The sequence below is a fragment of the Actinokineospora sp. NBRC 105648 genome (assembly GCF_030269645.1).
Classification (GTDB): Bacteria; Actinomycetota; Actinomycetes; order Mycobacteriales; family Pseudonocardiaceae; genus Actinokineospora.
Genome location: NZ_BSTR01000059.1, coordinates 1 through 49,293 on the forward strand (window position 1 = coordinate 1; position 49,293 = coordinate 49,293).

Annotated in this window: 48 protein-coding genes and 1 rRNA gene; 29 read left to right on the forward strand and 20 right to left on the reverse strand. The window is 72.5% G+C overall.

Annotated elements, in window-relative coordinates; genetic code table 11:
• Positions 1–8 precede the first annotated feature (8 nt).
• Positions 9–125: ribosomal RNA gene (gene rrf, locus QSK30_RS32205) — 5S ribosomal RNA — on the forward strand.
• A 2,135-nt stretch (positions 126–2,260) separates the two neighbouring features.
• Here rrf and QSK30_RS32210 read toward each other — a convergent pair.
• The gene (locus QSK30_RS32210; protein WP_285508734.1) at positions 2,261–2,638 is read right to left on the reverse strand and encodes a hypothetical protein; all 378 of its coding nucleotides are present in this window, start codon (positions 2,636–2,638) and stop codon (positions 2,261–2,263) included.
• 159 nt (positions 2,639–2,797) lie between these two features.
• On the opposite strand from QSK30_RS32210, the gene QSK30_RS32215 reads away from it, so the two are divergent.
• The 20 genes from QSK30_RS32215 to QSK30_RS32310 all read left to right on the forward strand — a co-directional run bounded on the left by QSK30_RS32215 (position 2,798) and on the right by QSK30_RS32310 (position 21,881).
• Positions 2,798–3,946 carry a tetratricopeptide repeat protein gene (locus QSK30_RS32215; protein WP_285508735.1) on the forward strand — a complete coding sequence of 383 codons (1,149 nt, stop codon included), beginning with the start codon at positions 2,798–2,800 and terminating at the stop codon, positions 3,944–3,946.
• On the forward strand, positions 3,939–4,925 hold the full coding sequence (locus tag QSK30_RS32220; RefSeq protein WP_285508737.1) for an HAD-IIA family hydrolase: 987 nt from the start codon (positions 3,939–3,941) through the stop codon (positions 4,923–4,925). Before QSK30_RS32215 ends, QSK30_RS32220 begins: the two co-directional genes overlap by 8 nt.
• A gap of 69 nt (positions 4,926–4,994) precedes the next feature.
• A complete protein-coding gene (locus QSK30_RS32225) occupies positions 4,995–5,159 on the forward strand; it encodes a hypothetical protein (RefSeq protein WP_285508811.1) in 165 nt (54 codons plus the stop codon).
• A gap of 3 nt (positions 5,160–5,162) precedes the next feature.
• Positions 5,163–5,972 carry a TlyA family RNA methyltransferase gene (locus QSK30_RS32230; RefSeq protein WP_285508739.1) on the forward strand — a complete coding sequence of 270 codons (810 nt, stop codon included), beginning with the start codon at positions 5,163–5,165 and terminating at the stop codon, positions 5,970–5,972.
• Positions 5,969–6,850: an NAD kinase gene (locus QSK30_RS32235; protein WP_285508741.1), complete on the forward strand. Its 882-nt coding sequence runs from the start codon at positions 5,969–5,971 to the stop codon at positions 6,848–6,850. The genes QSK30_RS32230 and QSK30_RS32235 overlap by 4 nt, the downstream gene beginning before the upstream one ends.
• Before the next feature lie 64 nt (positions 6,851–6,914).
• On the forward strand, positions 6,915–8,726 hold the full coding sequence (gene recN / locus QSK30_RS32240) for a DNA repair protein RecN (protein WP_502871921.1): 1,812 nt from the start codon (positions 6,915–6,917) through the stop codon (positions 8,724–8,726).
• A 96-nt stretch (positions 8,727–8,822) separates the two neighbouring features.
• Entirely contained in the window at positions 8,823–10,007 is a 1,185-nt protein-coding gene (gene steA / locus QSK30_RS32245; protein WP_285508745.1) for a putative cytokinetic ring protein SteA, read from the forward strand.
• Positions 10,004–10,945 carry a copper transporter gene (locus QSK30_RS32250; RefSeq protein ID WP_285508747.1) on the forward strand — a complete coding sequence of 314 codons (942 nt, stop codon included), beginning with the start codon at positions 10,004–10,006 and terminating at the stop codon, positions 10,943–10,945. The genes steA and QSK30_RS32250 overlap by 4 nt, the downstream gene beginning before the upstream one ends.
• Positions 10,946–11,123: 178 nt before the next feature.
• Positions 11,124–11,786 (forward strand): hypothetical protein, encoded by a 663-nt coding sequence (locus QSK30_RS32255; RefSeq protein WP_285508749.1) that lies wholly within the window; start codon positions 11,124–11,126, stop codon positions 11,784–11,786.
• A gap of 148 nt (positions 11,787–11,934) precedes the next feature.
• Positions 11,935–13,632, forward strand: a complete 1,698-nt coding sequence (gene pyrG / locus QSK30_RS32260) for a CTP synthase (RefSeq protein ID WP_285508750.1) — start codon at positions 11,935–11,937, stop codon at positions 13,630–13,632.
• The gene (locus tag QSK30_RS32265; RefSeq protein WP_285508752.1) at positions 13,629–14,255 is read left to right on the forward strand and encodes an NUDIX domain-containing protein; all 627 of its coding nucleotides are present in this window, start codon (positions 13,629–13,631) and stop codon (positions 14,253–14,255) included. The genes pyrG and QSK30_RS32265 overlap by 4 nt, the downstream gene beginning before the upstream one ends.
• 164 nt (positions 14,256–14,419) lie before the next feature.
• Positions 14,420–15,355, forward strand: a complete 936-nt coding sequence (gene xerD, locus QSK30_RS32270) for a site-specific tyrosine recombinase XerD (RefSeq protein WP_285508754.1) — start codon at positions 14,420–14,422, stop codon at positions 15,353–15,355.
• 10 nt (positions 15,356–15,365) lie between these two features.
• A complete protein-coding gene (locus tag QSK30_RS32275) occupies positions 15,366–16,379 on the forward strand; it encodes a Gfo/Idh/MocA family protein (protein ID WP_285508756.1) in 1,014 nt (337 codons plus the stop codon).
• A gap of 45 nt (positions 16,380–16,424) precedes the next feature.
• Positions 16,425–16,739, forward strand: coding sequence for an ArsR/SmtB family transcription factor (locus QSK30_RS32280; RefSeq protein WP_285508758.1), 315 nt, complete (start codon positions 16,425–16,427; stop codon positions 16,737–16,739).
• A gap of 89 nt (positions 16,740–16,828) precedes the next feature.
• Positions 16,829–17,755, forward strand: coding sequence for a ParA family protein (locus QSK30_RS32285; RefSeq protein WP_285508760.1), 927 nt, complete (start codon positions 16,829–16,831; stop codon positions 17,753–17,755).
• Positions 17,689–18,006 carry a hypothetical protein gene (locus tag QSK30_RS32290; RefSeq protein WP_285508808.1) on the forward strand — a complete coding sequence of 106 codons (318 nt, stop codon included), beginning with the start codon at positions 17,689–17,691 and terminating at the stop codon, positions 18,004–18,006. Before QSK30_RS32285 ends, QSK30_RS32290 begins: the two co-directional genes overlap by 67 nt.
• A 146-nt stretch (positions 18,007–18,152) precedes the next feature.
• Positions 18,153–18,926 (forward strand): segregation and condensation protein A, encoded by a 774-nt coding sequence (locus tag QSK30_RS32295; RefSeq protein WP_502871922.1) that lies wholly within the window; start codon positions 18,153–18,155, stop codon positions 18,924–18,926.
• 106 nt (positions 18,927–19,032) lie between these two features.
• The gene (gene scpB / locus QSK30_RS32300) at positions 19,033–19,854 is read left to right on the forward strand and encodes an SMC-Scp complex subunit ScpB (protein ID WP_285508762.1); all 822 of its coding nucleotides are present in this window, start codon (positions 19,033–19,035) and stop codon (positions 19,852–19,854) included.
• On the forward strand, positions 19,847–20,584 hold the full coding sequence (locus QSK30_RS32305; protein ID WP_285508763.1) for a pseudouridine synthase: 738 nt from the start codon (positions 19,847–19,849) through the stop codon (positions 20,582–20,584). Before scpB ends, QSK30_RS32305 begins: the two co-directional genes overlap by 8 nt.
• A gap of 67 nt (positions 20,585–20,651) precedes the next feature.
• Entirely contained in the window at positions 20,652–21,881 is a 1,230-nt protein-coding gene (locus QSK30_RS32310; protein ID WP_285508764.1) for a DUF1015 family protein, read from the forward strand.
• Between the two features lie 206 nt (positions 21,882–22,087).
• Here QSK30_RS32310 and QSK30_RS32315 read toward each other — a convergent pair whose 3' ends face one another.
• The 11 genes from QSK30_RS32315 to QSK30_RS32365 form a co-directional block, all read right to left on the reverse strand.
• On the reverse strand, positions 22,088–23,263 hold the full coding sequence (locus QSK30_RS32315) for a cation:proton antiporter (RefSeq protein ID WP_285508766.1): 1,176 nt from the start codon (positions 23,261–23,263) through the stop codon (positions 22,088–22,090).
• Positions 23,264–23,266: 3 nt separating this feature from the next.
• Positions 23,267–23,740, reverse strand: coding sequence for a cation:proton antiporter regulatory subunit (locus QSK30_RS32320; protein WP_285508768.1), 474 nt, complete (start codon positions 23,738–23,740; stop codon positions 23,267–23,269).
• A 67-nt stretch (positions 23,741–23,807) separates the two neighbouring features.
• On the reverse strand, positions 23,808–24,341 hold the full coding sequence (locus tag QSK30_RS32325) for a DUF4240 domain-containing protein (RefSeq protein ID WP_285508769.1): 534 nt from the start codon (positions 24,339–24,341) through the stop codon (positions 23,808–23,810).
• Between the two features lie 125 nt (positions 24,342–24,466).
• Positions 24,467–25,579, reverse strand: coding sequence for an acyl-CoA dehydrogenase family protein (locus tag QSK30_RS32330; RefSeq protein WP_285508771.1), 1,113 nt, complete (start codon positions 25,577–25,579; stop codon positions 24,467–24,469).
• The gene (locus QSK30_RS32335; RefSeq protein ID WP_285508773.1) at positions 25,563–26,039 is read right to left on the reverse strand and encodes a RidA family protein; all 477 of its coding nucleotides are present in this window, start codon (positions 26,037–26,039) and stop codon (positions 25,563–25,565) included. Before QSK30_RS32335 ends, QSK30_RS32330 begins: the two co-directional genes overlap by 17 nt.
• Positions 26,036–26,854, reverse strand: coding sequence for an enoyl-CoA hydratase family protein (locus QSK30_RS32340; RefSeq protein WP_285508774.1), 819 nt, complete (start codon positions 26,852–26,854; stop codon positions 26,036–26,038). The genes QSK30_RS32335 and QSK30_RS32340 overlap by 4 nt, the downstream gene beginning before the upstream one ends.
• Complete coding sequence (locus QSK30_RS32345) at positions 26,851–27,537, reverse strand: SDR family NAD(P)-dependent oxidoreductase (RefSeq protein ID WP_285508775.1); 687 nt, start codon at positions 27,535–27,537, stop codon at positions 26,851–26,853. Before QSK30_RS32345 ends, QSK30_RS32340 begins: the two co-directional genes overlap by 4 nt.
• Entirely contained in the window at positions 27,534–29,063 is a 1,530-nt protein-coding gene (locus QSK30_RS32350; protein WP_352231657.1) for a benzoate-CoA ligase family protein, read from the reverse strand. The genes QSK30_RS32345 and QSK30_RS32350 overlap by 4 nt, the downstream gene beginning before the upstream one ends.
• Before the next feature lie 28 nt (positions 29,064–29,091).
• The gene (locus tag QSK30_RS32355) at positions 29,092–29,853 is read right to left on the reverse strand and encodes a creatininase family protein (protein WP_285508777.1); all 762 of its coding nucleotides are present in this window, start codon (positions 29,851–29,853) and stop codon (positions 29,092–29,094) included.
• Positions 29,850–31,895: an FAD-dependent monooxygenase gene (locus tag QSK30_RS32360; protein WP_285508778.1), complete on the reverse strand. Its 2,046-nt coding sequence runs from the start codon at positions 31,893–31,895 to the stop codon at positions 29,850–29,852. Before QSK30_RS32360 ends, QSK30_RS32355 begins: the two co-directional genes overlap by 4 nt.
• The gene (locus tag QSK30_RS32365) at positions 31,892–32,734 is read right to left on the reverse strand and encodes an LLM class flavin-dependent oxidoreductase (protein WP_285508781.1); all 843 of its coding nucleotides are present in this window, start codon (positions 32,732–32,734) and stop codon (positions 31,892–31,894) included. Before QSK30_RS32365 ends, QSK30_RS32360 begins: the two co-directional genes overlap by 4 nt.
• A gap of 81 nt (positions 32,735–32,815) precedes the next feature.
• Here QSK30_RS32365 and QSK30_RS32370 point away from each other — a divergent pair, with 81 nt between their 5' ends.
• Genes QSK30_RS32370 through QSK30_RS32385 form a run of 4 tightly spaced genes read left to right on the forward strand, consistent with a single transcriptional unit; the run spans position 32,816 to position 36,683 of the window.
• The gene (locus QSK30_RS32370; RefSeq protein WP_285508783.1) at positions 32,816–33,631 is read left to right on the forward strand and encodes a PaaX family transcriptional regulator; all 816 of its coding nucleotides are present in this window, start codon (positions 32,816–32,818) and stop codon (positions 33,629–33,631) included.
• Positions 33,628–34,488 (forward strand): tryptophan 2,3-dioxygenase, encoded by an 861-nt coding sequence (locus QSK30_RS32375; protein WP_285508784.1) that lies wholly within the window; start codon positions 33,628–33,630, stop codon positions 34,486–34,488. The genes QSK30_RS32370 and QSK30_RS32375 overlap by 4 nt, the downstream gene beginning before the upstream one ends.
• Positions 34,485–35,645 carry a kynureninase gene (locus tag QSK30_RS32380; protein ID WP_285508786.1) on the forward strand — a complete coding sequence of 387 codons (1,161 nt, stop codon included), beginning with the start codon at positions 34,485–34,487 and terminating at the stop codon, positions 35,643–35,645. Before QSK30_RS32375 ends, QSK30_RS32380 begins: the two co-directional genes overlap by 4 nt.
• Positions 35,646–35,693: 48 nt before the next feature.
• Entirely contained in the window at positions 35,694–36,683 is a 990-nt protein-coding gene (locus tag QSK30_RS32385; protein WP_285508788.1) for a cation diffusion facilitator family transporter, read from the forward strand.
• A gap of 713 nt (positions 36,684–37,396) precedes the next feature.
• Here QSK30_RS32385 and QSK30_RS32390 read toward each other — a convergent pair.
• The 3 genes from QSK30_RS32390 to QSK30_RS32400 all read right to left on the reverse strand — a co-directional run bounded on the left by QSK30_RS32390 (position 37,397) and on the right by QSK30_RS32400 (position 39,690).
• Entirely contained in the window at positions 37,397–38,224 is an 828-nt protein-coding gene (locus QSK30_RS32390) for a peptidoglycan-binding domain-containing protein (protein WP_285508790.1), read from the reverse strand.
• 94 nt (positions 38,225–38,318) lie between these two features.
• Positions 38,319–38,720: an ATP-binding protein gene (locus QSK30_RS32395; RefSeq protein ID WP_285508792.1), complete on the reverse strand. Its 402-nt coding sequence runs from the start codon at positions 38,718–38,720 to the stop codon at positions 38,319–38,321.
• 64 nt (positions 38,721–38,784) lie between these two features.
• Positions 38,785–39,690, reverse strand: coding sequence for a Ppx/GppA phosphatase family protein (locus QSK30_RS32400; RefSeq protein ID WP_285508794.1), 906 nt, complete (start codon positions 39,688–39,690; stop codon positions 38,785–38,787).
• Between the two features lie 161 nt (positions 39,691–39,851).
• Here QSK30_RS32400 and QSK30_RS32405 point away from each other — a divergent pair, with 161 nt between their 5' ends.
• Positions 39,852–40,787: a DNA polymerase domain-containing protein gene (locus QSK30_RS32405; RefSeq protein ID WP_285508796.1), complete on the forward strand. Its 936-nt coding sequence runs from the start codon at positions 39,852–39,854 to the stop codon at positions 40,785–40,787.
• Positions 40,788–41,062: 275 nt separating this feature from the next.
• Here the strand turns inward: QSK30_RS32405 and QSK30_RS32410 are convergent, their stop codons facing one another.
• From QSK30_RS32410 to QSK30_RS32420, 3 genes are all read right to left on the reverse strand, one after another.
• Positions 41,063–41,362: a hypothetical protein gene (locus QSK30_RS32410; protein WP_285508798.1), complete on the reverse strand. Its 300-nt coding sequence runs from the start codon at positions 41,360–41,362 to the stop codon at positions 41,063–41,065.
• A gap of 41 nt (positions 41,363–41,403) precedes the next feature.
• Entirely contained in the window at positions 41,404–42,753 is a 1,350-nt protein-coding gene (locus QSK30_RS32415) for an acyltransferase (RefSeq protein ID WP_285508799.1), read from the reverse strand.
• A gap of 179 nt (positions 42,754–42,932) precedes the next feature.
• Complete coding sequence (locus QSK30_RS32420) at positions 42,933–44,213, reverse strand: glycoside hydrolase family 18 protein (protein WP_285508800.1); 1,281 nt, start codon at positions 44,211–44,213, stop codon at positions 42,933–42,935.
• Between the two features lie 671 nt (positions 44,214–44,884).
• On the opposite strand from QSK30_RS32420, the gene QSK30_RS32425 reads away from it, so the two are divergent.
• From QSK30_RS32425 to QSK30_RS32435, 3 genes are read left to right on the forward strand one after another with little or no spacing between them, the layout of a single operon-like run.
• Entirely contained in the window at positions 44,885–45,790 is a 906-nt protein-coding gene (locus QSK30_RS32425; RefSeq protein ID WP_285508802.1) for a hypothetical protein, read from the forward strand.
• 21 nt (positions 45,791–45,811) lie between these two features.
• Complete coding sequence (locus tag QSK30_RS32430) at positions 45,812–46,852, forward strand: sensor histidine kinase (protein WP_285508809.1); 1,041 nt, start codon at positions 45,812–45,814, stop codon at positions 46,850–46,852.
• The gene (locus QSK30_RS32435) at positions 46,849–47,499 is read left to right on the forward strand and encodes a response regulator (protein ID WP_285508803.1); all 651 of its coding nucleotides are present in this window, start codon (positions 46,849–46,851) and stop codon (positions 47,497–47,499) included. Before QSK30_RS32430 ends, QSK30_RS32435 begins: the two co-directional genes overlap by 4 nt.
• A gap of 8 nt (positions 47,500–47,507) precedes the next feature.
• Here QSK30_RS32435 and pip read toward each other — a convergent pair whose 3' ends face one another.
• Positions 47,508–48,455, reverse strand: coding sequence for a prolyl aminopeptidase (gene pip / locus QSK30_RS32440; RefSeq protein ID WP_285508804.1), 948 nt, complete (start codon positions 48,453–48,455; stop codon positions 47,508–47,510).
• A gap of 78 nt (positions 48,456–48,533) precedes the next feature.
• Positions 48,534–49,052, reverse strand: a complete 519-nt coding sequence (locus QSK30_RS32445) for a methylated-DNA--[protein]-cysteine S-methyltransferase (RefSeq protein ID WP_285508806.1) — start codon at positions 49,050–49,052, stop codon at positions 48,534–48,536.
• Positions 49,053–49,293 lie beyond the last annotated feature (241 nt).

The following is a 49,293-nucleotide window of genomic DNA, read 5'->3' on the forward strand; positions in this document are numbered from 1 at the left end:
CATAGTGTTACGGCGGTCATAGCGGTGGGGAAACGCCCGGTCCCATCCCGAACCCGGAAGCTAAGCCCACCTGCGCCGATGGTACTGCACTCGTGAGGGTGTGGGAGAGTAGGACGCCGCCGGACTATCATTCCCGAAAGGGCCTGTGGAGGGGCACGCTAGCGCGTGCGCCATTCCACAGGCCCTTTCGGTGTCAGTGGATGAGGTTGCGGGAAACCGCACGCAGGAGGATCACGTGTCGGAGTTCGGGCGACGGAGCGGTGCGGACCGCGGCGACAGTGGCGACTCGGGTCGCCGCAGAGAGCAAGACGGCCCACAGCGCCGCGGTGACAACGAGCGCGGCAACAACCGCACCTCCCACGACCGGGGCGGCTATCGTCCGACCTCCGCTGACCGTGATCGCGGTGGCTACCGCTCGGGCGCGAGCGACTCGCGTGCTGGTGCGGGTGATCGCGGCCGACCCAGCGACCGCACCGGCTCTGATCGAGGTGGCTACAAGTCGGGTTCCGCCGACCGCGGCCGCTCCGGAGACCGTGACAGCTACCGCCCGGGCTCCTCGGATCGCGGCACTTCCAGCGATCGCGGCGGTTACCGGGGGAACTCGGACCGCGACCGTTCAGGCTCTTCGGACCGCGGTGGCTATCGCCCGTCATCGGACCGTTCCGGCTCTGGTGATCGTGGCGGCTACCGCTCCAACTCCGATCGACCGGGTTCCAGCGACCGCGGCGGCTACCGCTCCAACTCCGACCGGTCTGGTTCGGGTGACCGTGGTGGCTTCCGGTCCAATTCCGATCGCTCGGGTTCCGGCGACCGCGGTGGTTACCGCCCCAGCTCGGACCGATCTGGCTCGAGCGAGCGCGGTGGCTATCGCCCCAATTCTGATCGTTCTGGTTCGAGCGAGCGCGGTGGCTACCGCCCCAGTTCCGACCGATCTGGCTCGGGTGATCGCGGCGGCTACCGACCGAGTTCGGACCGCTCGGGTTCGGGTAGCACTGGTGGTTACCGCTCCGGGTCTTCTGATCGAGACCGGTCCAGCTCTGGTGACCGTGGGGGTTACCGCTCGGGGTCTTCGGACCGTGACCGTTCTTCTTCCGACCGCGGTGGGTTCCGTTCTGATCGGCCCTCTGGTGGGTTCCGGGCCGGATCCTCGGGTGGGGACCGCACCGGGGATCGTGGTGGCTATCGCTCAGACTCCCGTGACAGGGACAGCTCGGGCGGCTCGGACCGTGGTGGTTACCGTTCGGGCGGTTCCTCCGATCGTGGCGGGTTCCGCTCTGGTGGGTCTGACGACCGGCGCGACTCCCGTCCGGGTTCGGACCGTGGTGGCTATCGCTCCGGTGGGTCCAGCGACCGGCGGGATTCTCGGCCGGGTTCGGACCGTGGGGATTCCCGCTCTGGAGGGTCTTACGACCGCGGCGGGTCTTCTGACTCCGGCGGCTACCGCTCGGGCGGGTCTTCCTCCGATCGCGGGGGTTCCCGTTCCGGCGGGACCTCGGATCGTGGTGGTTACCGTTCCGGGGGCACCTCGGACCGCGGCGGCTACCGCTCTGGTGGATCTGATGACCGGCGTGACTCGCGACCGGCTTCTGACCGTGGCGACTCCCGGTCTGGTGGGTCGTCTGATCGCGGCGGCTACCGCTCGGGTTCTTCGGACCGTCCGAGCTACCGCGCGGGTGGGTCGTCTGATCGATCCGGTGGCTCGTCGGACCGTGGTGGCTACCGGTCTGGTTCCTCGGATCGCGGTGGCGACCGCACCGGGTCCTCTGACCGGGGCGGCTACCGCTCCGACTCGGGGGACAAGGGTGGGTACCGCTCGGGTTCTTCCGACCGGGGCAACCGCTCGGACTCCGACCGCGGCTCCCGTCCCGGGTCTTCCGACCGGGCCGGCTACCGTGGCGACTCCGATCGTGGGGGTTACCGCTCGGGCTCGTCGGACCGCGGGGGCTACCGCGCCGGGTCTTCGGACCGGGGTGACTCGCGTCCGGACCGTGGCGGCAGCCGTGATGGTGGCCGGACCGGGGCAGACCGTGGTGCCCGACCGGACCGTGACTCCGCGGACCGGGGTGGCTACCGGTCCGACCGCGACGACCGTGGCGATCGCCGTGATCGTGACGACCGCCGTGACGACCGGGCGCCGCGCTCCACTGACCGGCGTGACGGTGACGATGCGTCGAGCCGTCCGGACTCGGTTGACTTGCCCGCGCGCGACCTGGTTGAGCAGGACGAGCGCTCGGCTGACCGCGCCGACTCCGCGAAGCGTTCACCTGCGGCCGAGTACGACCGCGATGAGCTGACCGCCGACGACGGCGAGCCCGACGACCTCCTGTTCACCGACGGCCGGGGTGACTCGGGCGAGTCGTCCGACACCCGCGGCTCGGGTGACAGCGAGACTCCCGGCGCCCAGGACGGCGACTCCGACGGAGACTCTGACGGCGACTTCAACCGAGACGACCGCTCCGAACGGCCTGCCGCTCAGGGGGATCGGGATGGGGACCCGCGGTCCGATCAGGATGGCGCCGACCGCCCGGTGCTCGGTGGCGACGAAGCGGACAGCCCCACTCGGGGTGACCAGGTTCCGGGCGAGCGGCCCGCCGCCGACAGCCGCGGTCGAGATGACCGTGGCCCGCGTCGTGACCACGGCGACCGCGATGATCGTGGCCCGCGTCGCGACGACCGGGACCGGTCCCGGGATGACCGCCGTGATCGGCCCGCGCGTGGCCGGGACGACCGGCGTGACGATCGCGGCGACCGGGACGACCGCCGTGGACCCCGTCGGGACGACCGCGACGTGGCGCCGGTGGAGAGCGGACCGGCGGTGCCGGAGGGCGCCGACTACAGCGCCCTCGACGTCGAGGCCCGCGCGGGTCTGCGCAGCCTGCCCAAGTCGTTGGCGGAACTGGTCGGCAAGCACTTGGTCGCGGCCGGGATGCTCATCGACGAGGACCCCGAGCGCGCACTCGTGCACGCCCGGTACGCCCGGGAGCGCGCCTCCCGGGTCGCCATGGTGCGGGAGGCCGCCGGGCTGACCGCCTACCACGCGGGCGAGTGGGCCGAGGCGCTGTCCGAGCTGCGCGCCGTCCGGCGGATGAGTGGCGGCAACGCCCACATCGCGGTGATGGTCGACTGCGAGCGCGCCCTGGGCCGCCCCGAGCGGGCCCTCGAGCTGGCCAAGGAGGCGGGCAAGGACCTGACCCCCGACGTCGCCGTGGAACTGCGCATCGTCAGCGCCGGTGCCCGGCGGGACATGGGGCAGCTGGAGGCCGCGGTCGTCGCCCTGCAGGGTGACGACCTAGACCCCAAGCGCCGGGACCCGTGGAGCGCGCGGTTGTTCTACGCCTACGCCGACAACCTCGAGGCCGCGGGCCGCGCGGAGGACGCCATCCGCTGGTTCCTGCACGCCGCCCAGGCCGACGACGACGAGGACACCGACGCCGCCGAGCGCGCGTTCGCCCTCGGCGCCGACGAGTCCGAGATCGCCGCCGCGCTGCCGGGCGAGACGGTCGAGATCGACGACAGCGACGACACCGCGGACAGCGACGACAGCGACGACCCAGTGGACTCCGAGGAAGCTGCCGAGCCCGCCTCGGTGCCCGGAACCTCCACTGTGGACGATTCCGAGGCCGACGAGGCCGACGAGGCCGACGAGGCCGACGAGGCCGACGAGGTCGACGAGGCCGACGAGGCCGACGAGGTCGACGAGGTCGAGGAAGCCGAGCTGCCGCAGGCGGGTCAGCCCATTGGGGTGTCCACTCCGGACTCTTCTGCGGATGGGGTGTCCAAGGACCCCGAGGACGCTGTCCCGGCGGACGGCGACACGGTCGCCGAGACCGAGGTGCCTGCGGACGACAAGAAGACGGCCACCGAACCCAACTCGTCGGTCGACCGCGAGGTCGAGGGCGACGCGGACGGTGAGGGGACCGGTCAGGCCGAGCGCCGCGATGGGTGACCGGCTGGTCGACGTCTACGACGCCCTCCTGTTCGACCTCGACGGCACTGTCTACCGGGGCGGCCAAGCCGTCCCGGGGGCCGCGGCCGCCGTGGCCGCGGTGCGGGCGAACCGCACCGCGGTGCGGTTCGTGACCAACAACGCCTCGCGGTCGCCGCAGGACGTCGCCGCGCACCTCGTCGGGCTCGGTATCGACGCCGAGGTCGACGAGGTCAGCACGAGCGCCCAGGCCGGTGCCGCCGTGGTCGCGGAACGGCTCGCGCCCGGGGACGCCGTGCTCGTGCTGGGCACCGCCGCGCTCGCCGCCGAGGTGACCGCGCGCGGGCTGGTGCCCGTCCGCACCGCCGACGCCGGGCCGAAGGCCGTCCTGCAGGGGCTGTCCCCGGATCTGGCCTGGCGCGACCTCGCCGAGGCCGCGCTGGTGATCCGGTCGGGGGCGCTGTGGGTCGCCTGCAACGTCGACCGCACCCTGCCCACCGAACGCGGGCTGCTGCCCGGCAACGGCGCGCTGGTGCACGCGCTCGTGATCGCCACCGAGCGCGAGCCGGTGGTCGCGGGCAAGCCCGCCGCCCCGCTGATGGACGAGTCGGTCCGCTCCGCCGGGGCCGCGCACCCGCTCGTCGTGGGCGACCGGCTCGACACCGACATCGAGGGCGCGGTCGCCACCGGGCTCGACTCGCTCCTCGTCCTCACCGGGGTGGCGACGGCGCGAAACGTCCTGGAGGCGCCGCGGCAGCACCGGCCGACGTACCTGGCCGCGGACATCCGAGCGGTCACCGAGACCACCGACGCCGTGGCGATCGGCCCCAAGCCGGGCTGGGACGTCCGGGTCGACGGCGACCGGATCCGGGTCGAGGGGGCAGGCGACCCGCTGGACCTGCTGCGGGCCCTGTGCGCGGCGCGGTGGGCACTGGACGGGCCGGTCCGGCTCGACGCCCACCCCGCCCTGGCGGCCCTCGGGCTCACCGGCTCGAGCTGATCCCGAGCGGCACCACGATCGGACTGCGAAGATCGGACAGCGACGATCGGATAGCGTGGAGGAGTGCAGGTGGACAACCCCCCGATCCCCGGCCCGCCCCGGGACGCCGCGATCGACGAGGCGATGGCCGGGCTGGACGGGCTCGACGCGCTGCCGGTGGCCGCGCACGTGGACCGGTTCGACACGGTGCACATCGCGCTGACGGCCGCCCTGGCCACCATCGACAAGGTCTGAGCGGTGCCCAGAAGGGCGCGCCTGGACGCCGAGCTGGTCCGCCGCGGTCTCGCCCGCTCCCGTGACCACGCCAGTGAGCTGATCGCCGCGGGCCGGGTCACCGTGCGCGGCTCCGTCGCCAGCAAACCCGCCACCGGGGTGGAGACCGACGCCCCGGTCGTGGTCCGGGAGCTGGTCGACGACCCGAACTGGGCCTCCCGCGGCGCGCACAAGCTGATCGGCGCGCTGGACGCCTTCCCCGAGGTCGCCGTCGAAGGCAGGCGCTGCCTGGATGCGGGCGCCTCGACCGGCGGGTTCACCGACGTGCTGCTGCGCCGCGGCGCGACCCGGGTCGTGGCCGCCGACGTCGGGCGCGGTCAGCTGGTGTGGCGGCTGCAGAACGACGAGCGCGTGGTCGTGTTGGACAAGACCAACGTCCGATCGCTGACCCCGGAGGACATCGGCGGCCCGGTCGACCTGGTCGTCGCCGACCTCTCGTTCATCTCGCTGCGCTTGGTGCTGCCCGCGCTGGCCGCCTGCGCGGGCCCCGGCGCCGACCTGCTGCCGATGGTCAAACCGCAGTTCGAGGTCGGCAAGGAGCGGCTGGGCACCGGTGGCGTGGTGCGCGAGCCCGAGCTGCGCGCCGAGGTCGTCACCCGGCTGCTCAAGGCCGCCGGTGAGCTCGGCCTGCGCGCGCACGGCGTGGTCGCCAGCCCGCTGCCCGGCCCGGCGGGCAACGTCGAGTACTTCGCCTGGTTGCGCCGGGGTGACCCGCTGGCCGACGACGAGGCGAGCGCACTGGTCGAGACAGCCGTCCAGGAGGGGCCGCGATGAGGGAGATCCTGCTGGTCGTGCACACCGGGTACGCGCACAACCGGCACGTCGCCGAGAAGGTGGCGGGCTGGTTCGCCGCGGCGGGGGTGCGGTTGCGGGTGGTCGACGACGAGGCGCCCGACCTCAACCCCGCCTGCTACAGCCGGGTGGTGCCGCTGGGGCCGGAGGCCGCCGTGGGCACCGAGCTGGTGTTCGTGCTCGGCGGCGACGGCACCCTGCTGCGGGCCGCCGAGCTCGCGCACCCCGCCGGGGTCCCGGTGCTCGGGGTCAACCTCGGTCGGGTGGGCTTCCTCGCCGAGGCCGAGTCCGACGCGCTGGCCGAGGCAGTCGAGCGGGTCGTGCACGAGGACTACCGGGTCGAGGACCGGATGACCGTGGACGTCACCGCCACCCGCGACGGGGTGGTGCTCGCCGACACCTGGGCGCTCAACGAGGCCAGCGTGGAGAAGAGCAGCCGCGAGCGGATCCTGGACGTGCGGATCGAGGTGGACGGCCGCCCGGTGTCCTCCTTCGGCTGCGACGGCGTGCTGTGCGCCACGCCGACCGGGTCGACCGCCTACGCCTACTCCGCGGGCGGGCCGATCGTCTGGCCCGACGTGCAGGCCATGCTGGTGGTGCCGAGCAACGCGCACGCGATGTTCTCCCGGCCGCTCGCGGTGTCGCCGAACTCCGTGGTCAGCGTGGAGGTCGACCCCGACGGCCACCCCGCCGTGCTGTGCTGCGACGGCAGGCGCACCTTCGAGATCCCGCCGGGCACCCGGATCGACGTGCGCGGCGGCCGCACCCCGATCCGGCTGGTCCGGCTGCGCCACGACCCGTTCACCGACCGGCTGGTCGACAAGTTCGCCCTGCCGGTGCACGGGTGGCGGTCGCGGTGATCGTGTGGACGGCCGCACGTCGGTGTCACCGGGAGCCGCTAGGGTGCGCCCTGTGCTAGCCGAGATGCGCATCCAGGACCTCGGCGTCATCGACGAGGCCACGCTCGAGCTCCACCGCGGCTTCACCGTGGTGACCGGGGAGACCGGTGCGGGCAAGACGATGGTCGTCACCGGGCTGCACCTGCTCTCCGGTGGCAGGGGCGAGGCGTCGAGGGTCCGCAGTGGCAAGTCCAAGGCCGTGGTCGAGGGCCGGTTCGAGGGGTTGACCGACACCGCGGCCGCCCGGGTCGCCACCGAGGCGGGCGCCGAGCCCGAGGACGACGGCAGCCTGATCACGCTGCGCACGGTCAGCACCGACGGGCGCTCGCGGGCGCACGTCGGCGGCCGGTCGGTGCCGGTGGGCGTGCTGTCCGACCTGGCCGAGCAGCTGATCGCGGTGCACGGCCAGAACGACCAGCTGCGCCTGCTGCGGCCCGCCGAGCAGCGCGCGGTGATCGACCGGTTCGCCGGTGACGACCTCGCCGAGGTGCTCGCCGCCTACCGCGCGGTGCGCGAGGAGTGGCTGGCGGTCACCGCCGAGCTCGACGACCGTACCCGCCGGGCCAAGGAGATGGCCCGCGAGGCCGACATCCTGCGGATGGGCCTGGAGGAGATCACCGCGGTCGACCCGCAGGCGGGTGAGGACACCGAGCTGGTCGATCAGGCCCGCAGGCTGGCCGACGCCGACCAGCTGCGCGAGGCCGCCACCGGCGCGAGCTACGCGGTCTCCGGCTCCGCCGACGGCGACCCGGACGCCCCCGGCGCGCTGGGCATGATCGGCGAGGCGCAGCGGCGGCTGGCCGGGTCCGAGGACCCGCGGCTGCGCGAGCTGGAGCCCCGGTTGGCCGAGGCCGCCGTGCTGCTCACCGACGTGGGCGCCGAGCTGACCGCCTACCTCGACAGCCTCGACGCCGACCCGGCCGCGCTGGAGCGGGTGCTGGCCCGCCAGGCCGAGCTCAAGGCGATCACCCGCAAGTACGCCGCCGACGTCGACGGGGTGCTGGCCTGGGCGCGCGACGCGGTCGACAAGCTGGCCGGGCTGGACACCTCGGAGGAGGCGCTGGGCGAGCTCGCGGCCCGCAAGTCCGCGCTGGCGGTGCGGCTGGCCGAGTTCGCGGTGACGCTGAGCGCCGCGCGCGCCGAGGCCGCCGACGAGCTGGCCAAGGCCGTCACCGACGAGCTGGGCGGGCTGGCGATGGGCCAGTCCAGCATCCAGATCACCGTGCGGCCGCGGCAGGCCGAGGCCAACGACCCGGTCGCGCTGCGGGTCGGCGCCCAGTTGCTGCACGCGGGCGCCGACGGCGTGGACGACGTGGAGCTGCTGCTGGTCGCGCACGACGGTGCCCAGCCGCTGCCGGTGCACAAGGGTGCCTCCGGTGGTGAGCTGTCCCGGGTGATGCTGGCCATCGAGGTCGTGCTGGCGCACTCCGACCCGGTGCCGACGCTGGTGTTCGACGAGGTCGACGCCGGGGTGGGCGGCCGGGCGGCGGTGGAGATCGGGCGCAGGCTGGCCCGGCTCGCGCGCAGCCACCAGGTGGTCGTGGTGACCCACCTGGCGCAGGTCGCCGCGTTCGCCGACCGGCACCTGATCGTCGACAAGGGCGTGCACGGCGGGGTCACCCGCAGCGACGTGCGCACCCTGGACGAGACGCAGCGCGTGGTCGAGCTGGCGCGGATGCTCGCGGGCATGGAGTCCACCGAGACCGGGCGCGCGCACGCCGAGGAGCTGCTCGCCCTGGCCGACGGGGAGAAGCACGACTGGGACCTGACCGGGAAGCCGCGGCCCAAGCGCAAGAAGCGGGCGGCGGGGCGGGAAAACGACACGTCGGCCCGGTGATCAGGCAAGATCGACATCGGGTCAACCCCATCACCCGTTCGCCCGCGCCCGGCGTGGCGAGCGGACTAAGCGCGGTCCGTTTGCCACCATCGGGCCATGAAGCTCCCCGGTTTGCTCAGTCGATCACAGCCGGCGCAGCCCGGGGTCACCGGCATCGCGCGGGTGGACCGGCGGACCGGTGACCTGCTCCGGCGCGTCTCGCACGGCGACATCGTGGTGCTCGACCAGCTCGACCTCGACCGGGCCACCGCCGACGCGCTGGTGCGCGCCGAGGTCGCCGGGGTGGTCAACGCGTCCCCGTCGATCTCCGGGCGGTTCCCCAACCTCGGGCCCGAGGTGCTGGTCAACGCCGGTGTGCCGCTGATCGACGGGGTCGGCCAGGACGCGCTGCGGGCGATCCGCGAGGGCAGCAAGCTGCGGCTGCACGAGGGCGGGGTGTTCCTCGGCGAGCGCGAGGTCGCCCAGGGCACCCGGCAGAGCCCGGAGTCGGTGGCCGACCAGATGATCGAGGCCAAGGCGGGCATGTCGGCCCAGCTGGAGGCGTTCTCGGCCAACACCATCGAGTTCCTGCGCCGCGAGCGCACGATGATCCTCGACGGGATCGGCGTGCCGGAGGTGCGCGTCCCGATGCGCGGTCGGCAGGTCGTGGTGGTCGCCCCCGGGCACGAGCACGCCGCGGACCTCAAGCGGCTCAAGCGCTACATCGGCGAGCACCGGCCGGTGCTGATCGGCGTGGAGTCCGGCGCGGACGCGCTGCGCGCGGCCGGGTACAAGGTCGACATCATCGTCGGCGACCCGGACGGGATCTCCACCGAGACGCTGCGCGGCGGCGCCGAGGTGGTGGTGCCCGCGCAGAGCGACGGGCACGCGCCCGGCCTGGAACGCGTGCAGGACCTCGGGATCGGCGCGGTGACCTTCGTGGCCACCGGCAACTCCGAGGACCTCGCGCTGGTGCTCGCCGACACCAACGAGGCCGCCCTGGTGGTGACGGTGGGGTTCCAGGCGACGCTGCGCGAGTTCCTCGACCGCGGCCGCTCCGGGTCCAACCCGTCCACCTTCCTCACCCGGCTGCGGCTGGGCGGCAAGCTCGTCGACGGCAAGGCGGTGGCGACCCTGCACCGCAGCCGGGTTTCGGCGTTCGCGGTGCTGCTGCTGGTGTTGGCCGCCGTCGCCGCGATCGCCGCCGCGGTCGCGGTCTCCGGGGTGGGCGGCGCCTACACCGACTGGGCCGTGCACACCTGGGACTCGTTCTACTCCTGGCTCAAGGGGCTGTTCTCGTGATCTCGTTGCGCTACCACATCATCTCGATCGCCGCGGTCCTGCTGGCGCTGGCCGTGGGGGTGGTGCTCGGCTCGACCACGCTGAGCCGGACCCTGCTCGCCGGGCTCAACAGCCAGAACGACGACCTCGGCGGGCAGGTGTCCCAGCTGGAGGACCAGCGCAACGCGCTCAACGCCAAGCTGGGCGACGCGGACTCCTTCGCCGCGACCGTCGGGCCGAGGGCGGTGCGCGGACTGCTGGACAAGCGCACCGTCGTGCTGATCACCACCGCCGACGCGCGACCGTCCGACCGGGACGCGATCAAGGGCCTGGTGCTGAACTCGGGCGCCACCGTCACCGGGGAGCTGCAGCTGACCGAGGCGTTCGCCGACCAGTCGCGGGCCGACCAGCTCAAGGACGTGGTCACCCGGCTGCTGCCCGCGGGCGCGCAGCTGCCCACCGCCTCGGACCCGGGCACGCTGGCGGGTGGGTTGCTCGGGCCGCTGCTGCTGATCAGCAAGGCGGACAACAAACCGCAGCTGTCCACCGAGGAGTCGGCGGCGGTGCTGGCCGGGCTCACCGACGGCGGGTTCGTCAAGGCCACGCCGGACCTGCGCCCCGCGCAGCTGGCGATCGTGCTCACCGGGGGCGCGGCGGCGGGCGGCGGCGCGGGCGACCGGGCCGCGACCATCGCCCGGTTCGCCACCCAGGTGGACCGCTCCGGCGCGGGCACCGTGCTCGCGGGCGGCGCGGGCTCGGCCGGGGGCACCGGCGCGGTCGGCGTCGTCCGGGCGGACACCGCCGCCACCTCGATCCTGTCTACTGTGGACAATGCGGACACCCCGGCGGGCCAGGTCGTCGCGGTGCTGGCGCTGGCCGAGCAGCTGGCGGAGAAGTCCGGGCGGTACGGGAACGCGGGCAACGCCCAGGCCCCGGCCCCAGGAGCCCCGGCAGAGTAGTTTGCGTGGTCTTGTGGAGTGACGGCGTAGCGGCCTGTCATCGATTCGCGCCACGAACGAGCGAAAGCCCGGCCCGGACGGGTAAGGGCAGGCGAGATGTGCTCATTTTCGCATCGTCGGAACCGATGTCGCCCGTGGCGGGACTACCGGTTCCGCCACGGGCGACAAGGGAGCGAAGATGGGGCACATAACCAAGGCGCGGACGGCGTTCTGCACCACGGCCGCGGCACTGGCACTGATCGTGGGTGCTACCCCGGCACTGGCCACCAACCCGGCGGGCGTGGCCGGGCTCGGGTCGGCCACAGTGGTCAAGAACGGGGTGGCCGACACCGTGCCGCCGCTGGCGGTCTGCGCCGTGGACGGGCAGACCTCGGCCAGTTCGCCCGGTGACACCGCGACCGGGGTCAAGTTCGGCCCGGGTAGTTCGACCTGCACCACGACGGTGGTCGACCCGGTCAATTCCACGACCTCGACCAAGTCCGAGGCCACCGGCGGGCAGTTCGAGCTCTCCGGCCTGGTGCTGCTCGGCGGGCCGCGGGTGAAGATCAACACCTACAAGGTCACCTGCACCGCCACGCACACCGGCACCACCGTCGGCTGGACGTTCAGCGGGCTCAGCGGCCTGACCGGGGTGCCCAGCCCGGTGCCGGTCAACTACCAGCGCGAGCTCAAGAGCCTGCTCGGCGTCACGCTCGCCACGATCACCTTCAACGAGGTGGTCCTGCCCAGCCCGAACGACGGCAGCATCGCGCTGAACATGGCGCACGTGCGGTTCCTGCCGCCGTCGGGGGTGTCCGGCGACGTGGTCGTCGGGGCGACCGCCTGTTCGCCGACCCCGTAGCGGTGAGCCCCGCCGTGCCGGCCCCGGCCGACACGGCGGGGGCCGCGCGGCGCGGGCACGCGCCGGTCTGGTGTTAGCATGAAACCCCGTGGGCAGGCGCGGTCCTTCCGCCGCCGACATCTCCAAATCGACCACGGGAGCCTCGTTGGTGCAGCACGCTCGGACGACCAAGCACGTCTTCGTCACCGGAGGCGTCGCCTCCTCGCTGGGCAAGGGGCTCACCGCGTCCAGCCTCGGCCAGTTGCTCACCTCGCGTGGGCTCCGGGTCACCATGCAGAAGCTCGACCCGTACCTCAACGTGGACCCGGGCACGATGAACCCGTTCCAGCACGGCGAGGTGTTCGTCACCGAGGACGGCGCCGAGACCGACCTGGACATCGGTCACTACGAGCGCTTCCTCGACCGCAGCCTGTCCGGCTCGGCGAACGTGACCACCGGTCAGGTCTACTCGACGGTGATCGCCAAGGAGCGGCGCGGGGAGTACCTGGGCGACACGGTCCAGGTGATCCCGCACATCACCGACGAGATCAAGGCCCGGATCCGGGCGATGGCCGAGCCCGACGACACCGGCCGCGCGCCGGACGTGGTGATCACCGAGGTCGGCGGCACGGTCGGCGACATCGAGTCGCTGCCGTTCCTGGAGGCCGCCCGCCAGGTCCGCCACGACGTCGGCCGGGACAACGTGTTCTTCCTGCACGTCTCGCTGGTGCCCTACCTGGCGCCCTCCGGCGAGCTCAAGACCAAGCCGACCCAGCACTCGGTCGCCGCGCTGCGCAACATCGGCATCCAGCCCGACGCGATCGTCTGCCGCGCCGACCGGGAGATCCCGGACGGGCTCAAGCGCAAGATCGCGCTGATGTGCGATGTGGACACCGAGGCCGTGGTGGCCGCCCCGGACGCGCCGTCCATCTACGACATCCCGCGGGTGCTGCACGGCGAGGGCCTCGACGCCTACGTGGTGCGCAGGCTCGGGCTGCCGTTCCGCGACGTGGACTGGACGGTGTGGGGCAACCTGCTCGACCGGGTGCACAAGCCCAAGGAGACGGTGCGGATCGCGCTGGTCGGCAAGTACGTCGACCTGCCCGACGCCTACCTCTCGGTCACCGAGGCGCTGCGCGCGGGTGGTTTCGCCAACCGGGCCAAGGTCGAGGTCGTCTGGGTGCCCTCGGACGCCTGCGAGACCCCGACCGGGGCGGCTGCGGCGCTGTCCGGCGTGGACGGTGTGCTGATCCCCGGCGGGTTCGGCGTCCGCGGCATCGAGGGCAAGATCGGCGCGATCACGCACGCCCGCACGCACCGGATCCCGACCCTGGGGCTGTGCCTGGGCCTGCAGTGCATGGTGATCGAGACCGCCCGAGCGCTGGCGGGCATCGCCGACGCCGACTCCGCGGAGTTCGACGAGGCCACCGCGCACCCGGTGATCAGCACCATGGCCGACCAGCAGGACGTGGTCGCCGGTGAGCGCGACATGGGCGGCACCATGCGACTGGGCTCCTACCCGGCGACGCTGGCCGCCGGGTCGGTCGTGGCCGGTGTGTACGGCGAGCGCGAGGTCACCGAGCGGCACCGGCACCGCTACGAGGTCAACAACACCTACCGCGAGCAGCTGAGCGCGGCCGGTGTGGTGTTCTCCGGCACCTCGCCGGACGGTCGGCTGGTCGAGTTCGTCGAGCTGCCCGCCGACGTGCACCCGTTCTTCGTCGGCACCCAGGCACACCCCGAGCTCAAGAGCCGCCCGACCCGCCCGCACCCGCTCTTCGCCGGGTTCGTCCGCGCGGCGGTCGCCTACCTGCAGGCCGAGCGGCTGCCGGTCGACCTCGACGAGCCCGTGGCGGTGCAGGCGTGAGCGAGCCGGGTCGGCACTCCTTCGACGTGGTGTCCTCCCGGGACATCCACGTGGGCCGGATCCTGGCGCTGCGCCTGGACGAGGTCCGCATGCCCGGCGGTGGCACGGCGAACCGCGAGGTGGTCGAGCACCTCGGCGCGGTGGCCGTGGTGGCGCTCGACGACGACGGTGCGCTGGTGCTGATCCACCAGTACCGCCACCCGGTCGGGGAGCGGCTGTGGGAGCTGCCCGCCGGGCTGATCGACCACGCGGGCGAGGACCCCCTCGACGCCGCGCGGCGGGAGCTGGCCGAGGAGGTCGGGCTCGCGGCGCAGGACTGGTCGGTGCTGGTCGACGTGGCGGTGTCCCCGGGGTTCACCGACGAGGCGCTGCGGGTCTACCTCGCCACCGGGCTGTCCACTGTGGAGCGTTCGGAGGTCGGCGAGGAGGAGGCCGACCTGGTCGCGCGGCGGGTTCCGCTGGCCGAGGCCGTCCGGATGGCGCTCGGCGGTGAGATCGTCAACGCCGCGGCCGTGGCGGGCGTGCTCGCCGCGTACGCGGTCGACTCCGGCGCCGCACCGGCTCGGCGGGTGGACGCGCCCTGGGATGGGCGGCCGAGGGCGTTCGAGGCGCGCCGGGTCTGAGCGGCGCGGTCGGGACGTGGATCTGCGGTGTGCTCGGGCTCCTCGAGTACCGGACCGGTAGCTGTCCGTGGCCCGGTGGTCGGCAGGGTCGGGCTCGTCGGCACCACGAATTGTGGTAGGCGCGCTTGGGTGATCGCGTGGGTGTGCACGGCTAGGCTGCCCGCGTGGTCACCAGCGCGAACCAGCCGATCGAGGCTGTGCTGCGCACCTACCTCGACCACCTCGCCGTCGAGCGCGGCACCGCGGCCAACACCCTCGACGGCTATGCCCGCGACCTGCGCCGCTACCTCGACCACCTGGCCGCCGAGGGTGTCCCCGACCTGACCCTGGTGGGGGAGCGGCACGTCTCGGCGTTCCTGGCCGGGCTGCGCGAGGGCGACGACGACCACCCGCCGCTGGCCGCGTCGTCCGCGGCGCGGGCCCTGGTGGCGGTGCGCGGGCTGCACCGGTTCGCCGTCCTGGAGGGGCTGGTGGAGCACGACGTCGCTCGTGCGGTGAAGCCGCCGACGCCGCCGCGCAGGCTGCCGAAGGCGCTGCCGGTGACCGACGTGCTGCGGCTGCTCGACACCCCGCTCGGTGACGACCCGGGCAGTCTGCGCGACCGCGCGCTGCTGGAGGTGCTCTACTCGACCGGCGCCCGGATCTCCGAGGTCGTCGGGCTCGACATCGACGACATCGATGCGGTGGAGCGCACCGTCCTGCTCGACGGCAAGGGCGGCAAGCAGCGGCTCGTGCCGATCGGCCGTCCCGCGCTGGCGGCCGTCGACGCGTATCTCGTGCGTGCCCGGCCCGGGCTCGCCACCCGTGGGCGCGGCACGCCCGCGGTGTTCCTCAACCTGCGCGGTGGGCGGCTGTCGCGGCAGAGCGCGTGGAACGTCCTCAAGGTCGCCGCTGAGCAGGCCGGTATCCGTACCGCGGTGTCTCCGCACACGCTGCGCCACTCCTTCGCCACCCACCTGCTTGAGGGCGGCGCGGATGTGCGTGTTGTGCAAGAGCTCTTGGGACACGCGTCGGTGACCACGACGCAGATCTACACCCTGGTCACGGTGACCACCTTGCGCGAGGTCTACGCGACCGCGCACCCCCGCGCGCTGGGTTAGTGTCGGAGGCGTGCCAACGCCTCTTGATCCCACTCGCCCGGTCCGCTGGGGCATTCTCGGTGCGGGCGGTATTGCCGCTGTGGTCGGCGCGGACATTGCCGCCTCGCCCGATAGCACTGTCGTCGCGGTAGGCGCGCGGGACGCTGGACGCGCGCGCGTCCTCGCGGATTCCCTTGGTGCGCCACGCTCTTACGGCTCTTACGCCGAACTCGTCGCCGACACCGACGTGGACGTGGTCTACATCGCGACCACGCACGCCCAACACCACGAGCACGCGTTGCTGGCCATCGAAGCGGGTAAGCACGTGTTGGTCGAGAAGGCGTTCACCCTTACCGCTTGGGAGGCGCGGGAGGTCGTCGAGGCGGCGTCCGCGCGGGACGTGTTCTGCATGGAGGCCATGTGGATGCGCGCGAACCCACTGGTGCGCCGTGGGTTGGAGATCGCGGCCAGCGGTGCGATCGGCCGCGTCATCGGGGTGACGGCCGAGCACGGCCAACGGTTCCCGTTCGACCCGGCGCACCGGCTCTTCGACCTCGCCGCGGGCGGTGGCGCGCTGCTCGACCTCGGGGTGTACTCGGCCACCTTCGCCTGGATCTTCCTCGGCGCGCCCGACGGTGTGGCCACCACAGGTGAGCTCTCGCCCACCGGGTCGGACTCGACCACGGTGATGCAGTGGTCCTACGCCGACGGGCGCTTCGCCCACGCGTGGTGCACCACCGAGTCCGCCACGCCGTGCACCGCGCTGGTGGCGGGCACCGCGGGGACGCTGTCGTTCGGCACCCCGTTCTACCGGCCGGACACGCTGGTCGTGCGCACCGCCGCGGGCTCCGAGACGCTGGTCGACGAGCTCGGCGGCAACGGTTACGGTCCGCAGGTGGCCGAGGTGGAGCGGTGCCTGCGGCTGGGTCTGGCGGAGAGCCCGTTGGTGCCGCTGGGCGACACCGTGGCGATCATGGCGCTGCTGGACGGCGCCCGGTCGGCTGTCGGTGTGCGGTATCCGGCTGACAATCGCGGAGTCAACTGATTTTCCCGCGGCCGGTGGCCTAACCTGGTCGGCCGGAGGTGCGCGATGGTCGAGGTGGACGAGCCCGACGCCCACAGATTGGTGCTGCCGGAGGTGCTGCACGCGTTCAGCGACCCGACCCGCCTGGCGGTGGTGGCCCAGCTGGCCGACGCGGGTGAGCTCTCCTGCGGCAACCTCGACGTCTCGGTGGCCAAGTCGACGCTCTCGCAACACCTGCGGGTGCTGCGCGAGGCCGGGGTCACCCACACGAGGCGGGACGGCAACCAGCGCTGGCTCTCCATCCGCCGCGCGGACCTCGACGGGCGCTTCCCCGGCCTGCTCGACTCGGTGCTCGGCGCGGTCGTGCGGGTGGACAGCTGAGGTCTTGACGGCGAGCCGCGTTGGTGCTTGACCGGTACCCGCTTACGCTGCGCGTGTCAGGAACGCAGGCGACAAGGAGCTAGATCGCCATGTCGACACTTCCGCACGGGGGTGCCGTGGAGCTGAGCATCGCCCCACGGGCCGCCACCGACGCCGACGACGACGGGCCAGAGGACGTCGGTGGTACCGGGATCGGCCCGACCGGGCGGCCGAGACGGCACATCCCCGAGCCCTCGCTGATCGAGCACCACGGCCCCGCGCGGGTCCTGGCGATGTGCAACCAGAAGGGCGGGGTGGGCAAGACCACCTCGACGATAAACCTGGGCGCCGCGCTCACCGAGTTCGGCCGCCGGGTGCTGCTGGTCGACTTCGACCCGCAGGGCGCGCTGTCGGTGGGCCTGGGGATCCCGGCCCACCAGCTCGAGCGCACCATCTACAACGTGCTCATCGAGCGCTCAGTCGGCATCCGCGACGTGGTGCTGCGCACCTGCGTGGAGAACATGGACCTGCTGCCCAGCAACATCGACCTGTCCGCCGCCGAGGTGCAGCTGGTCTCCGAGGTCGGCCGCGAGCACTCGCTGCTGCGCACGATCCGGCCGGTGCTCGACGAGTACGACTTCATCCTGGTCGACTGCCAGCCCTCGCTGGGCCTGCTGACCGTCAACGCCCTCGCCGCCGCCGACGGCGTGCTGATCCCGCTGGAGTGCGAGTTCTTCAGCCTGCGCGGGGTGGCGCTGCTGATCGACACCATCGAGAAGGTCCGCGAGCGGCTCAACCCGAAGCTGGAGATCACCGGCATCCTGGCCACCATGTTCGACCCGCGCACCCTGCACTCGCGCGAGGTGATGGCCCGGGTGGTCGAGGCGTTCTCCGACATCGTGTTCGACACCGTGATCAACCGCACCGTGCGCTTCCCGGAGACCACCGTGGCGGGCGAGCCGATCACCACCTGGGCGCCGCGCTCGGCGGGGGCCAAGGCCTACCGCCAGCTCGCCCGCGAGGTGATCGCCCGGTGACCCACCCGCTCGACCCGGTCCCCGGCGGCACGCCCCGCCAGAAGCACAGCTCGAAGATCACCGTCTACGTCTCCGACGCCGAACTGCTCGCCCTCGAGCAGGCCCGCATCGACCTGCGCGCGGGCTACGGGGTCGCGGTCGACCGCGGCCGGGTGGTGCGCGAGGCCGTCGCGGTGGTGCTCGCCGACCTCGCCGAGCACGGCGCCGACTCGGTCCTGGTGCGCAGGCTGCGCCCGGACGGGACCCAGTGACCGCGGTGACCGACCCAGCACCGCCCGCCGAGCCCACCCCGGTCGAGCCCGCCGGTTCCGTGGGCGAGTCCACCGCGCCGTCCGGGCAGGCCGCCGGGTCGGGTCAGCCGTCGGCCGGGTCCGCCGCGGTCAGCGGCAAGTTCACCGTGCGGCTGTCGAACTTCGAGGGCCCGTTCGACCTGCTGCTGCAGCTGATCTCCCAGCACCAGATGGACGTCACCGAGGTGGCGCTGCACCGGGTCACCGACGACTTCATCGCGCACATCCGCTCGCTCGGCGACGACTGGAGCCTCGACGAGACCACCGAGTTCCTGGTCGTGGCGGCGACCCTGCTCGACCTCAAGGCGGCCCGGCTGCTGCCGCAGGGCGACGTCGAGGACGAGGACGACCTGGCCCTGCTGGAGGCGCGCGACCTGCTCTTCGCCCGGCTGCTGCAGTACCGGGCCTACAAGCAGGTGGCCGCGCTGTTCGCCGAGCTTGAGGCGAGCACGCTGCGCCGCTACCCGCGGTCGGTGGCCCTGGAGGACCGCTTCCAGCAGCTGCTGCCCGAGGTGATGCTCGGCGTCGACCCGGCCCGCTTCGCCAAGATCGCGGCGACGGTGTTCACCCCCAAACCGCCGCCGTCGGTGTCGCTGGACCACCTGCACATGGGCCGGGTCTCGGTCCGCGAGACCGCCGCGCTGCTGCGCGCCCGGCTGGCGGCGGTGGGCACCGCGACCTTCGCCGAGCTGGTCGCCGACTGCGAGCACACGATCGAGATCGTCGCCAGGTTCCTCGCCCTGCTCGAGCTCTACCGCGAGGCGACTGTCCTGTTCGAACAGGAGGACCCGCTCGGCGAGCTCCGGGTGGAGTGGACCGGCGGGCCGGTGGACGACGTCGCGGCCGCACCGGTCGGGACCGAGGACGAGGACTACGGCTGACCTCCCGCGGGTGGTGTCACTCGAATGGGTTGTGGACAACGATTTTGGCTTACCCGGCCGGTGCTGGGATGGTGTGCGTGCAACGGACGGAGAGGTGATTCGCCAGATGGATGTCGAGCCCGAGGACGGGGCGCGCGCGGCCGACGCCGTGGCCGCGCCGGCCGCTGAGCCGGTTGCCGAGGCCGCTGCCGTTGAGCCCGCCGCCGTGCCGCCGGTCGACGACTCGCCTGGTGGAGATCCCGCGGCCGGTGACGTACCCGCTCCTGAGTTGTCGGGGCCCGGGTCGGTCACCGACGTCGCTGAGGACGCCGACGCCGAGCCCACCGAGGACCAGGCGCCGGACTCGCCCGCTGATCTCGTCGCAGCCGGGTCCGCTTTCCCCGACCTGACCGACGACGCCGACCTGGACTCCGCCCTCGAGGCCGTGCTGCTCGTGGTCGACTCGCCCGCCGAGGAGGAGTTGTTGGCGACCGCGGTCGACCAGGGGGTCCGGCGGGTGCGCGAGGCGCTGCGGCGGATGGCCGCGCGCTACACCGAGCAGGGCAGCGGGATCGACCTGCGCCGGGTCGGTGTTGGGTGGCGGTTCTACACCCGCGACCGGTTCGCCCCGGTGGTGGAGAAGCTCCTGCTCGACGGGCAGCGGGCCAAGCTCACCCGGGCCGCGCTGGAGACCCTGGCCGTGATCGCCTACCGCCAGCCGGTCACCCGCTCGCGGGTCGCGGCGGTGCGGGGCGTGAACGTCGACGGGGTCATCCGTACCCTCGTGGTGCGCGGGCTGATCGAGGAGACCGGCACCGACGCCGAGACGGGTGGGATCCTGTACCGGACCACCGAGTTGTTCCTGGAGCGGTTGGGGCTCTCCTCCCTGGAGGACCTGCCCGCGATCGCTCCTCTGCTGCCAGAAGTGGATGCGATAGACGATGTCTGAAAGTCCCGAGGGCGTACGCCTGCAGAAGGTCCTCTCCAACGCGGGAGTGGCCTCGCGGCGGGCCGCCGAAGACCTGATCGATCAGGGCCGGGTGAGCGTCGACGGCAAGGTCGTGCGCGAGCAGGGCAGGCGGGTCGACCCGGACAACGTCGTCATCCACGTCGACGGGGTGCGCGTGGTGGTCCGCGACGACCGCCTCTACCTGGCGTTCAACAAGCCGCGCGGGGTGCACAGCACGATGGAGGACGACCGCGGCAGGCCGTGCGTCGGCGACTACCTGCGCGGGCGCAACGAGCGGCTCTTCCACGTCGGGCGGCTCGACGCCGACACCGAGGGCCTGCTGCTGTTCACCAACGACGGCGACCTGGCCCACCGGCTGATGCACCCGTCGTTCCAGGTGCTCAAGACCTACCTGGCCGAGGTGCCCGGGCCGGTCGCGCGCGACGTGGGCAAGCGGCTGCGCGACGGGGTGACGCTCGAGGACGGTCCGGCCCAGGTCGACTCGTTCCGGCTGGTGGACAACCACGCGGGCAAGGCGCTGGTCGAGGTGGTGCTGCACGAGGGCCGCAAGCACATCGTGCGGCGGCTGCTCGACGCGGTCGGCCACCCGGTGATCAGCCTGGTGCGCACCCAGATCGGCGAGGTCCGGCTGGGCAACCAGCGCCCCGGCTCGATGCGCGCGCTGAGCAGGCCCGAGGTCGGCGGGCTCTACACCGCGGTCGGTCTCTAGCACGTCCGCGACACCTCGGTGGCGGCCGACTCACCGCCAGCTGATCATCGGGGGCACTATGACGGTCATGACCGCATGGATCCGCCCGATCAGGCGGGGTTGGATAGTCCGCGCCGAGGTGCCCGGACCGGACGTCGACGAGTTCGCCGACGCTTACCGGGTCAGCACGGCGCTCGCCCGGCCCGGTGCCGCGCGCGGCACGCTGCTGGCGGTCCAGCACCCGCACCGCACCCCGGCGGCCCTGGCCGAGGAGGCCACTGTCCTCGACGCGCTGCCGGGCGCGCGCCGGGCCCTGCGCGACCTGGAGCGCGCGGCGTACCAGCCGGTCGCCGACGTGGTGGCGCCCTACCGGGTGGACGGTCCGGACGGGTCGGCCACCGGGGTACTGTGCCTGGTGGACGTGGCCGCGGTCGGCGCCGACGGGCTGTCCTGGGTGCGCCACAGCGAGCAGGTCTACCCCGAGGTCGTCGCCGAGCGGGCGGCCGTCCTCACCGGACTCGGCTGCGCGACCAGCGCCGCCCTGCTGGTCCCGGTGGCCGGTGGTGAGCTGCTGACCGCGACGGTCGACCAGGCCATCACCGCCGCGGGCGCGCCGGTGGTGTCCACTGTGGACAGCAGTGGGCGCAGGCACCGGATGTGGCTGCTCGGACCGGGTCCGATCCGCGAGGCGGTGCTCGGCGTGGTCGCCGCCCAGCCGCTGATGGTCGCCGACGGCAACCACCGGGTCGCCGCGGCCGCGGCCGCCGACCTGGGTGGTCTGCTGGCGCTGGTGACCGCCGGACCGGGGCTGCGGGTCGGGCCGTACCACCGCGTGCTCACCGGCACCGGCCTCGACGCGGACGCCCTGGCGGCGGCGTGGCGCGGCATCGGGCTCACGGTCCACGACGCGCCCGCCGCCGGGCTGCCCGGCACGGCCGCGCCGGTGGCGTGGGCGGGTGGCTCCTCGGGGAACCACGGCGCGCCCGCGCCCACCGAGCCGGGCACCGTGGTGGTGCGCACCGCGACCCGCGACCTGGTCGTGGAGCTGCCGGACGCGCCGCCGTTGACCATCGACCACGCCGTGGTCGAGACGCTCCTGCTGCACGACGCGCTCGGGCTCGACCCCGAGGGCCCGCACGTGCGGACGCTGCCCGAGGGACGGGACCCGGGCCCGGACGTCGACGCGGTGCTGCTGCTGGCCCCGGTCCCGTTGGCCGACGTGCAGGCCGTGCACGCCGCGGGTGGGCGGATGCCGCGCAAGAGCACCTACTTCACGCCGAAACCGCGCAGCGGACTGCTCTTAGCCGACCTGGACTAGATCACCAACGGGCGCCCCTTCGGCGGCGTCTGGTGGCGGGGGCGGCTAGGCGCTGTTCGGTGAGTCTGTGCGTGGGATTCGTGATCCGCGTGGATCCTGGCCGTGCGGGTGGGAAGCCGTTCGTACCTGGTTGTGCTTGGGTTTTCCGTCCGTGCGGTCAGGGGCCGTGCGGCGCGGTCCGCGCGTGCCGGGCGACAGAACAGCGCCTAGACCGCCGGGCGGGTCTTGCGCTGGACGGCGCGGGCCACCGGCTCGACCACGCGGGCGGCGACCGGGCCGAGGATGGCCATCAGCAGCACGTACGCGGTGGCCAGCGCGGCGAGTTCGTCGGGGACCGCGCCCGTGCTGACCGCCAGCCCGGCGATCACGATGGAGAACTCGCCGCGGGCCACCAGGGCGGCGCCCGCGCGCGCCCGGCCGAGGCGGGAGATCCCCTGCCGCTTGGCCGCGAACCAGCCGGTGGCGATCTTGGTGACGGTGGTGACCACCGCCAGGCCGATCGCGAAGCCGAGCACCGGCGGGATGGTCTTGGGGTCGGTGTTCAGGCCGAACACCACGAAGAACATGGCCGCGAACAGGTCGCGCAGTGGTTCCAGCAGCTTGGTCGCGTTCTCCGCGGTGGAGCCGGAGATCGCGATGCCGAGCAGGAACGCGCCGACCGCGGCGGAGACTTGCAGCTGCGAGGCCACGCCCGCCACCAGCAGGGCCGCGCCGAGAACGCGCAGCAGGAAGACCTCGGGCTCCGGGCTGTCGACGATCATCGAGACGTAGCGGCCGAAGCGCAGCGCCACCAGCAGCACGACGGTGATCGCCAGCAGCGACACGCCGACCGCGGTGAGCCCGCCCAGCAGCGTCGCGCCCGCCAGCAGCGCGGTGAGGATCGGCAGGTAGACCGCCATCGCCAGGTCCTCGAACACCAGGATGGAGAGCACCACCGGGGTCTCCCGGTTGCCGAGCCTGCCCAGGTCGCCCAGGACCTTGGCGATGATGCCGGAGGAGGAGATGTAGGTGACCCCGGCCATCGCCAGCGCGCCGACCGGGCCCCAGCCCAGCAGCAGCGCGACCGCGGCGCCGGGCACCGCGTTCAGCACGATGTCGACCAGGCCCGCCAGCCAGGACCGGCGCAGGCCGGTGACCAGCTCGGCGGCGGAGTACTCCAGGCCGAGCAGCAGCAGGAGCAGGACGACGCCGATCTCCCCGGCGATGTCGGTGAAACCGTCGATGCCCTCCAGCGGGACCAGCCCGCCGGAGCCGAAGGCCAGGCCGCCGAGCAGGTAGAGCGGGATCGGGGACACGCCGATGCGCCAGGCGAGCCGCCCGAGCACGCCGAGGCCGAAGAAGACCGCGCCGAGCTCGATGAGCGAGATGGCTGAACCGTGCACGCGTCAGCCGCGGTCGAGCACGTCGGCGGCCAGGGCGAGGCCGTCGGTGGTGCCGACGGTGACCAGCATGTCACCGCCACCCAGGACGAAGTCCGGCCGCGGCGAGGGGTGCACGGTGCCCGCCCGCACGACCGCGACGACCGAGACCGCCGTGCGGGTGCGCAGCGCGGTGTCGCCGAGCGTGCGGCCGTCGAACGGGGAACCGGGGGCCAGCGGCAGCTGCCGGGTGTTGACCCCGGTGGCCTGCTCGCGCAGCTGGGCGACCAGGCTCGGCGCGCCCAGCAGGTTCGCCAGCGCGGCCGACTCCTCGACGGTGAGCGGGATGGACGCCGCGCACGAGTCCGGGTCGTCGGCCTTGGACACGATCAGGTCGAAGTGACCGTCCCGGTGGGTGATCACCCCGATCCGGCGACCCGAACGGGACTCGAAATCCTGGCGCGTGCCGATACCCGGCAGGGGCGTCACCTCGACGTTCACCACACAACCGTAACAAGTCGGGCGCCCCCGGGTGTTCCCGCGAGCCCGGGCGTTCGGCCCGGGGCGGTCACATCGCGGGCTGGGGCCGGGGCGCGGCGAACAGGGCGGTCAGCCGGGGCAGGTGCTTGGCGGTGTCGGCCGGCGGCCACGCCTGGGTGGGCGGCCTCAGCGTGGCCTCCGGCGGGGTGGGATCGGCGCCGGTGGTCTCGCGCTGGGCGTCCCGCGCCACCGAGTCCAGGGCGGCCCACTCCGGCCAGTCGGCCTCGGGGGTGGCCAGGGCCTGCACCTGGGGCAGCTCGGCGAGGGTGTCGGGGTCGGCGGTGACCCGGTCGAAGTCGGCGCGGCCCAGGGTGAGCAGCCAGAACTGGAAGTCGCGGAAGCCGCCCTCGGCGCACCAGCCGTCGCGGATCACGGTGGCCGCGGCCCACAGCGGCCAGGTGTTGGCGCGGGCCCGGGCGGCGGCGAGGTGGCGGGCGAAGTCGGCGGTCTGCGCGACCGGCAGGCGGGTCAGCTCCTCGGTGAGCCACTCCGCCCGCTCGGCCCGGTCGCCGGGCTGCTCGACGGCTCGGGCGAGCAGCTGCCAGAACGCCTCGTCAGTCATGGGTCCGATGGTCGCAAACGACACCGACAGTCAGCGGGCGGCAACAGGCAGCGGACACCGACAGCCGGGCGGGCGGGGGCATCGACCAAGGGGAGGGCGTCAGGTGGGGGCGGGAGTTCGGCGGGTCAGCGGAACAGGCTGCGGGCGATGATCTCCCGCTGTACCTCCGAGGCGCCCTCGTAGATCCGGGGCGCGCGGACCTCGCGGTAGAGGTGTTCGAGGAGGTGGCCGCGTTCGAGCGCCCGGGCGCCGTGCACCTGGATGGCGAGGTCGACCGCTACCTGGGCGGTCTCGGTGGCGAACAGCTTCGCCATCGCGGACAGGTGCCCGGTGCCGCCGCCGCTCTCGTCGTAGGACGCGGCGGCGTCGTGCACCAGCAGTCGGGCCGCGCGGAGTCGGGTGGCGACGTCGGCGAGTTGGTGGGACACGCCCTGGAACGCCGAGAGCGCGCGGCCGAACGCCTGCCGCCGCGCCGCGTGGGCGACGGCGGCGTCGAGCGCGGCCTGGGCCATCCCCACGGCGAACGCGCCCACGCTGGGCCGGAACATGTCGAGCGTGCGCATCGCCACGGCCCATCCCTGGTCGCGGTCGCCGAGGAGTTGGTCGGGGCCGACCCGGACCCCGTCGAACACCAGGCGACCGATGGGGTGTGGGGCGAGCAGTTCCAGGTGTTCGCCGCTGAGGCCGGGGGAGTCGCGCGGGACGGCGAACGCGGTGATGCCGCGCGACCCGGCGCCGGGGGTGGTGCGGGCGAAGACCGAGTAGACGTCGGCTTCGGGGGCGTGCGAGATGTAGGTCTTCTCGCCGGTGAGCACGAACCCGTCGCCGTCCGCTGTCGCGGCGAGGGCGAGCTGGGCGGCGTCGGACCCGGCCTCGGGCTCGGTGAGGGCGAACCCGACGGCGGCGGTTCCGGCCGCGATCCGGGGGATCCAGGTGTCCCTGGTCCGCGGTGTGCCGGACAGCAGGATCGGGTACGCGCCCAGGCCCTGCAGGGCGAACGCGGTCTCGGCCTCGGTGCAGTGCCGGGCCAGGGCTTCGCGGATGACGCACAGGTCGAGCGCCTTGAGTCCGCCGTCCGCGGGGAAGATCCGGCCGAGCAGCCCGTGTTCGGCCAGCGCCAAGAGCAGCTCGCGGTTGAGCCTGCCGGGGGTGCCGCGGCCTGCGACGTCCTGGAGTGGTCCTGCCGCAAGCGTTTCCGCGTGGTCGCGGAGCCGCTCGTGGTCAGCGGAGAGCTTCATCCGTGCTCCCCTCGGGGACTACCGCGGTGGCCAGGAGCTCGATCATGGCCTCGGTGTCGAACAGCTCGGTGATGCCGAAGAGCGCCACGGCCGGGTAGTGGCGCCCGAAGTGCTCGCGCCAGAGTGGGCCCAATTCCGGTAGTGCTGCCTTGTACGCGGCGACGTCGGTGACGTAGATCAGCAGGGACACCAGGTGGACCGGGGTCGCGCCCGCCGCCGCCAGCGCGGTGACGACGTTGCGGGCGGCCTGGTCGAACTGCTCGACCACGGTGGTACCCAGGATCGTGCCGTCGGGGCCCTGCGCGGTCTGACCGCCCAGGTGCACGGTGTGCCCCGGCGCGGCGACCACCGCGTGCGCGAAGCCGACCGGCGGCGCCAGGTCGGGCGCCGTCACGATCCGGTGCGGGGTCGGCTGTTCGGGGTTCACGCTGTCGGTGCTGTTGGTGCTGTTGGTGGTCACTGTCCACTCCAGACCGGGGCGACGCCGGAGCGCCAGGCGTTGTAGAACTCGGCGTGGTCGGCGGACTTCATCAGCAGCGCCTGGGTGATCGCCTCCAGCTCGATGGCCGAGCCGAGGTCCATGTCCTGCTCGCGGGTGAGCAGCACCTTCGTCGTGGAGTAGGCCAGCGCCGGGCCGTCGGCCAGCCTGCGGGCCAGCGCGGTGGTCGCGGCGGGCAGGTCGTCGACGATGGTGCCCAGGCCGATCCGCTCGGCGCGTTCGGCGGGGACCTTGTCGCCCAGGATCAACAGCTCCGTGGCCCGGCCCAGGCCGACCAGCCGGGGCAGCAGATAGGCCGAGCCCATGTCCGCGCCCGCCAGACCCACCTTGGTGAACAGGAACGCGAACGCGGCAGTCTTGGCCAGCAGCCGGAAGTCGCTGGCCAGCGCCAGGACCGAGCCCGCGCCCGCGGCGATCCCGTTGACCGCGGCGATCACCGGCAGCGGGCACTCGCGCAGCGCCTTGACCACCGCGCCGGTCATCCGGGTGAACTCCAGCAGTTGGGCGGGGGTGAACCCGCGCAGCTCGCCGATGATCTCCTCGACGTCGCCGCCGGAGCAGAAGCCCCGGCCCTCCCCGCGCAGCACCAGCACCTTGGCGTCACCGCGGTGCGGCAGCTCGGCGAGCAGGTCGCGCAGGTCGGCGTACGCCTCGAAGGTGAGCGCGTTGAGCTTGTCCGGCCGGTTCAGGGTCACCGTGGCGACCCCGTCGGCGACCTCGAAGCCGAAGTGCTCCCAGGTCGCGGTGAACCCCGGCGACGCCCGGAACGGACTCATTGGACTCCTCCTCCATCCAGCACGAGCGCCTGCCCGTTGATCGCCCCGGACGCCCCGGCGGCCAGGAAGGCCACCGCGTGCGCGACCTCGTCCGGTTCCAGCAGCCTGCCCAGTGGCGCCGCCGCGGCGAGCGCGGCCTCGGCCTGGGCGGCGTCGCGGCCGGTGCGGTCCATGATGCGGTGCACCGCGTCGGTCGTCATGTCGGTGCGCACGAACGCGGGGCACACGGCGTTCGAGGTGACCCCGGTGCCCGCCACCTCGGCGGCCACCGCGCGCATCAGGCCGATGGCGGCGTGCTTGGACGCGGTGTAGCCCGCCGTGTAGCGGTAGCCGACTCGGCCTGCGGTCGAGGCCACGGTGACGATCCGCCCGTGGTCGCGCTCGGCCATGCCGGGCAGTACCGCGCGGGTGCACAGGAAGGCACCCAACGCGTTCACGGCGAACTGCTCCTGCCACTGCGCGACACTGGTGCGCGCGAGTGGAGCGCTGGTGGACACGCCGGCGTTGTTGACCAGCACGTCCACCTGGCCCAGCTCGGCGAACAGCGCGGTGACGGCGGCCTCGTCGGTCACGTCGCCGTCGGCTCGGCCCAGCGCCACGACCTCGTCGCCATCGGCGCGCAGCCGGGCCGCGATCGCCGCGCCGATGCCGCGGGTGCCGCCGGTGACCACGACCCGCCTCACTGCGCCACGTCCAGGCCGCGCAGCGCGCGCCGGTCGAGCTTGCCGTTGGTGGTGCGCGGCAAGGTGTCGACGAACAGCACCCGCGCGGGGGTCTTGTGCGGGGAGAGATGTTGCCGCACATAGGTTCTCAGGTCGTCTTCGGTGACCTCGCCGGTGCGCACCACGAACGCGTGCGGCCGGATCAGCCCGTCGGTCTCGTGCCCGAGCACGGCGCACTCCAGCACGTCCGGGTGGCCCACCAGGCAGTGCTCGATCTCGCTGGGGGCGACCCAGATGCCGCTGACCTTGAGCAGGTCGTCGGCCCGCCCCCGGTACTGGAAAGCGCCGTCCGCGCGACTGACGAGATCTCCACTGTGGACAGTGTCGGCGCCCGGGAAGGTGGCCGCGGACTTGGCCGGGTCGCCGACGTACTCCAGGGCCGCGGTCGCGCCGCTGATCTCCAGCACGCCGGTCTCGCCGTCGCCCAGCTCGACGCCGTCGGGGTCGACCACGCGGGCGGTGTAGCCGGGCACGAGGGTGCCCATGCTGCCTACGCGCGCCTGGCCCGGGCGGTTGGAGATGTAGATGTGGTACGCCTCCGACGAGCCGATACCGTCGATGACCTCGACACCGAATGCGTTGTCCCACTTGCGGTGCAGCTCGGCGGGCAGCGCCTCACCGGCCGAGGTGCACAGCCGCAGGCAGCTCAGGTCCTGCTCGGCCGCGGAGGGGTGGGCGATCATCGCGGCCATCATCGTGGGCACGTTGACCAGCACCGTCGGGCGGTGCTCGGCGATCAGCGCGAAGATCCGCTCGGGCGTGCTGCGGTCGGCGAAGGCGATGCCCGCCGCGCCGACGCCGAACGGGAACAGCGCGGCGAGATCGCGGGCGTAGCCGAAGAACAGCTTGGGCACCGGGAGGACGATGTCGTCCTGGTCCACCCCGAGCACGCCGCGGGCGTACCAGTCGTGGCTGAGGACCGGGCTGCGGGCGGTGTGCGCGCAAGCTTTGGGCGCGCCGGTGGTGCCGGTGGTGAACTTCCACAGCACCACGTCGTCGCGGCGCGTCGGCGCGGCCTCGGCCTCGACCGGGGCTCGGGCGGCGAGCGCGTCCAAGTCGTGCTCACCGGGGCGCAGGTCCAGCCCGGCGGCGCCGGTGATCAGCAGCGTCCGGTCCCCGGTCCCGGCCTCGCGCAACCGGCCCAGGGTGAGCTGGTCGGCGATCACCGCGGCGGCGTCGGTGTAGCCGAGGAAGTATGCGTAGTCCTTGGCGGGCAGGAAGGTGTACACCTCTGCGGTGATCGCGCCGACTTTCTGCGCGGCGTACCAGGCGGCGACGAACCCCACTCCGTCGGCGAGCGCGAGCAGCACCCGGTCCCCTGGACGGACTCCCTTGTCCCGCAACACGTTCGCGTACCGGTTGGTCAGCTCGGCGAGCTGGCCGTAGGTGGTCGGGCCGATCGGGCCGAGCAGGGCTGTGCGGTTCGACCGGCCACGGTCGAGGTTGGCGTCGAGGAAGTAGGAGGCGAGGTTGAGCTGGTCGGGCAGGTCGTCGTAGCGCAGCACCGTGCTCCTCTCAGTCCCGCGCCACCTGGGCGCGGACGGCCTCGACCAGCAGGTCGGTGAGTGTGCCGAAGGTCTGCTCGCCCTCGGTCGCGGTCGCCTCGGCGGGCGCGCCGCAGTAGGCGCGGTCCATGCCCATGGCCGGGAAGTCGGCGTGCCCCGCGGCCATCTCGCCCGGCATGTCCACGGTCAGTGCGGGCAGGCCCACCATGATCCCGGTGTCGACGAGCTCGGGCCGGTCGGCGAGGACGAGCGAGGTCTCGTAGCGGCCCGCGTGGCACGAGCCGGACTGGAACTCCTCGGTGAGCCGCGCGGCCGCCTTGCGCCGCACCAGGTCCAGGTACCCGGTGCGCACGCCCCGGTCGGCGAGGGTGCGCACGGCCTCGCGCAGGGCGTTGACGTGCGCGGGCTCGAAGTGGTTGTTGACGACCATCGTGTGCGCAAACCCTTGCGCGTGCAGTGACTCGGCGATGTCGACCACCATGCTGTGCACTGTGGACGGTCGGACGCCGACCGCGCCGGGGAACGCCGCGCCGAACTCGGTGACGCCGTAGGGGACCGCGGGCAGGATGAGCACCCGCACCTCCGGGTCGTCGCGCAGCCGTTCCGCGACGCGGGCGCACATGCCGTCCGAGATGATCGGGTCGGTGCCGAGCGGGGCGTGCGGGCCGTGCGGTTCGACGGCACCGACCGGCAGCAGCAACACGGTTGTGCGGATGGCCGTGTGCAAGGCGGCGACCTGCGGTGAGGTGAGGTCGGCGAAGTGGTCGCTCATCGCAGCACCACCGCCTCGATCGCGGAGGCGGCTGGGGTGAGCAGGCACAGGTCGGCCCGGCCCGCGGCCACGATGGTGTTCACCTGGTCGGTGGTGGTGAGGTGGCCGCCGACCAGGGTCGGCACGCCTGCCTCGTTGCGCACCCGGTCGGAGAGCGCGGTGAGGTGGCCGTTGCGGTAGTCCGGGCGGAAGTCGGGCCTGGTATGGCCCGCGCGGACATGGATCAGGTCCGCCCCGTGCTCGTGCACCTGGCGCGCTAGGGCGATTCCGTCGTCGACACTGGTGCCGCCGGGGGCCAGGTCGGTGACGGTCAACCGGACGATCAGCAGCCTCGGCCAAGCGGCGCGCACCGCGTCGAGAACCGCCAACGGGAACGCCTCGCGGGGGCCGTCGGCGCGGTGGTTGGTAAGGGGTGAAAGGAAACCGGCCAGCAGGTGCCCGTCGGCCATGTCGAGTTCCAGGACGTCGACCCCGGCCGTGGCGGCGACTCCCGCCGCTTCGGCGAAGGCCGCGACCGTGCCGTCCAGGTCGGTCAACTCGGTCGGGACCTGGCTGAAGGGCCCATATGGGATCGGGGAAGCAGCGATCAATGGCCACGTTTCGCTGCCGACCAACGGGATGTCGCGGCCGTGGGTCGGCGGCCGCGTGGCTGCGCGCGCGCCCGCGTGGGTGAGGCGGACACCGAGCGCGGCGCCCGCGTCGTGCACCTTGTCGGCGAGCGCCGCCCAGTCGCCGGGGGAGTCCAGCACCGGTGTGGCGGGTGTGATCCGGCCCGCCGCGTCGACGGCCACCGGGCCCGCCAGGACGAGCCCGAAACCGGCTCGGGCACGGGTGATCACCGCGTCGAACGAGTGCTCTTCGCCGACCAGCCGGTTCTTCAGCGACCCGAACCCGGCGAACAGGGGTGCGGGTGCGATGGCGCCGGGCAGGCGGGCACCGGCGAACCAGGCGTCGAGCACCCGGATCAGCTCCGGGTCGCGTTGCGCCAGGTTGGCGTGCGACACCCGGCCGCTGCGGGTGAGCAGGTTGAACGCGAACTGCACGGGCTCGAAACCGGTGTAGTTCGCGGTGCGGCCGAAGTACGCCGCGCTCTCACCCGCTGCCTGCTGGAAGCGCTCCACGACCGGCTGGCGCTCCAGCTCGTACTCGGTGAGCGCGGCGTCGAGGTCGGGGTGGCGCTCCAGCGCGGTCGCCAGCCCGATCGCGTCCTCCATGGCCAGCTTGGTGCCCGAGCCGATGGAGAAGTGCGCGGTGTGCGCGGCGTCGCCGAGCAGCACCACGTTGCCGTGGTGCCAGGTGGCGCAGCGCACCAGCGGGAAGTCCAGCCACAGCGAGCGGTTCGACCGCAGCCGGTGGCCGCGCAGGTCCTCGGCGAAGAGCCGCTCGCAGAACGCGATGCTCTCGGCCTCGCTCATCGCGTCCAGCCCGGCGCGCCGCCAGACCGGTTCGGCGCACTCGACGATCCAGGTGCTGGTGTGCTCGTCGAACGGGTAGGCGTGCGCCTGGAACAGGCCGAACTCGGTCTGCTGGAAGGCGAAGGTGAACGCGTCGAGCACCAGGTCCGTGCCGAACCACACGTACTTGCAGCCCTGCGGCGACACCTTCGCCCGGAAGTGCCGGTCGGCGCCGCGGGTGCGGCTGTTGGCGCCGTCGGCGGCGACCAGCAGGTCGGCCTCGGGCCACTGCTCGACCTCGCTGCCGAAGCGCAGGTCGGCGCCCAGCTCGACCGCCCGGGCCCGCAGGATCGCGAGCAGGTGGCGACGGGCGATGGCGGTGAACGCGTGCCCGTGCGAGCGCAGCAGCTCGCCCCGGTACCGGATGTCCACAGTGGACCACCGGGCGAACGAGTCGGTGATCTCCAGATGGGTCTTGGGATCGGCCTCGCGCAGCGCGTTGAGTGTCTCCTCGGAGAACACCACGCCCCACCCGAACGTCGCGTCGGGGGCGTTGCGCTCGTGCACGGTGACCTCGTGCCCCGCCTTGCGCAGCAGGATCGCCAGGTACAGCCCGGCGGGACCCGCGCCGGTGACCGCGACCCTCATCCGCGGTGCCCGTCGCCCAAGGCGTCGACGAGCCGGGCCACGTCGTCGAGGTCGTCGGTGGTGGGGAACAGGACCAGCTCGTCGCAGCCCGCCTCGGCGTAGCCGCGGACGAAGTCGCGCACCGCGCGCGGGCTGGTGAGCGCGCCCGCGGCGATCTTGTCGGCGAACGGGCCGGTGAAGGCGTAGTAGTCGCGCAGGTAGTCGCGGCCCCGGTCCGGGTCGGACAGCGCGACGTAGCCCTGGCCCCACAGCAGCGGCGCGCCCGGTCGGTCGAGGTCCTGCCAGGCGGCGCGGGCCTTGGTGGCGGCCGAGGCGAAGGCGCGCGGCGGGCCGCCGCCGTGGGCGTAACCGTCGGCGTAGCGGGCCATCCGGGTCAGCGCGGTGCCGCTGCCGCCGCCGACGAGCAGCGGGATGTCGGACGCGGCGGGGCCGATGCCACTGGCGGCCAGCTCGCCGCGCAGGAAGGCCAGTTGCGTGGAGAGCGCGGCACCGCGGGTGCGGTGGTCGACGCCGGCGATCGTGTAGTCCTCCAGGCGGGCGCCGATGCCCAGGCCCAGGGTGAACCGGCCGCCGGAGAGCGCGCGTACCGAGAGGGCTTGCTTGGCCAGCACCGCGGGGGAGCGCAGCGGGCCGATGGCGATCATGGTGGCCAGCCCGATCCGGGTGGTCACCGCCGCGGCGGCCGACAGCGCGGCGAACGGGTCGACGCTGTCGTAGCGCAGCCGGTCGAGCACCGCGAGCGTGCTGAACGGTCCCTGGTCCGCCCGGCGGGCCCACTCGACCAGCGTCGCGCCGTCGCACCCGGGAACCGTGTTGGGGAGTCCGATACCGACCTTCACCAGCGTCACACCCTTGTGGCCGGGGTCACTGCGAAAAACTCTACGGTTGACCGAGCTGAGGTGTCAACTAAAGTGGGGGACGTGTTCGAGCAGGCGCCGCAGGACCTCGTCCTCACCATTCTCGGATCGCACCTCGTGCACCGCGAGGGCGAGCCGCGGGAGCACACGACCGTGTGGTCCGGCGGTCTGGTCGCCCTGCTCGGCGAGTTCGGCTTCAGCGCGGGCGCCGCCCGGGTCGCGCTCACCCGGCTCGTGCAGCGCGACCTGCTGGAACGGGTGCGCGACGGTCGGATGGTGCACTACCGGATCACCCCCCGCGCCGCCGCGGTGCTGGCCGAGGGGGACGAGCGGATCTTCACCCTGGGCACCCGACCGGGTGAGGGCGGGCGGTGGACCGTGCTCTGGCACGCCATCCCCGAGGACCAGCGGGTCGCCCGGGCGCGGCTGGTGCGCAGGCTCCGGTTCCTCGGCTTCGGCCAGGTGCAGGACGGCACCTGGCTGGCCCCGCACGACCGCAGCACCGAGGTCGCCGCGCTGCTGGCCGACCTCGAGGTCGCCGCGCACGCCGGGGTGCTGGTCGGCGCGCCCGCCGCGGTCCCCGACTTCGCCGACTTCGTCCCCCGGGTCTGGGACCTCGACGCGCTCGCCGAGCGGTACGGCGCGTTCGTCGCCGAGTTCACCAACGCCGCGACGCGGACCGAGCCCAGGGCGGCCTTCGTCGCCCGGGTCCGCTTGGTGCACGCCTACCGCCAGTTCGCCCTGCTCGACCCCGAGCTGCCCGAGGACCTCGTGCCGCCACCGGCGCACCGGCGGGCGGCCGTCGAGCTGTTCCACCGCGTCTACCCCGCACTCGCCGAGCCCGCCCAACACCACTTCGACGGAGCGATGACCCCGTGACCACCACCCCGGACACCACAGCGACAGACACCACAGCGACAGACACCCCAGCGACAGACACCCCAGCGACAGACACGTCAGCGGCGCTCACCTACACCGCCTACCTCGCCCTCGACGAGGTGCTCGAGGCGCAGCGACCGCGTTCCGACGAGCACGACGAACTGCTGTTCATCGTCATCCACCAGGTCTACGAGCTGTGGTTCAAGCAGCTGCTGCACGAGCTGGCCCACCTGCAGGCCGCGCTGGCGCAGGGCGACACCGCGCACGCGACCCGCACGCTGCGCCGGATCCTCACCGTGTTCAAGGTGATCGTCGCCCAGATCGACGTGCTGGAGACGATGACCCCGCGCCAGTTCACCAGCTTCCGGACCCGGCTGGACGCCTCCAGCGGGTTCCAGTCCGCGCAGTTCCGCGAGCTGGAGGCGGTCCTCGGCCGCCGCGACCGGCGGGCGTTCGCGCACTACCCCGAGGGCGGTGAGCAGCGCGCGCGGATCGAGGCGGCGATGTCGCGGCCCTCGCTGTTCGACTCGTTCCTGACCTACCTGGCCGCGCACGGGTACGAGGTCCCCGCCGAGGTGCTCGGCCGGGACGTGGCCCTGCCGCTGGTGCCCTCGCCCGCGTTGCAGCGGGTGTTGCTCGCGGTCTACGCCGACGACGGTGGACCGTCCACAGTGGCCGAATACCTGGTGGACCTGGACGAGGGGTTGCAGGAATGGCGCTACCGGCACGTGAAGATGGTCGAGCGGACGATCGGCACCAAGCAGGGGACCGGCGGGTCGCCGGGGGCGGCGTACCTGCGCGGCACCCTGTTCGACCCGGCGTTCCCGGACCTGTGGGCCGTGCGGAGCGAGCTGTGAGGGCCGCCGAGCTGGCCGCGCACTACTCGCGGTTCCGGGTGGGCGAGCGGCTGCTGCTGACCGGGCACTCGCACCAGGCGTGGCCGGATGTGGCGCTGGCCGGCCAGATCGAGGCCTTCGACGACGCCGCGCTGGCCGTGGACGAGAAGTGGGGGCGCGCCGCCGAGCGCGCCGACCGGGTGCGCGCGGCGTACGCGGGGCTGGTCGGCGACCCGGGGGGCGACATCGCCCTGGGGGTCAACACCCACGAGCTGGTGGTGCGGTTCCTGTCCGCCGTGGACATCACGGCCCGGCCCCGGCTGGTGACCACCGACGGCGAGTTCCACACGCTGCGCAGGCAGTTGGGCAGGCTGGCCGAGGAGTTCATCCAGATCGTGCGGGTGCCCGCGACCCCGGTCGACTCGCTCGCCGAGCGGTTGGCGGCCGAGGTGGACGACCGCACCGCGGCGGTGCTGGTGTCCTCGGTGCTGTTCGAGACCGCGCGGCTGGTGCCCGGTCTGGCCGCGGTCGCCCGGGCCTGCGAGCGGCACGGGTCCGAGCTGCTGGTCGACGCCTACCACGCGCTCGGCGTCGTCCCGTTCGACCTCGACGGCCTGGCCGACGCCTGGGTGGTCGGCGGCGGCTACAAGTACCTGCAGCTCGGTGAGGGCAACTGCTTCCTGCGGCTGCCGCCGCACGCCCAGGACACCCGCCCGGTGATCACCGGCTGGTTCGCCGAGTTCGACGCCCTCGCCGACGAGCGCGACCCGACCCTGGTCGCCTACGGCCGCGGCGCCACCCGGTTCGCGGGCTCCACCTACGACCCGACGAGCCACTACCGCGCCACGCACGTCCTCGACTTCTTCGACACCCAGGGCCTCACCCCGTCAGTGCTGCGCGAGATCTCGTTGCACCAGAACGAGGTCCTCGCAACCGCGTTCGACGCCCTGGACCTCCCCGACGCGGTGATCACACGGGACCGTTCGGCCCCACGCGAAGCCTTCGGCGGTTTCTTGTCACTGCGCTCCCCGCGCGCGGGGGAGTTCCAACGCGCACTCGCCGGTCGTGGGGTGCTCACCGACAGCCGAGGCGAGTACCTGCGGTTCGGCCCGGCGCCGTACCTGCGCGACGACCAGCTCGCGGCCGCGATCGCCGCACTCGGCGAGGTGGCCCGGTAGGACTCTCGCGGCTGAGCGGGGGTGACCGCGCCGATCTAGGATCGCGGGGTGGCGGACGGGAACGAGGGCGGCGGCGAGAGCACGCTGACCGTGGTGCTGGCCGGGTCGGTCAACCTGCTGATCGCGATCCTCAAGCTGGTGGCGGGCCTGATCACCGGCTCGGCGGCGATGCTGTCCGAGGCAGCGCACTCGGTGGCGGACACCTTCACCGAGCTCCTCCTGCTGACCGCGCTCCGCGTCTCCCGGAAACCGGCCGACCGCGCGCACCCCTTCGGCTACGGCAAGGCCCGCTACTTCTGGTCCCTGCTGGCCGCGGTGTCCATCTTCGCCTCCGGCTCGATGTTCGCCTTCTACGAGGGTTTCGCCACCGTCTTCGGCGAGGCCGAGGAGCAGACCTCACCGATCTGGGCCTACGCGGTCCTGGCCGCGGCATTCCTGCTGGAGTCGGTCTCCTGGGCCCAGGCCCTGCGCCAGGTCCGCCGCGAGTCCCGCGAGGCAGGCCGCCCATTCCGCAAACAGCTCCGCCACGGCGACGACCCGACCTCGACCACGGTGTTCTACGAGGACTCCGCCGCACTGTGCGGTCTGCTGCTCGCCTTCGGCGGGGTCGGCCTGCACCAGCTCACCGGCTCGTCGGTGTGGGACGGGATTGCCTCGATCGCCATCGGAGCCCTACTCGCCTCGGTCGCCTTCCTGCTCGGCCGGGCCAACGCGGCCCTGCTGATCGGCCGTCAAGCCGCCCCCGACCTGGTCTACGGCATCCGCGACACGCTCTCGGCCGCGCCCGAGGTGGACGCGGTAGTCGACCTGCAAACCATGCTCACCGGCACCGACAGCGTCCTCGTCTGCGCACGTGTCGACTTCGACGACACACTCACGGCAGGCGAGCTGGAGCACGTGTGCGTCCGCCTGGCCGGTGACCTGCAAGCTAAGTACGGCGACGTCACCGAGGTGTTCATCGAGCCAGTGCCACGATCGGACGAGGACCTGCGCGCAGCCGTACTGGCCCGATACGGCGAAACACCGAGGATTACCTGAGTACTGGTGCACAAGCCTCCAGTGATCCCGCCCCGCTGGTACCGCAGCGGATAGGCCGACCCCGGCTGGAACGCAAGAGAGTCCCGACCCCGCTGGAACGCAGGAGTCCCGACCCCGCTGGCACCCGACAGGGTCCCGTCCCCGCTGGTACCGCAGCGGATAGGCCGACCACGCTGGAACGCAACACCCGCTACGAATGCTCGATCTAGTGGACTCGCTTCGTGTGGGGGAGGAGTACCGCTAAACTTGACCGGTGGTGGGGAATGCCCTTCACCCGCCCTTTTTTCGCCACCGCGGTGCTCTAGGGGCCCCGCGCGAAGTGAGTTCACTAGATCGAGCCCCCATCTTTTCCTCGGGCAACCCCAGCGATGAGCCACCGAAGACGGTCGACCGTAGGTCGGCGTGCGGCACACCTCGCGAGCTGCCCGAGCAAGAGCGGGGCTCGATTGGCTGGACTGCCTTCGCGTGGGGCCCCTAGGCGACCGCGTGGGGAAAAAGCGTGGGGAGAAGGGCATCCCCACCACAGGTCAAGTTTAGCGGTCGCCTCCCCCCACACGAAGGCAGTCCACCCAATCGAGCACAAACGTAACGGGTGTTGCGTACCAGCGGGCTCGGCATTTAGGAAAACAGAAAGAGATTGGAGAAATAAGAAGGGATTTAGGGAACAGAAAGGGATTTAGAGAAACGGAAGGAGATTTGGGTCTGGGTAGGCCCTAGTGGTCGACCTGTTGTGGGGCCTGGGTCCAGGTGCCGTCCCGGATGGTCCTGATGTACGGGTCAAAGGCCGAGGTGTCGCCGCCGCTGTTCGCCGCCTGCCAGTAGTCGGCGATGATCGACGCCTGTTCCTCATAGCCGAAGTCGTCGAATGGTTGTCCGTTCGCCACCGCGTCTCGCAGGCCCTGTTCGCCGCCATAGTCGTAGTCGCCACCCAGGGCGGACATGATCAGGCCCGGGACGCTCGCGCCCTGCTGGTACTGCCAGCAGTGGGCTAGTTCGTGCATGAGCCAGTGCATGAATCCGGACGGTGGGTGGCTCAGTGTGCCGTCTGGGAAGGTCACGTGGTCGGGCAGTGTGCGGGCATAACCGCCGACGGCCAGGATGCCGCCCTCGGACAGGACGATCGGGCCGGTGTCCAGGGTGCCTTGGAAGACCGAGTCGGCTGCTGTGGCCTCCTCGCCGGTGAGGTATCGGTCGGTGGACTCCGCCGCTGGCTCGCCGCCCGCGTCGTTGCCCTCGGCGCCGTTGTTGCCGCCGCCGTCGTGTCCGCCGTCGCCGCTCGTGGTCGCGGACTGGCTGGCCTGGGTGGACTGGCTCGACTGGCTCGACTGGGCGGTGAGCACCGACCAGACTTCGTCGTCCACAGTGGAATCATTGGGCAGGCCGTTCTGCTGGCGCAGGTGCCGCACGGCGTTCTCGGTCGCCTCGTCGAACGCGCCGTTCTCGTCGACGACGCTCTGCTGGTAGTGCTGGTTGAGTAGCTGTTGGAGGTAGAGCACCCAATCGGAGCTGGTGCCCGGGTGCAGGACGGGTTCGTCGGCCATGGTGTGCTCCCGGCGTCGGGGAGACCCAGTGTCGGGGCGGGCGAACCGGCGGGCGAATGTCCGGGCGGGTGTTCTTTGGGGCGCCCGAACGGGCTCAGGCCCGGGTGAACCAGGCGGTGAAGGTTGTGCGGCCGTCGGCGACGGCGAGGTTCACCTGGTCGGCCAGCACCCGCACGATCGCCATCCCGCGGCTCGCGAGTGTGGAGCTGGGGGCGCTGAGCCGCTCCTGCCCCTCATCGACCACCGTGACCACGACGACCTCGTCGTCCACGTGGGCGCTTAGCGTCAGCGCCGTCAGACCGGTGCCGCTCTGGTAGCCGTTGGCGATAGCGTCGCTCATCGCCTCGTCCGCCGACCACACGGCGTCCTCGCGCGTAGTGCGCCCGACGCCCACGTCCAGCAGCCACTCGCGCAGCCCGTGCCGGGCGCGGTGCAGTTGCCCCGGCTCAGCGGGCACGGTGACCCCCCATACCTCGACCGCCGACATAACCGTCATGACCTAGGGGTACCTCGACCTGGCGGGGTGAAACGCCGCGGCGCGGGCGGTCTGTCCGAACTGGTCAGGCCGCGTCGGTGAGCGCGGCCTCGGGCCCGCGCTCCATCAGGGCCAGCAGCAGTCCCTCTTTGGTCGACCACGGGCTGATCCGCACGGCGCGGTGCCCGGTGACGCCCATCAGCGCCCGGGCGGCCACCGCGCCCGCCAGGGACTGCTCCGCGCGGTGCCGGGAGATGCCCGGCAGCTTCGCGCGTCTCCTGGCCGAGAGCCGGGCCAGCCGGGGGATCCAGGCGTCCAGGTCGCTCACCCGCAGCGAGCCGGTGCCGACCAGCCTGCCGAGCTGTTGGAACACCTTCGAGCAACCGATCGCCTGACCGGCCCGCAGCAGGGCCAGGTCCTCCGCGGGCAGCGCGGAGCGGATCAGCTCTTGGACGGTCTTGGCGTTGGTGATGCCCATCGTGGTGAGGCTGCGCGCGCCGTAGGGCAGTGAGCGGGCGACCAGCGGCCGGTCGGACTCGCCCGCGGCCAGCTCGACCGTGCCACCGCCGACGTCGAGCACGGTGAGCGGGCCCGCCGACCAACCGAACCAGCGCCGCGCGGCCAGGTAGGCCAGTGCCGCCTCCTGGCGACCGCTGAAGCGGCGCAGGCGCACGCCGGTCTGCTGGGCGACCTGGCGCACCACCTCGTCGGCGTTCGCCGCGTCGCGCACCGACGAGGTCGCGAACGGCACGAACTCGGTGACCCCGGCCCGCCGGGCCTTGCACCGCGCCGCCGCCACCGCCTCGACGACGGCCGCCACGCCATCGGGGCGCAGGTGGCCGTTCTCGTCGAGGGACTTGTCCAGGCGCAGGCGCACCTTGTGGGTGAACACGGGGTGCTCCGGTGAGCCCAGCGCGGCGTCGACGACCAGGAGGTGGGCACTGAAGCAGCCGACGTCCAGCACAGCCACGGTGCTCGGCGATGTCGGCATCTACGTCCTCGTGTCCGGTTCGTCTGACTCCATGGTGTACCCGATCTTGCCCGAGATCAAACACCGACTTAACACCGATCCTAGGGAATGGGAGCAGGCGGGGACGAACCGGTGCGCCGCGGCCGCCGTCGACCGGTCGGGGCGTGTGGCAGAGTGGCCGCGTGAGCAGCGACGAGGTCCGCGACACGGTCTCGCTGACCAATCTCGACCAGGAGCTCTTCGACGGCGCCTCGGCGACCAAGCGCGACCTGGTGGACTACCTCGACGGCGTCCGCGAGCGGATGCTGCCCGGCCTGCGCGACCGACCGCTGTCGGTGGTGCGGGTGCGGCCGGGGCAGGAGCCGTTCATGCAGAAGAACGTGCCGAAGTACACGCCGTCCTGGGTGCGCACGGTGCCGGTGTGGGCGGAGACCTCGAAGCGCTCCATCTCCTACGCGGTGTGCGACGACCGGCGCACGCTGCTGTGGTTCGCCAACCAGCGCGCGGTCGAGTACCACGTCCCGCTGTCGCCGCTGGAGTCCCCGGCCACGCACCTGGTGATCGACTTGGACCCGCCGGAGGGCGTGGGCTTCGAGGTGGTCGTCGCGGCGGCCGCGTTGGTGCGCCAGGCTTTGGCGAACGACGGCCTGACCGGGATCGTGAAGACCAGCGGCGCCAAGGGCGTGCACGTGCTGGTGCCGCTCGCGCCCACGCCGCCGGATGACGTCGCCGCGGCGACGCGCGCGTTGGCGGCCCGGGCCGAGCGCGTGGACCCCGAGGTGGCGACCACGGCGTACATCAAGGAGGACCGGGAGGGGAAGGTCTTCCTGGACTCGACCCGGGCCTACGGGGCGACGCTGGTGGCCGCCTACAGCCCGCGCATCCGACCCGGGACGCAGGTGTCGTTCCCGGTCGCCTGGGACGACCTGGATCGGGTGACACCGGCGGACTTCACCGTCCGCACGGCCCTGTCACTGCCCGACCCCTGGGCCGACGGGGTGCCTTCGGGGCAGGTGCTGCCGGAGGACCTGGTGGTGGAGGGACGCGGGATCCCGGTGGCCCGGGTGCAGGCGATGCATGAGGGGAAACGGCGTCGTGCCAAGGAACGCGAGTCTTAGGCCGCGTTCTCACCGGGCGTGCGCTGGAGCACGACCTGTCTTTGAGGGCTTAAAGTCGTGCCTGGCAACGCAATTGCTCAGGGGGCTTGGGGTTGCCCGTCGGTGCTTGCTTGCGTTGGGGGCTCGATTGAGTGGTGTGGCTTGATCTGGGGACCCCGGAAGAGGCGCGGTGGGTAAAGCGGCGGGGAAGGGATCCACCTTCAATCGAGCAGTACCGGCGGAACGTGCGGTCTGGTGGGGTGGGGGCACGGGTCCCTCCGGGGCCGGGCGGGGGCTCACATCTCCTGGTAGTGCCGCCAGAAGGCGTGTGCTTCCAACACATGCAGCCCGTGGCGGTTCAACACCAGGAAAGCGCTCTGCGGCAGCACGTGCTCGCCCGTCTCGTCGGTGAGCACGCCGACGGAACCGGTGATCGCGAAGGTGACCTCGGAGCCGACTCGTCCCTGTTGTCGCAGGCTGGTCACCCAGTCGCCGATGTCGGCCAAGACCGTGGAGTCGGTGTGCTGCGCGGCCTGGACCGGGACCGGCCAGGGCTGGTAGTACCTCGCCACGGCCGCCCGGGTATCCCCTTTCATACCTAGAATCCTACCACGGTTGTTCGAACATGTGTTCGAACCTAGGCCAACTTCCGCACCTGTGTCGCCAGCTCCGGCAGCGGGTCGTCGGCGGATCGGTACCGGTGCAGGGCCTCCCGGCCCGCCGTGCCCCGCAAGGTGGTGGCCAAGCGCGCGGGGACGGCGATGGTGAACAGCAGACCCGTGTTGGCGAAGCCCTCCACGATCCACGAGACCCACGGCAGTTGCAGGTTCGACGTCGGGCTGAAGAACACCGGTGTGGCACCCCCGAAGGACACGTCGTAGATGCCGAACCGGCTCCAGTTGGTGATGGTCAGGGTGCGCTCCCGCGGGTCGAACCCGATGGGTACGCACTCGCGCAAGCGGTTGCGGCCGACGGAGGCCAGGAATTCCTTGTTGGTGCGCAGGTTCAGGTGCGACCGCGGGAACGTTTCCACCGCGGACCGGACGCCGGTGGCGATCTCCTCGGCGCTCGCGGCGGGTGGGCAGTGCAGGAGGATCTCGCTGACGAGGTTGCCGATCACCCCCAGCGGGAGGCCGAGGAAGCGCCGGACGTTCACCGGCATCGCGATGCTGCGCGCCGCCGGGTCGTCGTCCAGTTCGCGCAGGGTGCTCGCGACGTGTCCGACGAGCACGTCGTTGGTCGAGAGCTTCCGGTCGGCCCGTGTGCTGACCTCGTCGCGCATCCGGGCTATCTCGGCGTCGCCGAAGTAGATCTGGACGGTGCGGTTGGCGCGCACGGCGGCCTCGAACTCGCGACCGAGCACCTCGGCCTCGGCGGGCGTCGGGACGCGGAAGCCGGGTCGGCCGGAGTCCTCGTCGGTCAACACCTCGTCGAGGTAGGCGTCCGGGTCGTCGACCAGGGTGACCTCCGGCGGCTCCACCCCCTCGACCGCCGCCGACCAGGCGCGCACCAGCAGCATGAAGCTGGCCAGGTCGCCCACCGCGTGGTGGAACGAGCAGCCCAGGGCGGACGCGCCGTCGGACAGCCTGCTCAACCGCGCCGTGAGCAGCGGCAGGCCGCCCTCGCGCGCGGCGGCGGCCTCGACGTGGTCGACGAAACCGGCGCCGGGCAGCGTCACCCGGCCGATGGCCTTGGGCAGCGTCTCGTCGACGTCGTAGGTGTTCAGCGGGACGCCGGTGTCGTCGCAGAGCAGCTCGAGGACGTCGCCGGTGGTGCGCAGCCTGCCCGCGAACGCCGGGATCAGGGCGAGCGCCTTGGCCAGGCCCGCGGCCAGCACGGCGTCGTCGAGGACGTGGTCGAAGAAGAACACGACCGACACCGGGACGTCGGCGAGCACGGTGTCGGTGACCCCGCAGCGGATGACCGTGCCGGGGGCGTGGCCCGCCTGGACGGTCCGCGCGGAACGCAGTTCCGGCCAGCCGCTCATCCGTTGTGCCGCAGGGGGGTGCGCCGTTCGGACGCGGTTGCGCGAGAGGCCATCGGAGGCGTCCCCTTCCTGGTGGGTACGCGAACCGTAGGCCGGCGCGGGCCGGTGATCCAGAGGCCGATCGGCGCAAGGGTGGGGACCGGGCCCCGGGCGGGTGGACAGCCCGGGGCCCGGTTGTCCTAATGCGACAGTCCGCGGTGGAGCGCGGCGATCAGCTCGCCGTCGGCGGTGTCGTTGTCCAGCGACCAGATCATCGCGCCGCCGAGGTGGCGGTCGGTGATGTAGCGGGCCTTGCGCCGCATCTCGATCGGGTCGTCCCAGGTCCAGAACGTGCTGCCGTCGAAGAGCCAGGCGTGGCCCGCCCGCTCGTCGCGGTAGACCTTGTACTGGCCGAGCTTCGCCTTGAGGATCTTGTAGTCCTCGTTGCCCGCCTCGTAGGTGGCGGGCGCCGCCGCGGTGGCGGGCTGGAACAGGCCGTTGTTCACGTTGCGCACGCCGGTCCAGCCGCGGCTGAAGAACGGCACACCCAGGACGATCTTGTCGCGCGGGGCGCCCCGGGTGAGGTAGGAGTCGACGGTGACCTGCGAGCTGAAGCCCGGGGCCGGGGTCGGGTCGCCCTTGGGGGTGCGGAGCGCGGACTGCTGGTTGGTCTCCAGGTCCCAGGCGCCGTGGTAGTCGTAGCCCTGCACGGTGCCGAAGGTCAGGTTGCGGAAGATCTTCGAGACCTCGAAGCCCTTGTCCAGCTGCAGCGGGTTGGCGGGCAGGTAGGCGGTGAGGTCGGGCCGGTCCCGGCGGTGCAGCCGGTCGAGCTGGGTGCGGTACTCCTGCACCAGCGCGGTGAAGTTGACCTTGTCCTCGGGCCGCACGACGTTGCCCGGGTTGGCCGCGCTACCCGGCCACTCCCAGTCCAGGTCGATGCCGTCGAAGACGCCCGCGGCGGCGCCGGGGCCCGCGATGTCGCCCTTGATCCACTGGTCCAGGCAGGACTTGACGTGCGCCGCCCGCGACTGCGGGGTCAGCGCGGCGTTGGAGAAGTACTTCGAGCCGCTCCAGCCGCCGAGGGAGATGTTGACCCGCAGGCGGGGGTACTTGGCCTTGAGCTTGCGCAGCTGGTTGAGGTTGCCCGCGAGCTTCTGGCCCGGCTCGTCGGCCTTGCCGTCGACGCTCTGCTCGGCGCTGAACGGCTTCTGGAAGTCGGCCCAGGCGTCCGAGCTGACGCAGGAACCCTGCTCGTCGAGGGACCCGAACGCGTAGTTGATGTGCGTCAGGCGCGCCGCGGTACCGCTGGTGACCAGGTCGCGGACCACGAAGTCGCGCGCGTAGATGCCCCACTGGGTGAAGTACCCGACGGTGCGCGCCCGGTCGTGCCGGTCCGGGTGCGCCTGTGCCTGCGGCACGGCGAGCCCGCCGGTGACCAGGACCGCGGCCAGCACGGCGGCCGCTTTCCATCTGTTCGCCACTGTCTGTGTCTCCCTCGCGTAATCGACCATGTGGTCTGGACCAAAATAGGCTGTGGTCTAAACCACAGCTACAGCCGAACGGCGCAATTCGGGCGCGTATCGGGGTCATCCCCGACGCGGTGCCGGGGTCGGCTGCCTCGGCGGGGGTAGGCCGATCGACCTCGCGCGGGGGACGTTTTCCGAGGTGGCGCTGCTTACCGTCCGTGCTTATGGAACGCAGTGAGGGGGACGGCATGGCTGGAACGGGCGACGTGGCGGGTTGGCGGGACGGGAGCGGGGATGTGAGCGGGGGTGGTGCCCGGCCGGTCGGCGCGGGCGAGGAGTGGCGGGATGGTCGGCGGGTGGTGCGCGGACAGCTCGGCGAGGAACCGGACCGCGGCCCGGTGGGTGGGGCTCGGGTCAGTGCTGGTCGAGGGGTCGGGGGAGGCCCGGGGCGCGGGGGCGACGGCTGGGGCGTGGGTGTGGTGGCGGGGGGTGCCGGGCCGGGGGGTGAGCAGGCAGCCGGCGGGCAGGGCAGCCGCTCGGCGGCTTCCCCGCAGGGTCGCGCTCCGCTGGCTGGTCGCGGTGAGGTCGGTGGTGGACAGCTCAGTGGTGCGGTCGCGGTCCGGCCGGGCCGCGAGTCGGGGGCCAGGGGTGGCGCCGATCCGGGCAGTGCAGATGCGGCAGGTGAGGTGCCCAGGGGCGCGGGGGTGCCGCCGTCCACCGCCGGTGGTGGGCTCGGTGGGATGGTGCGGGCCGTGTGGGCTGCGGTCCGCCCGGTCACTGGGCAGCAGTGGTTCCTCTGGTGGTGCGGCACGGTGCTGCTGGCGTCCGGCCTCGTCCACGGTGTGATCGCGCTGCTCGACGGCGGCCCGTGGCTCGGCCCGGTGAGCTGGCGCAAGCCCGTCGTGTTCGGGCTGTCGTTCGGGTTGCTGGCCTGGTCGGTGGTGTGGGTGCTGCGCAACCTGCGCTCGCGGGCCTGGGGGTGGGTGCCGGTCGGGCTGCTCGGTGCGACGTCGCTGATCGAGGTCGGGCTGATCACCCTGCAGCGCTGGCGCGGTGTGCCCTCGCACTTCAGCCGCGACCCCGGGTTCAACGAGGACGTGTTCAGCTGGATGGGCATGTCCGTGGTGCTCGTCGTGCTGGCCCTGATGATCATGCTGGTCTGGACGGCGGTCGGCTTCCGCGGCGCGCGGGTGGCCAAGATCGCCGCGGTGGCCGGGCTGGTGGCCCAGCTGGTCGCGGGCTGGATCGGTCGGGACATGATCGTGGCGGGCGAGGCCGTGGTGGACGCGACCGGTCAGGTGCCCTTCGACCTGGTCTTCGGCGCCGCCGGGAGCGCCAAGCTGGCGCACGCGGCGGGCATCCACGCCATCCAGGTGTTCGCCGTGCTGGCGATCCTGCTCGGCACCAGGACCCGGGTGATGCTGGCCGCGGTCGCCGGTTACGCGGCGGTGTTCGCCGCGCTGGCGGCCACCGCGTACGCGGGTCGGGCGTGGACCTCGCCGGCGCCCCTGATCGGCGTGCTGGGGGTGGCCGGGGTCGTGGTGGTCCTCGGTGCCGGGCTGGCCGCGCTGCGCAGGCCGGCGCTCGGCTGAGTGTGGTGAGGTGTGGGTGTGATGGAGGTGGCGCGGCGGGTACCCAGGTCCGCGGTGGACGGCGCCCTGGCCGCGTTGGCCTTCGTGGCCATGGCAGTCGCCGGCGCGCACGACGCGCGGGCGTTGGGGCTCTCCGCGCTGATCGCGGGCGGGTTGGCGCTGCGCAGGCGGTTCCCGTTGGCGGCGTACCTGGTCGGGACCGCGGCGCTGGAGGTCGAGGGCCTGTGGGGGCCGGACAACCCGGCGTCGCCGTATGTCAACCTGCTCGCGCTCTACAGCCTGGGTGAGTACGGCACCCCGCGGCGGGCGCTGGTCGGTCCGGTGGTCGTGCTGCCCGGCGTGCTGGCCTACGTCTCCGCTCAGGACGCCTCCGCGGTGACGGCCGCGGGCACGGTCTTCGTCTGGCTGCTGGTGTGGGCGCTGGGTTACGCCGGCGCCCGGCGGCGTGACCGCCAGGAGGCGGAGCGGGTGCTCCTGCGCCGCGCGGTGGCCGCCGACGAGCGGGCGAGGATGGCGCGGGAGCTGCACGACCTGGTGGGACACACCGTCAACGTGATGCTGGTGCAGGCGGGCGCGAGTCGGCTGGTGCTCGACAGCGACCCCGATCAGGCCAGGGAACTGCTCTCCAGCGTCGAGCGGACCGGCCGGGAGGCGCTCGACGAACTCGACCGGGTGCTCGCCACCCTGCGCCCCGACGGCCCCCGCCCGGGGCTGGACCGCTTGGTGCGGCGGATGGCGGAGGTCGGTATGGACGTCGCCCTGCGGGTGGACGCCGAACTCCCCAGTGCCGTCGAGTTGGTGGTGTACCGGATAGTGCAAGAGGCTCTAACGAACGCTCTTACCCACGGCCGCGCGGACTCCGCGAGCGTCACCGTGCTGACGGAGGAAGGGGAGGCCGTGTTGGAGGTCCGCGACGACGGGTGCGGCCCGCCCATCGGGTACCGGCCGGGCCGCGGGCTCGCGGGCATCGCCGAACGGGCGGCGGCGCTCGGCGGGACCGCCGAGCACGGAGGCGGTGACGGGGGCGGGTTCCGACTGCGCGTGCTGCTCCCGCTGCCGTGATCCGGGTGCTGCTGGTCGACGACGACTCCCTGCTGCGGGCGGGGGTTCGGGTCGTGCTGGGCACCGCGGGCGACATCGAGGTGGTCGGCGAGGCAGCGGACGGGCTGCGGGCCGTGGACCTGGCGCACTCGTTGTCCCCGGACGTGGTCCTGATGGACGTCCGGATGCCCGGCATCGACGGCGTCGAGGCGACCCGGCGGCTGGTGGCCTCCCAACCGGGCACGAAGGTGTTGGTACTGACCACTTTCCGGCACGACGAGTACGTGTGGGGCGCCCTGCGGGTCGGTGCGAGCGGGTTCCTGCTCAAACGTGCCTCACCGGAACGGTTGATCGACGCGGTGCGGATCGTCGCCGCGGGTGAGACCTTGCTGGACCCGGCGGTGACCCGGGACCTGGTGGAGCACTTCGTCCGCCGGTCGCCGACGAGCACGCCGGACCCGCGCCTGGACCGGCTCACCGACCGGGAGACGCAGGTGCTGCGGCTGGTCGCGGAGGGGCTGTCCAACGCCGAGATCGCCGGCGTGCTGGTGATCGCCGAGTCGACGGCCAAGACGCACGTGAAGCGGGTGCTGGCGAAGATCGGGGTGCGGGACCGGACCCAGGCGGTCGTGCTGGCGTACCGGTGCGGGTTGGTCGGGTTGGACTAGCCCAGGTATCAGCGGGTCTGGTCGGCGTACTGGTCCATGGTCTCCCGCTTGAGCCGGTAGAACTCCGGGCTCCCGGTGTGCCCGGAGTCCTCGACGACCACCAGCCGGGCGTCCGGCCACGCCTTCGCCAGGTCCCAGGCCACGCTGACCGGGCCGCCGATGTCGTGCCTGCCGTGCAGGATCGTGCCGGGGATGCCCGCGAGCCGGGCGGCGTTGTCCAGGATGGCGTTCTCGGGCAGCCAGGCCCCGTTCGACCAGTAGTGCGTCACGATCCGCACCAGCGCGACCAGTGCTCGCGGCGGGCGTCCGCTGTAGGCAACCGGGTCGCCGTGGGGTTCCAGCGACACCACCGTGTCCTCCCATGTCGTCCAGTCCCGCACGGCCTTGGCGCGGACGTCCGGGTCCGGGCTCGCGACCAGCCGCGCGTACGCTGCCACGACGTCGGCCGCCCCACCCGCGCCCGCGCGGAAGCGCTCGAGGGCCTCGGGGAAGAACCGGCCCACCCCACCGGTGATCCACTCGATGTCGGCGGCGCGGTGCACGGTGGCGCCGGACAGCACGATCTCGGTGACCCGATCCGGGTGCTCCTCGGCGTAGGCCAGGGCCAGCGTCGAGCCCCACGAGCCGCCGGAGAGCAGCCACCGGTCGATCCCCAGGTGGGTGCGCAGCCGCTCCATGTCGGCGATCAGGTGGTGGGTGGTGTTGGGCCGCAGGTCGGTCGCCGGGTCGCTCGCGTGCGGGGTGCTGCGACCGCAGCCGCGCTGGTCGAGCAGCACCAGGCGGTACCGGTCGGGGTCGAAGAACTCGCGGTTGCGCCGGGTGCAGCCGGATCCCGGGCCGCCGTGCACGACCAGCGCGGGCTTGCCCCGGGGGTTGCCGGAGACCTCCCAGTACACCTGGTTGTCGTCGCCGACGTCGAGCATCCCCGTCGCGTGTGGCTCACCGTGGTCGTACAACGCCGCCCCCTCTGGGATGTGCCGCCCGCGCAATGTGACAGCGCTGTTGTATCACCTTCCGGTGGGCGCGCGCGAGGCTCAGAACAGGGCCGGGACGCCGACGCCCTCGAGGCTCAGGAGCTGCTGCTTGCGGGGGAGGCCACCGCCGTAGCCGATCAGCGAGCCGTCCGAGCCGATGACCCGGTGGCACGGGATGATGATCGAGACCGGGTTGCGGCCGTTGGCCATGCCGACCGCCCGGGAGCTGTTGGGGTTGCCGAGGATCTGGGCCAGGGCGCCGTAGGTGGTGGTCTCGCCCCATCCGATGGTGGTCAGCGCCTGCCAGACGGTGCGCTGGAACGGTGTGCCCCTGGGGGCCAGCGGGAGGTCGAACTCCTTGAGCTCACCGGCGAAGTACGCGGCCAGTTGGGACTTCGCCTCGGTGAACGGGGTCGGGTCCTGGACCCAGTCGGCGGCCGGGCCGGGGAAGTGGCGGTGCTCGGGGAGCATGTAGAGGCCGGTGATGCTGGGGCCGTCGGTGGTGAGCATGAGGTCGGCGATGGGTGATGGGGTGATGGTGTAGCGGGTCGTTGTGGTCAGCGGGGTCTGGAGCTGCATCTGTCCATCTTGGGCGGTGGGGGTGGGGTTGGGCTCGCTGGTTTCCGACATGACGTTTTGGGCTCTGCTGGCCTTCGTAGAGCCTTGTTGGGTCTTGGTGGGGCTTTCGTGGTGGGGCTCGATTGGGTGGAGTGGCTTTGTTTGGGGCCCCTAAGAAAAGAGGCGCCGTGGGTAGAGCGGGTGGGAAAGGGATACCCACCGCCTGGGTCAGGCTAGCGCCTCTTTTCTCCCCAAACAAAGC

Bases quoted from the DNA above. Each gene is read 5' to 3' on its own strand.
- QSK30_RS32410 (WP_285508798.1), bottom strand. From the start codon at position 41,362: ATGAAAGGGGATACCCGGGCGGCCGTGGCGAGGTACTACCAGCCCTGG.
- QSK30_RS32220 (WP_285508737.1), top strand. From the start codon at position 3,939: ATGGGTGACCGGCTGGTCGACGTCTACGACGCCCTCCTGTTCGACCTC.
- QSK30_RS32360 (WP_285508778.1), bottom strand. From the start codon at position 31,895: ATGAGGGTCGCGGTCACCGGCGCGGGTCCCGCCGGGCTGTACCTGGCG.
- QSK30_RS32340 (WP_285508774.1), bottom strand. From the start codon at position 26,854: ATGAGTCCGTTCCGGGCGTCGCCGGGGTTCACCGCGACCTGGGAGCAC.
- QSK30_RS32305 (WP_285508763.1), top strand. From the start codon at position 19,847: ATGTCTGAAAGTCCCGAGGGCGTACGCCTGCAGAAGGTCCTCTCCAAC.
- QSK30_RS32235 (WP_285508741.1), top strand. From the start codon at position 5,969: ATGAGGGAGATCCTGCTGGTCGTGCACACCGGGTACGCGCACAACCGG.
- QSK30_RS32280 (WP_285508758.1), top strand. From the start codon at position 16,425: ATGGTCGAGGTGGACGAGCCCGACGCCCACAGATTGGTGCTGCCGGAG.
- QSK30_RS32285 (WP_285508760.1), top strand. From the start codon at position 16,829: ATGTCGACACTTCCGCACGGGGGTGCCGTGGAGCTGAGCATCGCCCCA.
- QSK30_RS32310 (WP_285508764.1), top strand. From the start codon at position 20,652: ATGACCGCATGGATCCGCCCGATCAGGCGGGGTTGGATAGTCCGCGCC.
- QSK30_RS32400 (WP_285508794.1), bottom strand. From the start codon at position 39,690: ATGCCGACATCGCCGAGCACCGTGGCTGTGCTGGACGTCGGCTGCTTC.
- QSK30_RS32325 (WP_285508769.1), bottom strand. From the start codon at position 24,341: ATGACTGACGAGGCGTTCTGGCAGCTGCTCGCCCGAGCCGTCGAGCAG.
- QSK30_RS32255 (WP_285508749.1), top strand. From the start codon at position 11,124: ATGGGGCACATAACCAAGGCGCGGACGGCGTTCTGCACCACGGCCGCG.
- steA (WP_285508745.1), top strand. From the start codon at position 8,823: ATGAAGCTCCCCGGTTTGCTCAGTCGATCACAGCCGGCGCAGCCCGGG.
- QSK30_RS32415 (WP_285508799.1), bottom strand. From the start codon at position 42,753: ATGAGCGGCTGGCCGGAACTGCGTTCCGCGCGGACCGTCCAGGCGGGC.
- QSK30_RS32330 (WP_285508771.1), bottom strand. From the start codon at position 25,579: ATGAAGCTCTCCGCTGACCACGAGCGGCTCCGCGACCACGCGGAAACG.
- QSK30_RS32355 (WP_285508777.1), bottom strand. From the start codon at position 29,853: ATGAGCGACCACTTCGCCGACCTCACCTCACCGCAGGTCGCCGCCTTG.
- QSK30_RS32445 (WP_285508806.1), bottom strand. From the start codon at position 49,052: ATGCAGCTCCAGACCCCGCTGACCACAACGACCCGCTACACCATCACC.
- QSK30_RS32395 (WP_285508792.1), bottom strand. From the start codon at position 38,720: ATGACGGTTATGTCGGCGGTCGAGGTATGGGGGGTCACCGTGCCCGCT.
- recN (WP_502871921.1), top strand. From the start codon at position 6,915: ATGCGCATCCAGGACCTCGGCGTCATCGACGAGGCCACGCTCGAGCTC.
- QSK30_RS32390 (WP_285508790.1), bottom strand. From the start codon at position 38,224: ATGGCCGACGAACCCGTCCTGCACCCGGGCACCAGCTCCGATTGGGTG.
- scpB (WP_285508762.1), top strand. From the start codon at position 19,033: ATGGATGTCGAGCCCGAGGACGGGGCGCGCGCGGCCGACGCCGTGGCC.
- QSK30_RS32430 (WP_285508809.1), top strand. From the start codon at position 45,812: ATGGAGGTGGCGCGGCGGGTACCCAGGTCCGCGGTGGACGGCGCCCTG.